Here is a 56862-nt window from a genome sequence, read left to right as displayed (position 1 = left end):
GCCGGCGTCCAGGGTCACCGTCTCGTTCAGTCCGCCCGGGCCGGTGAAGGTCACCGTTCCGGTGGGGGTGCCGCTGCCGGGTGCCACTGCGGTGACCGTCGCGCACACGGTCACGGACTGGCCGCATACCGAGGGGTTGGGGTCCACGGTCACCGATACCGTGCTCGACGCCGGGTTGACCGTCACGTCGAAGGTGCCGGTCGATGAGGAGAAGCATCCATCGCCGTTGTAGACGGCCGTGACGGTGCCGCTGGTGAGGCTGCTGGTGGTGACGCAGGCCGTGCCGCCGGCGTCCAGGGTCACGGTCTGGTTCAGTCCGCCGGGGCCGGTGAAGGTGACGGTTCCGGTGGGGGTGCCGCTGCCGGGTGCGACTGCGGTGACCGTGGCGCACACCGTCACCGTCTCGCCGCACACCGACGGGTTGGGTTCGACCGTCACCGACACCGTGCTCGACGCCTGGTTGACCGTCACCGGCGCGGTGTTGGTCGACGAGGAGAAACATCCGTCGCCGTTGTAGGTGGCGGATACCGTGCCGGTCTCCAGCGCGGTCGTGGTGACGCAGGCCGTGCCGCCGGCGTCCAGGGTCACGGTCTCGTTCAGTCCGCCAGGGCCGGTGAAGGTCACCGTTCCGGTGGGCGTGCCGCTGCCCGGCGCGACCGCGGTGACCGTGGCGCACACGGTCACGGTCTCGCCGCAGACCGACGGGTCGGGCTCCACCGTCACCGAGACCGTGCTCGACGCCTGGTTGACCGTCACGTCGAAGGTGCCGGTCCCGCTCGCGTAGCACTCGTCGCCGCCGTAGACGACGGTGACCGTGCCGGTCTCCAGCGCGGTCGTGGTGACGCAGGCCGTGCCGCCGGCGTCCAAGGTCACCGTCTGGTTGAGTCCGCCGGGGCCGGTGAAGGTCACCGAGCCCGACGGATTGCCGACGCCCGAGGAGACCGGTGCCACGGTGGCGCAGAGCGTCACCGTCTGACCGCACACCGACGGGTTGGGCACCACCGAGACCGTGACCGAGACGGGCGCAGGGTTGACGACGTGGAGCGTCAGCGGGGAGTTCGACCCGTTGAAGTCCGCGTCGCCGGTGTAGAAGGCGGCTGCCTGGTGGAGGCCGACGTCCAGGCCGCTGAAGCTGACCTGCGCCTGCCCGTTTATGGCCACGGGGGCGGTCAGCACCGGACCGTCGTCGCTGACGATGAAGGACACCAGCCCGGTGGGAGTTCCCGCGCCCGGCGGAACGGGGGTCACCTGGGCGGTGGCGGTCACCGTCTCTCCGCAGACCGAGGGTTCGGGGGCGAAGGCCAGCGTGGTGGTGGTGTTCGCGAGCGTGACCTCCTGGGTGTCCGCGCCCGTGGACGGGTCGTACTCCGCGTCGCCGGAGTAGTTGGCCTCCATCCCGTGGAGACCGACCTCCAAGTCGCTGGTCGTGTACTGTGCCGTGCCGCTCATGTCGAGCGGCACGGTCACGACGGGCGTGCTGTCGACGACGAACTCGACGCTGCCGGTCGGGGTGGGGCCGGCGACTTCCGGCTGGACGGTGGCGGTGAAGGTGACCGACTGTCCGAAGACGGACGGATCCGGTGCCGAGGTCACGGTGGTGGTCGAACTGGCCATGCTGTGGCTCCCTTTCGGATGACCCGCGGAAGCAGATGAATCTCTTCGCCGGTATGGCGCCTGGCGGAGCACGGAACGCATGGGAAAACACTGGTGGGACGTTCCGTTAAGAGCCCTTGTCCACGCGGAGTCGGGGACATCACCTGCTGATATCAGCAGTAGGCCTTCCGGCTGAGGACTTCGGCTAGACGGGTGAACAAAACACCACTCGTTCGGCTCAGCGCACTCAGGCGCGCGAGAGGCGATAAACCCGGATTATGCGGCGCCTTGGTGCACTCTCGCGAGAGGAAAGGTTTCCCTTTCGGTCGTTTTCCCGGGCACATAACTGGGCGGTGCCGGGGGTGTACTCACGCTCTCAGGACAGTCTGGCGGACTCACGGGCGGAAGAGAAAGGATTCCGCGCTGAGTGAATCATGTTATTCCTTCGCGGCATTTGCAATACCAGGGGTGCCACGGCACGCCGCAGCCCCCCGGTGCACCGGCTGTCCGGTGCGCCGAGGGGCTGCTGGTGGGGGCGTCGCCCTTCCGGCGGTCCGCCGGGGTGGGCGGGCCTACGGGCGGACCGCCGTGATGGAACCTTGCCCGCCCGCCCTCTTGTTGGCGGCGTCGGCCTCCTGCCGCGTGGGGTACTGGCGCGTGACCCCGTTGGGGAGGACCAGCCGGTAGACGAGCGTGGACCGGCTGGCGCGTCCGCAGTTGCATGCCATGGTCTTCCTCCTTCTGTTCGGCCGCTCCGGCGGCCGGTCAAGGGGGAGGGCCGGGGGAGTTCCGGGGCAGGACCGAGCCCCCGGCTCGTTCCCTTTACCCTTTATCCCCGGGCACCGCACGCCGACACTCGCCGCCGTATAGTCATATTTATACGTGGCGGCGATGATGGGGACTATTCCAACGTGCCGGTCAGTCAAGCCAGTTGGCGGCGAGGCCGGTGAGGTAGGAAAGGGTAAGCGCCGTGGCGCCCGCCTGGAACCATGTTTCCTCGCCGGCCCAGTGGGCGAGCACGGTGACGGCGCCCGCGACCCAGATGCTGACGCACCATCCACAGGTGACCAGATAGGCCGGGTGGGAGTCTTCGCCGAAACGGTCGGCGATCCGGGAGCGGAACCCCGCGGCGAGGGCGTCCTTGGTGACGAATCGCGTGACGCGACAGACTGTGCCGAGCGACAGGAGGAAGATCAGCGCACTCATGGAATTCATCGTAGGGTTTCCGCGCTCCTCCTCTCTCGCGTTTTCCCGAATTCGGTGGGAGGGCCGGATCGGCGGGGAATGCCGGGAAGTGCCTGCGTGCCGCGCGGAAGATTTCGAGTCAAGTGAGGCGGTTGTGTCGCCATGTGGCTTGTGGTGTGGCCCTGCGCCTAAGGGCTGTCCCGCAATCCCCGGAGGGCGCACGACGTCAGCTACGGCACCTCGCCGCGTTGTCGGAACGCCCGAATACGCCCAGTATGAGGACGCCCCTCCGCCTTGCGATGCACCGCATCTGACGCCGTGCGCTGATCCACCGGGGATTACGGGACAGCCCTTAGCCGGATCGTTTATTCATGACGTCTTCGGCATTTCGGGAGGCCGCGGGCGGCGGCCGAAGCGGACGCTCGCAGGGGTGTGGAAGCCGATACCTCAATGCCGAACAGCGGATCGCCGCCGGAGCGTGCGCGAAGGAGGCATGAGCGGACACGGGGCGACGAAGGTCACCGCGCGGGACCTGCCTTCCCCGGGGCCGGTTCACCCCCTGGACACCCGGTGTCCAGGGGCCGGTACGGGAATGGCAGTGGGGTTTGTCGGTCGGGCGTGCTTTGCTGGAGGCATGATCGATGAGTTCCTGGCCCATGGCCTGTCCGATGTGGAAGAGGCCGTCCGCAAGGCGGCGGCGATCGAGATCATGCCGAGATTCAGGCAGCTCGCCGAGCACGAGGTCGACGAGAAGAACGGCCCCCACGACCTGGTGACCGTGGCCGACCGCCAGGCCGAGGAGTACCTCACGGCCGCCCTGACGCGGCTGCTGCCCGGCTCCGCCGTGGTCGGCGAGGAGGCCGTGCACGCCGACCCCGGGGTGTACGCGGCGCTGCGCGCGGACGCCCCGGTGTGGATCGTCGACCCCGTCGACGGCACCCGCCAGTTCGTGAACGGCGACCCGGCCTTCTGCACCCTCGTCGCCCTGGCCCTGCGCGGGGAGATCCTCGCCTCCTGGACCTACGCCCCGGCACTGGAGGAGCTGGCGACCGCCGTGCGCGGGCAGGGTGCGTACGTCAACGGCGAGCGGATCCACAGCGGTTCGCCCGAGCCGGGCGCCGCGCTGCGGGTCGCCATCGCCCACCCGCTGTACACGAGTGACGAGAACAAGCGGACGCTGGCCCGGCTGGACGTACCCGGGGTCGCGGCCCGCCCCTGCGGCTCGGCGGGCCTGGAGTACCTGAAGGTGGCCCGCGGCGAGATGGACGGCCTGGCCTTCACCTGGCCCTCGGCCTGGGACCACGCGGCCGGGCTGCTGCTGGTCGCCGAGGCCGGCGGGACGCAGAGCACCGTCGACGGGGTCCCCTTCCGGGTGGACCGGGACAACGCGCTGCCGTTCGCGGTCGGGCGCGACGAGGCCACCACCGTACGCATCCGGGAGCTGCTCCGGGGCGCCTGACCGGGTCCGGTGCGGTCCGGGCGGGTCCGGTCGGGTCCCGACGGTCCGGGCGGCGGAATACCCTGGAGGCGCAGGCGCCGCCGGAGACGAAGGAGTCGCAAGTGCCGTCGATTCTCGATGTGGTCGTGGTGGGGGCGGGGCCGAACGGGCTGACCGCCGCCGTCGAACTGGCCCGGCGCGGCTTCTCGGTGGCCGTTTTCGAAGCCGCCGGCACGGTCGGCGGCGGTGCCCGGACCGAGGAGCTCACCCTTCCCGGCTTCCGGCACGACCCCTGCTCGGCGGTGCACCCGCTGGGGGCCGGCTCGCCGGTCTTCGCCACGATGCCGCTGAAGCGGTACGGGCTGGAGTGGCTGCACGCCCCGCTGCCCATGGCGCACCCCTTCGACGACGGCACGGCCGCGGTCCTGTCCCGGTCGGTCGCGGAGACGGCGGCGTCCCTCGGGCCGCGCGACGCGGGCGCCTACCGGCGTCTGGTCGGGCCGTTCCTCGGCAAATGGGACACCCTGGCCCGGGACTTCATGTCCCTGCCGAGCACCGCGCTGCCCCGGGATCCGCTCACGCTCGCCCGCTTCGGGCTCACCGGTCTGCCGCCCTCCACCTGGCTCCTGAGCCGCTTCCGCGACGAACGGGCGCGGGCGCTGTTCGCGGGCCTCGTGGCCCACGTCATCGCACCGCTCGGCGGGATCGGCACCAGCGCGGTGGGCCTGGTCTTCGCGCTGGCCGCGCACGCGAACGGCTGGCCGATGCCGCGCGGCGGCTCGCAGTCCGTGTCCGACGCCCTCGCCGGGTACCTGCGCGACCTCGGCGGGACCATCCACACCGGCTTCGAGGTCAAGCGGCTCGACGACCTCCCGCCCGCCCGCACCTACGTCTTCGACACCTCGCCGACCGCGCTGGCCCGCATCGCCCGCCTGGGGCGCGCGTACGACGGCTACCGGTACGGCGCCTCCGTGTTCAAGCTCGACTACGCGCTGGACGGGCCGGTCCCGTGGACGGCCGAGGCGCCGCGCCGCGCCGGCACCGTCCAGATCGGCCCGCGCGCCCGCGACATCGACGCCGCCCTGCAGCTCGCCTCCGGCGGCCGGGCCCCGCGCGTCCCCTTCCTCATCACCGCGCAGCCCAGCCTCGTCGACCCCGGCCGGGCGCCCGAGGGCAAGCACGTGTTCTGGGCGTACGGACATGTCCCCGCGGGCTGGGACGGCGATCTCACCGAGGCCGTCGAATCCCAACTGGAGCGCTTCGCCCCGGGCTTCCGCGACCTGGTGCTCGCCCGTGCCACGGCCGGCCCGCCCCAGCTCGCCGCCCGCAACCCCAACTACGTCGGCGGGGACATCGCCTGCGGGGCCGCCTCGGGCCTCCAGCTCCTGCTGCGTCCCAAGCTCTCCCTCACCCCGTACACGACGGCCCACCCGGCCGTGTTCCTCTGCTCCTCGGCCACCCCGCCGGGCCCGGGCGTGCACGGCATGTCCGGGCACAACGCAGCCAAGGCGGTCTGGCGGCACCTGCGAAAGGGCTCCTGATGGTCCGTATCACCCTGGTCCGCGGCGACATCACCGCGGAGAAGGCAGACGCCATCGTCAACGCGGCGAACTCCTCGCTGCTCGGTGGCGGCGGGGTCGACGGCGCCATCCACCGGCGCGGCGGGCCGGAGATCCTCGCGGCCTGCGAGGACCTGCGGCGCTCGCACTACGGCAAGGGGCTGGCGACGGGCCGGGCCGTCGCCACCACGGCCGGGCGGCTCGCCGCCGGGCACGTCATCCACACGGTGGGCCCGGTCTGGTCGCGCGAGGAGGACCGGTCGGCGCTGCTGGCCTCCTGCTACCGCGAGTCGCTGCGGATCGCCGACGAGGTGGGGGCCCGTACGGTCGCGTTCCCGGCCATCTCCACCGGTATCTACGGCTGGCCGATGGACGACGGGGCGCGGATCGCGGTGGAGACGGTGCGTGGTGCCCGTACCGAGGTGCAGGAGGTGCGCTTCGTGCTCTTCGACGCGGCCGCCTACGAGGCCTTCGAGACGGCGGTGGCGGCCGCCTCCTGAGCCGCCCGCCGAGCAGCCTTGCGCCGAGCAGCCCGCGGAGCCCTCGTCAGCGCGGCGCGCGCCCGGAGGCGCCCGGGGCGGGCCGCGGGTAGGTCCGGGACTGCTTGACGCTGCCGAACGCGAAGCTCGATTCGATCGAGGCGATCCCGGGGATGGCGTGGATCCGGTGGCGCACCAGGGATTCGTAGGCTTCCAGGTCCTCGATGACGACCCGGAGCAGGTAGTCGCTGCTGCCCGCCATCAGATAGCAGTCCTGGATGTGCTCGATCACCGCGACGTGCTCCTCGAACAGCCGCACCGCCTCCGCCGTGTGGCGTTCCAGGCGGATCCGGACGAAGACGGTGACCGGAAGCCCGAAGGCGACCTGGTCGACCATGGCCGTGTAGCCGCGGATCAGGCCCGCCTCCTCCAGCCGCCGCACCCGGCGCAGGCAGGGCGACGGGGACAGCCGGACGCGGTCGGCGAGGTCCTGGTTGGACAGGCGCCCGTCGGCCTGCAATTCCCTGATGATCTGCAGATCCACTGCGTCCATGGTCACTCCTTGGCAGATTCTGCCTCAAACGTATGTCCGAGAGGCAGAACTGGCAATCGGCTGCCCCGCCCCAAGCTCTAGCGTTGCCCAGGCACGGACCGGATCGGTCCGGGTCTCAGAGGCTGGAGCAATTCCTTGGTCGCGACGAACACCACCCGGGCGACCCTGCCTCCCGATGCGGCGGGCCCGCAGGCCGGACACCCCGGCCGGCGCGGGCTCTCCCCACAGGCCGAGGGCATGCTGGCCCTGCTGGTCACCGTGTCGATCTGGGCGGCCTTCGCGCTCAGCGCCCGGGCCCTGAGCGGTTCCTCCCTGCTGCCCGCCGACGCGGCCCTGCTGCGCTTCGGCGTCCCCCTCGTCGTCCTGTTCCCCGCCCTGTGGCGGCGCCGGCGCGCCATCGCCGCGGTGCGGCCGGGCCCCGCGGTGAAGATCGTCTGCGGTGCCGGGGTGCCGTTCTTCCTGGCCGCGATGCACGGCGGCGCGCTGACGTCCGCCGCCTTCGTCGGCTCCATCGTCCCCGGCATGGTCCCGCTGTTCGTCTCCGCGATCATGATCCGCCGGGGCCACGGCGTCCCCCGGGGCACGCAGGCCGCCGGGCTCGCCCTGATCGCGGCCGGCGTGGCCGCCCTCGTCTGGCGCTACGTCGTCCCCGTCGACACCGACGTCCTCGCCGGCGCCGGCACGCTCCTGGTGGCCAGCGGCCTCTGGGCCCTCTACACCGTGGGACTGCGCGAGGTCGACCTCGACCCGATCGGGTCGATCGGACTGCTGTGCCTGCCCTCCTTCGCCGTGATCGGGGTCCTGGTGCTGACCGGGGTGCTTCCCACCGGCATCGCGCACGCGGCGGGCAGCGACATCGCGCTGTTCCTCGTCGTGCAGGGGCTGGGGGTCGGCCTGTGCGCGGGCCTGCTGTACGCCTTCGCCATCCGCCGCCTCGGCGCCGAGCGCAGCGCCGTCGTCGGCAGCCTCAGCCCCGTGGCCGTCGTCCTGCTCGCCATCCCGCTGCTCGGCGAGACGCCGACCCTCGCCGTACTCGTCGGCGTACCCCTCATCACCGCCGGCGTCGTCCTCGCCAACCGCCGCCCACGACCCAAGGTTCCCGCAGATGCTTGAGCTCCTCCCCACGCCGCCCACCGACCCGCTGTGGGACCTGACCTACGAGTTCGGCAGTGACGAGCGGTCCGAACGCCTCAACCTCGTCCTCGGCGTCTACCGGGACCAGACGGGCACCACACCCGTCATGACCGCCGTGCGCGAGGCCGAGATCCGCCTGGCGGAGCGCTCCGACTCCAAGGAGTACCGCGGGCTCTCCGGCAACGCGGCCTTCAACCGCTCCCTGCTGGAGCTGGTCCTGGGCCCGGCCGGCCCGACCGACCGGGCCGCGGCCGTCCAGACCGTCGCGGGCTCCGGCGCGCTGCGGTTGCTCGCCGACCTGATCTGCCGGACCCGCCCGGGCACCACGGTGTGGATCAGCGATCCGGCCTACGTCAACCACCGGCCCATCCTGGAGGCCGCCGGGCTGCGCGTGCGTACGTACGGCTGGCGCGACGCCGAGGGCGGCTTCGACACGGCCGGTGTGCTGCGGGAACTGCAGGAAGCGGAGCGGGACGACGTGGTCCTGCTCCAGGGCTGCTGCCACAACCCCACGGGCGTGGACCCGCTGCTGGACGACTGGGAGGCGCTCGCCGAATCGGCCGCCCGCAGGGGCTGGGTGCCCTTCGTCGACCTCGCCTACCACGGGCTCGGCGACGGCCTGGAGGCCGACCTGCTGCCCACGCGGATGCTGGCGGCGCGGGTGCCGGAAATGCTGATCGCGGTCAGCTGCTCGAAGAACTTCGGCCTCTACAGCGACCGCGTCGGCTGCGCCATCGTGCTCGGCTCCTCGGGCCAGGCAGTCCGGCACGCCGAGACCGCCCTGCAGAACGCCGCGCGGACGCTCTACTCGATGCCGCCCGAGCACGGCGCGGCCGTGGTGACCACGATCCTGGAGGACGACGGGCTGCGGGCCGCCTGGCGCGCGGAACTGGAGGTCATGCGCGGCCGGATCATGGACAACCGGGCCGATCTGGTCGCCCACCTGAGCGCGCTCGGCTGCGCCGACCAGGCGCGCTCGCTCGCCCGGCAGAAGGGCATGTTCTCGATGCTGCCGCTGTCCGCGCAGCAGATGCTCCGGCTGCGCAGACAGTACGCCGTCTACGGCACGACCTCGGGGCGGATCAACATAGCGGGCATCCCGGCGCACCGGATCCCCTGCCTCGCCCGGGGCATCGCCGGCGTCCTCGGCACGGCCGGAGCGCCCCGCACGATCCCGACGCTCCCGCGGCAGCAGCAGTCCGGACCGGCCGCCGCCGTTCAGGCGTAGGGCCCGTCGGGGGGCACGGTCGCAGAGGACATGACAGTCCCCGGCAGTCCGTCGATTCCATGAGCCATCCGCCGTCGCCGATGGCTCCCCTGGTCGACAAGTGCTGCCGGGGGCCTGGCCAGAGCCTGGACAAGGGTCACGCGGGCCTGAGGACGTCTCCAGAGGGAGGTGCGGCTCTTTCCGGTTATCCGGTGTATTGATGAGTTTCCTCCCAATTCGCACCCAGTCAAGGCTTTGTTCGGACGTAGTCTGTAGAGAAATCCGCGTCGCGCCCGCCACGAGCCCGACGGAAGGTGCCGCCATGACCACATGGCCCGTTTCGCGACCCGCCCGAGGGCCCGGCGCCACGGTCTGGGCGCCCGAAACCGTCACCGCAGACCCGTACAACGCCCAGACCCCCTCGGCCGCGCTGGCCGAGCCGGTCACCCCCGTCGGGGCCTTCTTCGTACGCGACCACTTCGGCATCCCGCGGACCCCGCCCGGCCGCTGGCGGCTGCGGATCGGCGGCGCCGCGGCCGCCCCCTTCGCCATCGGCTACGCAGAGCTGCTCGCGATGGACCACCGGGAACTCGACGTCGTGGTGGAGTGCGCGGGCAACGGCCGCAGCCTGATGACACCCCGCCCGCCCGGCCTGCCCTGGGGCGAGCAGGCGGTGGGCTGCGCGCACTTCGCCGGAGTGCCCTTCCGCCTCCTCGCCGAGCGGGCCCTGATCGGGCCGCCGGCCGTGGAGATCGTCTTCACCGGGGCCGACTCCGGCCCGGTGCGCGGCCACCGGGCGGCCTTCGAGCGCAGCCTCCCGCTCTCCGTGGCCCTCCACCCGGACACCCTCCTCGTCACCCGCATGAACGGAGAGCCGCTCACCCCCGAGCACGGGGCCCCGGTCCGCCTGGTGGTCCCCGGCCGCTACGCGGTCGCCGACGTGAAGTGGCTGGTCGGGGCCCGGGCCGTGACCCGCCCGTTCGCCGGTGTCTTCCAGAGCGAGGAGTACCTCTACGTGGCCTCCCGCGGCACCCCCGAGGGCCCGGTGGCGAACGTGCGGGTCAAGTCGCTCATCACCGAGCCCGAACCGGACACGGCCGTGTGCCGGGGCCACGAGACCCTCGTCCGCGGCCGCGCCTGGTCGGGCGGCGGGGTGCCGCTGCGGAGCGTCGAGGTGCGCGCCGAGTACGAGGACGACGACCGCCACCGCGAGCGCGGCTGGCACCAGGCCCTCCTCGAAGCGCCCGCAGGCCCCTACGGCTGGAGCAGCTGGTCGTACCGGTGGACGCCGCAGCAGCCCGGACCGTACCGGCTGGTCTCCCGTGCCACCGACGCCCACGGCGACACACAGCCGCCGCAGGCCCCGTGGAACGCCCGCGGCTACGGCTGCAACCCCGTGGCCGCGGTCGAGGTGGTGGCCGTATGAACGCGGCCGGTGAGGCATGCGCATCAGGCGACGCGGCCGGTCCCGGCGCTGCCGCGCCCCGGCCGGATCGGCCGACACAGAGCCCCGCGCTCATGCCTCGGATAGGGTGAATCGGTAGGAATCAGGCCCCCCGGGGTGAGGTCGGTGCGTTGGACACTTACCAGGCGACGAACGAGGTGCCGGACCCGACGGCCGCGGCTGTCGGGTACGCGGGCGTGCTCCGCGAGCTGCTGCCGATCGCCCTGTGGCGGGAGGACGCCGACGGGCGCATCGTGGAGTGGTCGCTGGCCGCCCAGGACCTGCTCGGGCACCGCCCCGAGGACATCATCGGGCTCCCCGGCAGCGCCATGCTCGTCCCCGAGGCCAATCACGAGCTCGCCGACCAGCTGACCCGGCGCGTCCAGTCCGGCGAGACCGTCGTCGGCACCCTGCCCGTGCGCCACCGCGACGGTCACCGCGTCCCGATGGAGATGTGGATCGTCCCCGCCGCCGACCCGCAGGGCCGGACGGGGGCCATGCTCATCGCCGTGGAGACCTCCGAGGTGCTCCACATGCGGGACTCCCTCGCCGCCCTCCAGAGCCTGTTCACCCAGTCGCCCATAGGTCTCGCCACCCTCGGCACCGACCTGCGGTTCCTCCGCGTCAACGACGCCCTGGCCCGGATGAACGGCGTCTCCGCCGCCGAGCACCTCGGCAAACGGCTCAGCGAGGTGGTCCCCGGGGTCAATGCCCTCGCGCTGGAAGCGACGATGCAGCAGGTCCTCGACCGGGGCACCGCCGTCGTCGACGTCCGCCGCACCGGGCGGACCCCCGCCGACCCGGAGCACGACCGGACCTGGTCCTGCTCGTACGCCCCGCTGCTGGACGGCTCCGGCCGGGCCCTCGGGGTGATCGCCTCGCTCATCGACATCACCGAGGGCCAGCAGGCCCAGGCCGACGCCGAACGGGCCCGGCACCGGTTCGCCCTGCTCGCCGAGGCGGGCACCCGCATCGGCACCACCCTGGACCTCCACCAGACCGCCCAGGAGATCGTGGACGTGCTGGTGCCGCAGCTCGCGGACTCGGCCGACGTCCAGCTGCTCGAAGCGGTCCTGCTCCCCGACGAGGGCCCGGTCCACGCGGCCTCCACACGCGGTGTCCTGCGCCGGCTGGCCGCCCACTTCCCCGACCCGACCGCCCCCACCGCGAAACTCGCCCCCGGCCAGACCTTCCAGATCCCCATGGGCACCACCTACGAGCAGGTCATCGCCGAGGGACGGCCCATGGACCTCTACCTCGCCGACATCCCGGCACTGATCACCTCCCCGCGCGCCGAGGCCCTGCGCACCTACCTCGCCACCCTGGGCTCGGCCCGCCTGGTCCCGCTGGTCGCCCGCGGCACCGTGCTCGGCGCCGTCGCCGTGACCCGCACGCGCGAGCGGGAACCCTTCGACGAGCAGGACCGCATCGTCGTCGACGAGCTGGTCGCCCGCGCCGCCCTCAACATCGACAACGCCCGGATGTACACCCTCCAGCGCCAGGCGGCCCTCACCCTCCAGCGCAGCCTCACCAACAGCGCGCTGCCCGAGGTCCCGGGCCTCGAACTCACCGGGCGCTACCTGCCCGCCAGCGACCACGACGTCGGCGGGGACTGGTACGACGTCATCCCGCTGCCCGGCGGCCGGACCGGGCTGGTCATCGGGGACGTCATGGGCCACGGCGTCCACGCCGCCGCCGTCATGGGGCAGTTGCGCACGGCCGTACGGACCCTCGCGCGCCACGACGTGCCCCCGGCCCAGCTGCTCCGCTCGCTCGACGCCGTCGTGGCCGACCTGGGCGAGGACGAGATGGCCACCTGTGTGTACGCCGTCCACGACGCGGCGTCGGGCGGCTGCGTGATCGCCCGGGCCGGCCACCCGCCGCCCGCCGTGGTCACCCCCGACGGGGTCATCGCCTTCCTCGACGGCCCGCCCGGGACCCCGCTGGGCACGGGCGGGCAGGACTTCCGCACCGAGGAGGTACGGCTGCCGCCGGGGAGCCTGCTCGTGCTCTACACCGACGGCCTCATCGAGGCCCGGGACCGGGACCTCGACCAGGGGATGGCTCAGCTGGCGGGGGCCCTGAACGGGGTGGAGCAGCCCCTGGAGGAACTGTGCGAGGGGATCCTGCGGCTGATGCTGCCGTGCGCCCAGCAGGACGACGTCGCGGTGCTGCTGGCCCGTACCCGGCCGGTGTGACCCCGGGCCCCAGGGCCCCCGGCCAGGGCCCCGGCCCCGAGGCCCCGAACCCGGTCGGCCGGCTCACCAGGCCAGGTCCTCCAGCGCGTCCAGGTCCAGCGGGTCCGCCGCCCGCGGCTCAGGGCCCCCGGTCAGCGGCAGCTCGGCCCAGATGACCTTGCCGCGCTCGGTGTAACGGGTGCCCCACCGGTCGGCGTACTGGGCCACGAGGAACAGCCCGCGCCCACCCTCGTCGGTGGTCGCCGCGTACCGCAGGTGCGGTGAGGTGCTGCTGCCGTCGGAGACCTCGCAGACGAGGCTGCGGTCGCGCAGCAGCCGCACCCGCACGGGCGCGCTCCCGTACCGGATGGCGTTGGTGATCAGCTCGCTGAGGATCAGCTCGGTGGAGAAGGAGATCTCCTCCAGCCCCCACGCGGCGAGCTGCGCCGCGCCCGCGTTGCGCACGCGCGAGACGGCCGAGGCCTCGCCCGGCACCTCCCACTCGGCGATCCGGTCGGCCTCCAGCCGCCGGGTGTCGGCGACCAGCAGGGCGATGTCGTCGCTCGGCACCGGGAACAGCATCGCGGCGAGCACGTCCGAGCAGGCCTGGTCGGGGCTGCGGCCGGGCCGCGCCAGCGACTCGCCCAGCAGGTGCAGTCCGGCGTCGAAGTCCCGGTCGCGGTCCTCCACCAGGCCGTCGGTGAACAGCACCAGCCGGCTCCCCTCGGGCAGCATGAAATCGGCGGCCTCGAAGGGCATGCCACCGACGCCCAGGGGCAGCCCGGCCGGCAGCTCGGGGAATTCGACGTCCGCTCCGGGCCGGATCAGCGCGGGCCCGGGATGGCCGGCGCTGGCCATCAGGCACCGCCCGGAGACCGGGTCGTAGACCGCGTAGAGACAGGTGGCACCGGTGACCCCGGCCGGCTCGGCGACCCCGTCCGAGGCGTCCTCGGCGCCGCCCTCCCCGTCCCCGCCCGCGAGGCCGCTCCCGGTGTCGTTCTGGTCGATCCGGCTGATCAGCTCGTCCAAGTGCCCGAGCAGCTCGTCGGGGGGCAGGTCCAGGGTGGAGAAATTGTGCACCGCGGTCCGCAGCCGGCCCATGGTCGCCGCGGCGTGCACCCCGTGCCCCACGACATCGCCGACGACCAGCGCCACCCGGCCCCCCGGCAGCGGGATCACGTCGAACCAGTCCCCGCCCACCCCCGCCTTCGCGGGCAGATAGCGGAAGGCCACGTCCACCGCGTTCTGGGCGGGCAGCACCCGGGGCAGGAGGCTGCGCTGGAGCGTCACGGCCATCGCGTGCTCGCGGGTGAAGCGGCGGGCGTTGTCGATGGAGACGGCCGCGCGCGCACCCAGCTCGGCCGCGAAGGACCGGTCTTCCTCGTCGAACGGCTCCGGGGTGTCGGCCCGCCAGAAGTTGGCCATGCCCAGGACCACGCCCCGGGCCCGGAGCGGTACGGAGATCAGTGAGTGCAGCCCGTAGTCGAGGGCCACCCGGGTGCCCTGGGAGTCCTGGGCCCGCCAGCCCATGGCCGCGTTCAGGTCGGCCGCGAGCACCGCGTGCCCGGCGTCCAGGGCCGCCGCCATCGGGGCCGTCGGCACGACGAACCGGATGATGTCGCCCACCGGCTGGAGCGGCGAGTCGGCACGTACGCCGGTGATGGCGGCCCGGCGCATCTCGGTGTAGACACCGGTGACCAGCGAGGGCTCGTCACCGTGCAGCACCGGCTCCAGCAGCTCCACCGTGACGAAGTCCGCGAACCGGGGGACGGCGACCTCCGACAGCTCCTCGGCGGTGCGCACCACGTCCAGGGTGGTACCGATCCGCACACCGGCGTCGTAGAGCAGCTGGAGCCGGCCACGGGCCACCTCCGCCCGGCCGGAGAGCGCGGCGAGCTCGGTGGAGTCGCGCAGGGTCACGACGCTGCCCGTGGACATGCCCTTGTACTGCGCGGTGGGCCGTACGTTGACGGCGAGCAGCCGGTCGCCCGCCAGGTGCACGTGGTCCGTCACGACCCGGCCGGAGGCGAGCAGTTCGGCGGTGCGCGGGTCGAGGCCGAGGTCCGTGACGTGCCGGTTCTCGGGGTCGGGCGGCAGGCCGAGCAGCCGGCGGGCCTCGTCGTTGGCCAGGACGAGCCGCTGGCCGGCGTCGATGATGAGCACGCCCTCTCGGACGGCGTGCAGGACGGCCTCGTGGTGCTCGTTGATCCGGCTCATCTCGGCGGCGCCCAGGCCCCGGGTCTGGCGCCGCAGCCGGCCGCTGACCAGGGCGGCGCCACCGGTGCCGAGCAGCAGGGCGCCCGCGGCCGCACCGAGCAGGAGCGGGAGCTGGCCTTCGACGACCTGGGAGACGTTCTCGACGTCTATGCCGGTGCCGACCAGGCCGATGACGACGCCGTCGGAGTTCCGTATCGGGACGATGGCCCGGACGGCGTCGCTCGGCTCGCCCCGGAAGGTCTCCGTGAAGGCATGCCCGGCGAGGGCGCGGCTGAGGTCACCGGTGGCCCGCCGGCCGATCAGCTCGGGCTGCGAGTCGGTGTAGCGGATCCCGTCGGTGTTCATGACGGCGATGAAGTCGACGCCCGAGCCCCGGCGGGCGGCCTCGGCCAGCGGCTGGAGCAGAGCGGTCGGATCCGTCGAGAGCAGCGCCGACACGATACCGGGGGAGTGCGCGAAGGACTCGGCCGCCGCGAGCGAGCGGTGACGGGCGTCGCGCTCGCTGTCGTACTGGGCCTGGAACACCAGGGCCGCCGCAGCGGCGGCGATCAGCAGCAGCACGATCATCGCCTGGAGGGCGAAGACCTGACCGGCGACGCTGTGTGCCCACCGGGACAGGCGCGCGAACAGCCGCGAGCCCCACCCGGTCGGCTGGCGACCAAAACGTCCGGTCATGAGCCCTTTCTAACACTGTCCGGGGGGTTTGGTGCGGCTGCCGGTGCGGAGGAGGCCGCACGGTACGCGCGCGGGCCGAGGCCGACGTACGCGGTGAAGTGCTGGCGGAAGGTGACCTCGCTGGCGAAACCGGCCCGCCGGGCCACTTCCGGCACCGGATGGTCGGTGCGCTCCAGCAGCTTGCGGGCCGCGTCCAGCCGGTGGCCCAGCAGCCACCGGTGCGGGGTGGCGCCGGTCGCGGCGGCGAAGTGCCGGGCGAAGGAACGCGGGGACATCCCGGCCCAGCCGGCCATGGTCGCCACGGACAGGGGCTCGTGCAGCGAACGCAGGGCGCGCGCCCGTACGGCGGCCAGCGCCTCGGCCGTCCGGTCCGCGGCCGGGACGGGCCGGTCCAGGTACTGGGCGTGGTCCCCGGTGCGGAAGGGGCCCGTCACCATGGAGCGGGCGATGGCGGCGGCGGCTTCGGCGCCGTGCGCCTCCCGGACCAGGTGCAGGCACAGGTCGATCCCGGAAGCCACCCCGGCGGAGGTCCACAGCCCGCCGTCCTCGACGTAGAGCGGGGCGTCCTCGACCACGATCCCCGGGTAGCGCGCGGCGAGCTGCGGGGCCAGCCACCAGTGGGTGACCGCCCGGCGGCCCTCCAGCAGACCGGCCTCCGCCAGGATGAACGCCCCGGCGCACAGGGCGGCGACCGGCACGCCCCGGCCGTGCGCCTCGCGCAGGGCGGCGAGGACCGGCCCGGGCGTCGGATCGGCCGGCTCGGCCAGCGCCGGTACGACGACCAGGTCCGCGGTGGCCAGCCAGTCCAGCCCCCGGTCGGGGGACAGGGTCAGCCCGCCGGGCAGCGGGATCGGACCGGGCTCCAGGGCGCACCGGCGCAGCTCGAAGCCCGGCACACCGGCATGGCTGCGGTCGGGGCCCCAGACCTCGGTGATGACGGCGAGGTCGAAGCTGCGGATACCGGGCTGGACGACGATCGCGACACGGCGCATCCGGCCAGTCTGCCAGGGGGCCGGAACTGCCAGTCTGGCAGGATCCCATCGGTACGGGGCCTCGCGGGCGCTGTCGGGCCCGCGGCCCGGCGGACAGCATGGAGCCATGACAACGACCGCGATCGAGATCGCCCCCGACAGTGCCCTGCTGGTCATCGACGTGCAGAAGGGCTTCGACGAGGAGTCCTTCTGGGGGCCCCGCAACAATCCGGCGGCCGAGGACAACATCGCGGCCCTGATGGACGCATGGCAGGCGGCCGGCCGCCCGGTGGTCCTCGTCCGGCACGCGTCCGTACAGCCCGGCTCCGTCCTCGCCGCCGACCACCCCGGCCATGCCTTCAAGGACCTGGTCGAGAAGCGGAGCCAGGGGGCCCTGGTGATCACCAAGACCGTGAACTCGGCCTTCTACGGCACCCCGGACCTGGACGACTGGCTCAAGGCCCAGGGGATCGGCCAGCTGGTGCTGGTGGGCATCCAGACCAACATGTGCGTCGAGACCACGGCCCGGATGGCGGGGAACCTGGGCTACGACGTGCTCGTCCCGCTCGACGCCACGCACACCTTCGACCTCGCCGGGCCGGGGGGCCTCGCCCTGACGGCGGACGAGCTCGCCACCGCCACCGCGGTGAACCTCCACGGCGGCGGCTTCGCCCGCGTGGTCACCACGTCCGACCTCCTGCGGTAGCCCCGTCCAACCCGGCCTCGCCGGCGGCCATCTCAGCCTCGCCGGCGTTTGAGGCGCGGGGTCTGGGGCGGAGCCCCGGGAAACCCGGCTCCGCCGGGCACCGGGCTCTGCCCGGACCCTCCCGCAGCTACCGCTGGGAGGTGCCCCCTGCTCAAACGCCGGCGAGGCTGGGTCTGGCCCGGCGAAGCTGAAATGGCTCGGCGAGGCCGGATGCGGCGGAGCCGGAAAGGCTGAGGGCCCCGCCCCGGGACAAGGGGGTCGGGGCCCTCGAAGGAGGCGGCCGCGTCAGAGGACGTCGGCGGCGATGTTGGCGGCGACCTGCTCCAGCAGGGGACCCGCGTTCGGGATGGACCTGGCCGGGTCGGGCTCCAGGGCCGTAAGCGGGTACGCCTTGCGGATGCCGGCCCCCTCCAGCGCCTCCTGGGTCAGGAGCAGCCGGCCGCAGACGGCCACCACGGGCTTGCCCGCCGCACGCGCCGCGGCCGCGACACCCGCCGGGGCCTTGCCGTGCAGGGTCTGCTCGTCCAGGGAGCCCTCACCGGTGATGACCAGCGTGGCCCGCTCCAGCGCGGGGGCGAAGCCCAGCACCTCCAGCATCAGCTCGATGCCGGGACGGAACGTCGCGCCGAGCAGCAGGGCCCCGTAGCCGATGCCGCCCGCGCCACCGGCACCCGGGAGCACCGCGCACTCGGCGGCCTTCGCGCCGAGCGACTTCTCCAGGACCACCGCGAAGTGCGCCAGCGCCGCGTCGAGCGTCGCCACGTCCTCGGGCGACGCCCCCTTCTGCGGGCCGTAGACCGCGGCGCAGCCCTTCGGGCCGGTCAGCGGGTTGTCCACGTCGCTCGCGAGGACGAACTCCACCTCCGCGAAGCGCGGGTCGATTCCGGACAGGTCGGCCGAGGCCAGCTCGGCCAGCGCACCGCCGCCCGGACCCACCGGTTCGCCGTTCGCATCCAGGAACACCGCGCCCAGGGCGGCCAGCATGCCGGCGCCGCCGTCGGTGGTGGCACTGCCGCCCACGCCGAAGACGATCGAGCGCGCGCCCGCGTCCAGCGCGGCCTTGAGCAGCTCGCCCGAGCCGTACGTGGTCGCCGTCAGCGCGGCGAAGGTGCCCGCCGGCAGCAGCTGCAGCCCGGAGGCTTCCGCCATCTCGACCACCGCTGTGCCCTCGCGCAGCGCGAAGGCGGCCGTGACCTGGTCGCCGAGGGGTCCGGTGACCCGTACCTCCCGGCGTTCGAAGCCGGCTGCCACGGCTGCCGCGACCGTTCCGTCGCCGCCGTCCGCGACGGGGAGGGTCTCGATCTCCACGTCCGGTACGGCCCTGCGCAGGCCGGCCGTCACCCGCTCCGCGACCTGAACGGCCGTGAGCGAGCCCTTGAATTTGTCCGCGGCGATGAGCACGCGCGCGGCCTCAGTTACTGCTCCGTCCGTCACCTTGCTATTCCCTTGCTATCGAACAGTGCAGTCGCGCCGCCATGAGCTTATCCGGAGGATCCTCCTATGCCCATGAGTGGCCTGGGCCACACCCGGCGCGCCATGCCCCTAAATAGGGATATACGCCCGCATAGTGTGGCCGCATGAGCGCGGAATCACTGGAACGGCCACGTCCGGACACCCCGGGAGGGGGATCCGGCGGCCCCGCGGACGGCGCGCCCGACCAGGCCGTCGTCACCATGGGTGTGATCGCCGTGCTGGCCGTCGTCGCCTGGGCGGCCCTGGCCGCGGACTCCTTCGACACGGCCTCCGGAACCGCGCTCTCCTGGGTGCTGGGCAACTTCGCCTGGCTGTTCGTGATCGCCGCCGACGTCTTCCTCGTCATGTGCGTCGTCCTCGCGATCAGCCGGTTCGGCCGGATCCGCCTCGGCGCCGACGACTCCGAGCCCGAGTTCACCAACCTCGCGTGGATCGCGATGATGTTCAGCGCCGGTATGGGCATCGGCCTGATGTTCTACGGGGTGGGGGAGCCGCTCACCCACTACCTGGCCCCGCCCCCGGCCTCCGGGGCGGCCCCCCGCACCGGCGCCGCCGCCCTCGCGGCCATGGAGTACTCCTTCTTCCACTGGACCCTCACCCCCTGGGCGATCTACGGCATCGCCGGCCTCGCCCTGGCCTACGCGACTTTCCGCAAGGGCCGCGGCAACCGCCTCAGCTCCGCCTTCGTCCCCCTGATGGGAGCGGAACGGGCCGACGGCCGGCTCGGCAAGGCCATCGACCTGCTGGCCGTGTTCGCCACGGTCTTCGGCACCGCCACCAGCCTCGGCCTCGGGGCGCTCCAGGTCTCCAAAGGGCTCAGCCTCACGACCGGCATCGAGGACTCCGTCACGGTCGAGCTGGTCATCATCGGCTCGCTGTCGGCGGCCTTCGTCCTCTCCGCCTTCTCCGGCCTGCACAAGGGCGTGAAGTGGCTCAGCACCATCAACATCGTGCTCGCCGCCACCCTGATGCTCTTCGTCTTCGTGCTCGGCCCCACCGTCTACATCCTCGACGTGATCCCTTCCAGTATCGGCGGGTACCTGAGCGAGCTGGTGCCCATGGCCAGCCGCACCGGCGCCTTCACCGACTCCAAGTGGCTCGGCGCGTGGACGATCTTCTACTGGGCCTGGTGGCTCTCCTGGGCCCCCTTCGTCGGCACCTTCATCGCCCGCATCTCGCGCGGCCGCACCATCCGCGAGTTCCTCATCGGCGTGCTGCTCGTCCCCAGCGGGGCCACCGTGGTCTGGTTCTGCGTCATGGGCGGCACCGCCATCCGCCTCGACTCCACAGGCGCCGTCGACTTCGCCGTCAAGATCAAGGACGGTACGGAGGCCTCGCTCTTCGCGATGCTGGACGCCCTGCCGCTCTCCGCGGTCACCTCATGGGTCGCCATGGTCCTGGTCATGACCTACTTCGTCACCAGCGCCGACTCGGCCTCCCTGGTGATGGGCTCACTCACCAGCCGCGGCTCCCTCAACCCGCCCACCTGGCTCGTCGTCACCTGGGGCGTGCTGATGGCCGCCGTCGCCGCCGTCCTGCTCGTCGCGGGCGGCCTGAAGTCCCTGCAGACCGCCACCATCCTGGTCGCGCTGCCCTTCGTCATCGTCATGATGATGCTCTGCTGGGCCCTGGTGAAGGAACTCCGTACGGACCCCGGCGCCGGACCCGCCCGCCACCACCCCCTGCACGGGATGCGGGACGCGGTCCGGGCCATGGTCGGCGACGCCATCACCGAACAGGGGGCGGCCCGCCACCCGCGGCTGCGGCGCGTGGCCGGGTCCAAGGGGCGGGAGCACGAGGACGGCGAAGGCCCGGGGACCCCGGAGGCGTGACACCTCGGGTTCCCCGGGCCCTGATCCGGCGGGCGGGTCCTGCGGCCCGTCAGGAGAGCTCGTACACCGCCATCCGGCCGTTGTCGTAGACCTTCTTCGCGAGTTCGGCCAGGAGCGGCGACTCGGCGCCCGACGGGCGGTGCGCCACCACGTAGCGGACGTGGTGCCGGTCGTGGAGCCGGCCCAGGATCTCGGCCGTCGGCCGGTAGACCGCGTCCTCGTTGAGCCGGAACAGCTCCTGGTCCCAGAAGGGGCCGCCGTAGGCGGCCGAGCCGCCCGACAGCGCCATGGCGCGCGGCGCGTACGCCCAGCCCTCGATCAGCACCGACCGCTCCGAGTACGCGCTGAGCCACTGCGAGCGGACGTTGTCGCACGACGCCCCGGCGGGCAGCGGGCCCTCCAGCTCCCAGCAGTGGCTGTTGGTCGCCAGCACGTCCGACGGCTCGCTGTGGGCACGGATCCAGCGCGCCGCCTGCACCTGCGAGCCGGGCATGACCCAGGAGTACGACCACAGGGATTCCCGGGACTGCAGGACGTCGTGGAAGAGCCCCGGGGTGCCGGCCGTGAGGGCGGCGGTCAGCAGGACGATCGCGCCGCGGCCGCGCAGCGCGGGCAAGACCCGGCCGCCGAGCCGCCACAGGACCGCGCCGGCCAGGGCGGCCAGGGCCAGCGCGCCGGCCAGGGCGAGCGCGGGCAGCAACACGGAGTAGGGGGTGGCCGCGCTCCGCTCGTCCCCGGCGAGCCGCAGGACGTAGGCCGACCAGCGGCCGGAGTAGCGGTAGATCCCGAAGGTGAGCAGCGCCGAGAAGGCGATCACGCCGAAGGCGAGTGCGGCCTTGCCCCGTGCGCCGAGCGCGGCGCGTTCGAAGGTCTCGCAGAAGCCCCAGGCCGAGAGCACGGCCCCGAAGGGCAGCGCGGCGAGCGTGAAGTAGCTGGCGTTGTAGCCGTTGACGGCCAGATAGGCACACGGTCCCGCCACGGAGGCGCCGAGCAGGAACCACTGGACGGGTTCCAGCCGGAAGCGCCGCTTCGAGATCAGCGGGATCATGCCGAGCAGCTTCAGCTGGTGGTTGAGCACGAAGGCGGCCAGGGTGCCCACGACCACGAGGGCCTGGAACGCCGGTGAGCGCAGGTGCCCCGGATCGGCCCAGTAGCCGCGGATGTTGCCGAACGGGATGACTTCGAGGCCGTAGCTCTCGAAGTTGAAGATGACGGCCGTCGCGAAGAGCTGGGCTCCGCCGAGGATCGCGCCCAGCCCGACCACGTGCCACGGGATGCGCCGGGTGGAGATCAGCAGGACGAGGCCGGTCAGGGCCAGGCCGGCCAGGGTGACGGGCAGGGTGCTCGCCTTGGCCGCGGTGGAGGCCAGGGCGAACAGCGCGACGAGGACGTACACCCCGCGGCCGAAGAGCGGGACCCGGTCGCCGCCCTCACCGCCCTCGCCGTCCGCGGCCGCCTCGCCGTCCCTGCGGCTCCGGCGCAGGGCGTCGCCGACGACCCCCATCAGCGCGATCAGCAGCGGCTGGCTGTACGTCTGGGAGAGGCTCGACCAGGACATCAGCCGGACGGCGGGGGCGCCGAAGGTCCAGGTGGGGACGGGGTTGGGATAGATCGCGGTGAACTCGGCGACCGCGAAGACCAGCAGTGCGGCCAGCGGCCCCGCCCAGGCCCGCCCGATGAGGCGCCGAGCCACCACGGCGGTGATCACCATGCCGAGCGCCGCCAGCGCGGGGACCATGAGCCTGGACTCGATCACCGCGAGGTCGAGGTGACCGACCATGTCGGTCATCGCCATGTGGGCGAAGGTGAACCAGTGGTAGTACAGGGGCTCGCCGGAAGCCTGGGGAAGGGTCAGCGGGACGTTCTGCTTCGCGTTCGCGGCGAGCGACAGCATGTACGGCATGTCGCCGAACAGCCTGCTGTCCTCCTTGTCCGGGAGCACCGGGTAGAGGGACAGGAAGACCTGGTGGAAGTAGACGCTGCTGAGCATCACCGTCCCGGAGACCGACCAGGACCAGCCCAGCGAGGGACTGGTGTACCCGCGCGGACGCCAGTGCCGGCGGAGCTTCGGCACGGCGGCGAAGGGGACCACCACGGCGAGCGGCCACGCGAGGGCGAACCCCTGGGCGCCGGACCCGACGAGGACCGCCCAGGCGGCCAGTTCCAGGACGAGGCCGGTGACCGCACCGAAGGCGAGGTCCTCGACCAGCGAGTGCGGCCGCCGGCGCAGGGCCCGGAAGACCAGCGTGCCGGGGAGCATGACGCCCCAGAGCACGTAGAAGGTGTACCGGGCGATGTCGCCGACCGGGGTGTCCGAGGCCAGCAGCAGGGAGACCAGGAGAAGGTACGCGGCGGCCGCCGGCAGGAAACGCCAGAACGCGTGCGGTCCGGGCCGGTCGGTCGCGGGGGACGGGGACGAGCCGCTCAGCGGCCGCGCTCCGAGGTCGGTCCGCTCGGGCGTGGCGCTGCCAGTTGTACCCATGTGTCTTGTTCTTCCCTACCTGCTATGCGTCGGCCGCCCCGGATGGGGGCGGCCGGGAGCGCCCCGGACCGGGGCGCCAGGGATCAGGCCGCGTACTCGGAGACCCGCTGGTCGCGGTCGGCGGCTGCGGCGTCCTCGGCGGAGTCGTAGCCGACGAAGTAGGCGGGCCGGGCCTGGACGGCCGAGTAGATCCGGCCTATGTACTCGCCGAGCAGGCCCACGCAGATGAGCTGGACACCGCCGATGAAGAGCATGCCGATGAACAGCGACGACCAGCCGGGCACGGTCGAGCCGAACGCGTACTGGAGCGTCGTGTAGATCGCCAGGCAGAAGCAGACGAGGAAGCTCAGCAGGCCGAGCCAGGTGGCGAGCCGCAGCGGGCTGGCGGAGAAGTTCGTGATGCTGTCGAGGGCCAGGCGGACCATCTTGGACAGCGGGTAGTGGGTGCTGCCGGCGACCCGCTCCTCGCGGACGTAGACGACCTCGCCGCTGCTGAAGCCGAGCCACGGCACGAGCAGCCGGTAGACCGGCTGGTGCTCGGGCAGGGACTTGAGAGCGTCGACGGCGGCCCGGCTGAGCAGGCGGAAGTCGCCGGCCTGGTTGGGCATGTTCTTGCCGACGAGCTTGCGCATCAGCCAGTAGTAGACGCCGGCCGTGCGCCGCTTGAAGAAGGTGTCGGTGCCGCGGTCACCGCGGACGCCGTAGACGATGTCCAGGTTCTTCTCGCGGGCCAGCTCGTACATCTCGACGATCTTCTCCGGCGGGTCCTGGAGGTCGGCGTCGATGCTCACGACGTACGCGCCGTAGGCCCGGTGGATGCCCGCGGTCAGCGCGGCCTGGTGCCCGGAGTTGCGGGCGAAGCGCACGATGCGCAGCTCGGGCCACTCCTGGCGGATCTTCTGCATGATCATCGGAGTGGCATCGGTGCTGCCGTCGTCGATGCCGACCACCTCGTAGCTGATCCCCATGCCGTCCAGGATCGGGCGCAGGCGCGCCACGGTCAGGGGCAGGGCCTCCTGCTCGTTGTAGATCGGGATCACGACGGACAGCACGGGTGCCGACCGGTCGGCTGCGTCGCGTGCCGGGGCTGCTGCGTTCTGCATGGAGGGGCTTGTCTTCAATCTCCGAGTGCGGAAGACCGCCGGCGGGTGCCTGACGATCTGACCTGCCGAGAGCAGGACGTCGGCAGTGGACACCAGGCCGACGACGCGGAGGCGCACCAGCTACCGGAGCCCTGGGTGCCACAGGGCAGAAGCAAGTGACCCGGGCGATCGGTAACAATATCATCAGTAAAGCAATCATCATTTGGCCATCTTTGGACCCGAGGGGACCGAACACCCCGCACGGCCCGGCCGCGACGCCTCGGTAGGGTTGCGGCGTGACCACCGCAGATGACTACGCCACGTACATCGCGAGCCTGCCCCGGGTGCTGGCCGGCGCGGCCGCCCTCTACCGGGACGCCCAAGGCCGGGTCCTGCTCGTCGAGCCCAACTACCGCGAGGGCTGGACCCTGCCGGGCGGCACCGTCGAGTCGGACCAGGACGAGTCTCCGCGCACCGCGGCCCGGCGCGAGAGCGCCGAGGAGATCGGCCTCGACCTCCCCCTCGGCCGTCTTCTCGCCGTCGACTGGGTGCTGGGCCCCGGCCGCCCGCCGCTGGTCGCCTACGTCTACGACGGCGGCGTACTCGACGAGGCCCAGCTCGCCTCCGTCACGCTGCAGGAGGAGGAGCTGATCTCCTGGCGGCTGGTCGAGCCCGCCGAACTCACCGCCTACCTGACCGAATCGCTCGGACTGCGCACCCAAGAGGCGTACCGGATCGTGCAGTCGGGCGAGGGCACCGCGGAGCTGGAGAACGGCCGGCGCCCGGTCACCTCGTGACCGGGCGCGCCGTAACACCGGACTTACCCCGACCAGGACAGAATCAGCAGATGATCACGATGTACGCCTGGCCCAGCACCGCCGACGGGCCCGACGCCCTTCCCATGGTGCACTTCACCACCGACCAGCAGGCCGGTGGTGAAGTCACTCCGGAGGGGACCCCGGTCTGGCTCTTCGACACCGCGATACGCGAGGGCGGCTGGGCGCAGTTCACCGATTTCGAGCGCTGGTCCGTCCCGGCCGCCGGCTGGCAGGCGTTCTACCGCCGCGAGGACGACCTCCTCGCCGTCACCGGACCCGGCTCCTGCGAGGGCTGGTACCAGGGCAACCTCGGCGCCGACCCCGACTGGGTGGCGGCCGCCGCCACCCAGCAGAGCGTGGTCCTGCTCGCCGCCCCGGTCCAGCACCCCTCGCTGTACGGCTACGCCGTGGAGGCCGGAGCCGCCTTCGCGCTGCTCGTTCCGCTCCTCGTCGTCTGACCCGGCCGGGTCGGGTCACGCCAGGAGCTTGGCCTTGGCGCGGTCGAACTCCTCCTGCGTGATGTCGCCCTTGTCCTTGAGGGCGGAGAGCTTGTGCAGCTCGTCCGCGCTGCCTCCGGAGCCCGCCGTCTTCTGGACGTAGTCCCGGAAGGCGGCCTGGTTCTCCTGGGCCTGCTTCAGGTCCCGCTCGCCCATGCTCCTTCCCCGGGCGATGAGGTAGACGAACACGCCCAGGAAGGGCACCAGGAGTACGAAGATCAGCCATCCTGCCTTCCCCCAGCCGCTGAGGCTGTGGTCACGGAAGATATCCGTGATGACCTTGAAGAGCAGGAAGAACCACATGATCCACAGGAACAGGTACAGCATCGTCCAGAAGATGTTGAGAAGCGGATAGTCGTCCATGCCCGACTCCGATCATGTAGCGGTATTCCATTCATACAACCGCTTCAAAAACTCCGCATTTCGGAATGGGGCAGGGCCGGACCGCCCTTCGGGACCGGCCTTCGGGACAGAACTCAGGCCTGTTCTCCGGACTCGAAGGCCAGCAGCCGGACCTTGCGGTCGAGCCCGCCGCCGTAGCCGGTCATCCCGCCCGACGCGCCGATCACCCGGTGGCAGGGCACGATGATGCCGACCGGGTTCTTCCCGTTCGCCAGGCCCACCGCGCGCGAGGCGCTGGGCTTGCCCAGCCTGGCCGCGAGCTCCCCGTACGACCACGTCTCGCCGTACGGGATCCGCACGAGCTGGTCCCAGACGCTGCGCTGGAAATCGGTGCCCTCCAGGCGCAGCGGGAGGTCGAACTCCGTGAGTTCCCCGGCGAAGTACGCGGTCAGCTGGCGCGCCACCTCGGGGAAGGGCTCCTCGGCGGCGGCCACCCGCTCCCCGAAGGACTCCTCGGCCGGCCGGTGGCGCTGCCCGGACATGTAGAGGCCGCTGAGGACCCCGTCCGTGGCGACCAGGGTCAGCGGGCCGTAGGGGCTGTCGAGGACGGTGTGCGTCTTGGCGCTGGTCATGGTGGATCGCATCGCTGGTGCTCCTCAGGCGGGCAGGTGGTTGATGGGGTGGGCGTCGGTGGCCCACAGGTACTGGACGGCGTACGCGCGCCAGGGCCGCCATGCGGCCGCCCGCGCGGTGAGTGCCGAGGGGGTGGACGGCAGCCCGAGCCCCTGCGCCGCCCGCCGGATCCCCAGATCGGACGGCAGGAATGCGTCCGGGTCACCGAGCGCCCGCATCGCGATCACCTCGGTGGTCCACGGGCCGAAGCCGGGCAGCGCCGTCAGCCGGGCCCGCGCCGCCTCCCAGTCGCTGTCGAGGCCGAGCGCCAGCGAGCCGTCGGCGAGCGCCGAGACCAGGGTGGTCAGCGTGGCGCGCCGGCTGCGCGGCAGGGCCAGCGCCTCCGGGTCCAGCCCGGCGAGCGCCTGCGGGGAGGGGAACAGGTGGGTCAGCCCGCCCAGCGGGTCCTCGACCGGCTCCCCGTGCGCGGCGACCAGCCGGGCCGCGTGCGTGCGCGCCGCCGCAGTGGAGACCTGCTGGCCCAGCACCGCCCGCACGGCGAACTCCGGTGCGTCGACCGTACGGGGCACACGGCGCCCGGGGGCCTTGTCCACGAGCGGGGCCAGCAGCGGATCGGAGCGCAGCTGCTCGTCGACCGCCTCGGGGTCGGCGTCCAGGTCGAGCATCCAGCGGCAGCGGCTGATGGCGATGGTGAGGTCGCGCAGGTCGGTCAGGGCGAGCCGGCAGCCGATGTGGTCGGGCTGCGGGGTCAGGGCGACGACACCGGTGCCGTAGGGCAGGCGCAGGGTGCGGCGGTAGGCGCCGTCGCGCCACTCCTCGACCCCGGGGACGGCGGTCGCGGCGAGGTGCCCGAAGAGGTTGTCGGGGTTCAGCGGGGCCCGGAACGGCAGCCGCAGACTGATCGTCCCCGGGATCCGGGGCGGGGCGTTCCTGCTGCGGCCGGCTTTGACGGCCCGCTCCCGCAGCTCGCTCGGGGACAGGGCGAAGACCTCGCGGACCGTGTCGTTGAAGGTCCGGATGGAGGAGAACCCGGCGGCGAAGGCCACATCGCCCATCGGGAGCTCGGAGGTCTCGATGAGCAGCCGGGCGGTCTGGGCGCGCTGGGCCCGGGCCAGGGCCAGCGGACCGGCCCCGAGCTCGGCGTTCAGCTGCCGCTCGACCTGGCGGGCGGAGTACCCCAGCCGTGTGGCCAGGCCAGGCACCCCCTCCCGGTCCACGACGCCGTCCTGGATCAGCCGCATCGCTCGCGCGACGGCGTCGGCGCGGGCGTTCCACTCGGGGGAACCGGGACTCGTATCGGGCCGGCAGCGCTTGCACGCGCGGAACCCGGCCTGCTGGCAGGCGGCCGCGCTGGGCAGGAAGGTCATGTTCTCGACCTTCGGCGGCACGGCGGGGCAGCTGGGCCTGCAGTAGATCCGGGTGGTCAGGACGGCGGTGAAGAACCAGCCGTCGAAGCGGGCGTCCTTCGACTGCACGGCCCTTACGCAGCGCTCGGTGTCGGTGTGCATGCGTCCAGCTTCGGGGTTCCGGTTACGCCAGGCTGGCGGTTTTCCGACATCAAGGCTAGCCGGGTCCCGGCGGTGGTGGGGGCGGGGCCGGGTCCGGCGGCGGGGCGGGGGTCGTCCGGGGTAGGCATGATTTATGGCCCCCCGGCGGAACGAAAAGTGCCCGGCGGTCCGGGCCACAAATCACGTTTTACACCCCGGACAACCCCCACCCCACCACCGGCCCCGACCCCGCCCGGGGTCCATCCGCACACCGGGCCAGGTACGGGTCCCTCTGTGTCGGCTACGGGGGCTGGGAGGTGTGGGAGGGGTCGGCGGCGGGGTGGGGAGTGTCCGGGGTGTAAAACGTGATTTGTTGGCCCGGACCGCCGGGGTCCTGTGCGACCCGGCTCAGGGGCCATAAATCATGCCTACCCCGGACACTCCCCACCCCGCCGCCGACCCCGGCCCCGGCCTCCACGGCCCCCGTACCCGCCCACCGGCCCCGGGAACGGCAGAAGGCCCCGGATGCCATCGGCATCCGGGGCCTTCTCCGGTACAGCTAGCGCAGCGTCGTGGCGCGGGCCTCGCGGCGGTTGTGCCGGAAGGTGTTGGCCTTCCGGGTCGTCGCGAAGAGCGGAATGGTCGCCGCCATCGCGATCTGCAGGGCGCAGCCCGTCTGGAGCAGCAGCTGACCGCCCGGGGCGTCGAACGCCCAGGCCGCCAGCAGCCCCATCGCGCCGATGATCCAGCAGAGCATCGCCACGGCGAGAACACCCCGCGGCTTGGGGTACTCGACCCGGCTCACCATCAGCCAGGCCACCCCGATGATCGCCAGCAGCGTCGGGACGAACGGCAGCTCCAGCAGCACGATCGAGACGACCGTGAGCGCGCCGAAGGGGCTCGGCATGCCCTGGAACATGCCGTCCTTCATCGTCACGCAGCTGAATCTCGCGAGTCTGAGCACCACGGCGAGCAGCACCACGATCGCGGCCAGCGCCGACATCTTCTGGTGCGCGTCGACGGCGACCATGCCGTAGACGAGCACGAAGTAGGCCGGCGCGAGGCCGAAGCTGATCAGGTCGGACAGGTTGTCCAGCTCGGCACCCATCGGCGAGCTGCGCAGCTTGCGGGCCACGATGCCGTCGAAGAGGTCGAAGACCGCGGCGAGCAGCATCAGTATCACCGCCGTCGCGGCGCTGTTGCGGGCCATGCCCGATTCGCCACTGCCGGTGAGGTGCGGGATGAGGATTCCGGTGGTGGTGAAGTACACCGCCATGAATCCGCACGTGGCGTTACCGAGCGTGAGGGTGTCCGCTATCGACAGCCGCAGCGAGAGCGGCATGTCGTCCTCGGCGGACTCCTCCTCGGCAGGTTCGGGAACCCAGCCGGCGGCCGGAGTCTCAGGGTCAGTCACGGTCAATTCGTGTCACCCCCGCGGTGGTGGCCTGACCGACCTCGACCGCGACCTCGACGCCCTCGGGGAGGTAGATGTCGACGCGGGAGCCGAAGCGGATCAGACCGATGCGTTCGCCCTGCTCCACCTTGGTTCCGGCCGGCAGGTACGGCACGATGCGACGGGCGACGGCGCCGGCGATCTGCACCATCTCGATGTCACCGAGTTCGGTGTCGAAGTGCCAGACAACGCGCTCGTTGTTCTCGCTCTCCTTGTTGAACGCCGGGACGAATCCGCCGGGGATGTGCTCCACGGACGTCACCGTGCCCGCGAGGGGCGCGCGGTTGACGTGGACGTTCAGCGGGCTCATGAAGATCGCGACCCGGGTCCGTCCGTCCTTCCACGGCATGATGCTCTGCACCACACCGTCGGCGGGCGAGATGACACGGCCCTGAGCGATCTCACGCTCGGGGTCGCGGAAGAACCACAGCATGCCCGCGGCGAGCGCGGTGGCGGGCACGGCCGCCGCGGCCCAGCGTCCGGACTTGCGGGCCCGGGTGAGGCTGAGCGCCGCGGTGGCGACGGTCGGCAGAAGCCACGGCGATGCTCCGCGCGCGAGGCGTACGCCAAGGAGGCTGTCGCGAGGTGCAGAGGTTTGGCTGTGGGGCATGGATGACCTTCGTAGCGGGTGATTGCCGCGCCGTAAACGGGGGGACGGGACGGCGGCTTTACTGGAATGCTATCGGTTGCGCGCAACAACTGGGCAAGCCAGAAGCCGAGTCGATGACGGTCAGCCAGTCACTGCCAGTGATCCTTTCGCAACGAACCCATGGATGATTCGCTGCAAAAGGGACTTTCAGCCCTGAAGCCGGTACTCCTCGAGCAGGCGTCGCCCGATGATCATTTTCTGGATCTCGGCGGTACCTTCACCGATCAGCAGCATCGGAGCCTCCCGGTAGAGACGCTCGATCTCGTACTCCTTCGAGAATCCGTATCCACCGTGGATACGGAAGGCGTCCTCGACGACCTCCTTGCAGTACTCGGAGGCGAGGTACTTCGCCATCCCTGCTTCGAGGTCGTTTCGTTCCCCAGAGTCCTTTTTGCGTGCTGCATTCACCATCATCGCATGGGCGGCTTCGACCTTGGTAGCCATCTCGGCCAGCTTGAACTGAATCGCCTGGTGCTCGGCGATCGGCTTGCCGAAAGTGTGACGTTGCTGGGCATAGGAGACACCCAGTTCGAAAGCACGCTGAGCGACGCCGCAGCCACGCGCCGCCACGTTGACGCGGCCGACCTCGACCCCGTCCATCATTTGGTAAAACCCTCGGCCCGTCTGACCGCCGAGTACCCGATTGGCCGGAATGCGCAGTCCGTCCATGATGAGCTCGGTCGTGTCGACGCCCTTGTAGCCCATCTTGTCGATCTTGCCGGGGATGGTCAGGCCGGGACGGACCTCACCGAAGCCGGGCTCCTTCTCGACGAGGAAGGTCGTCATCGACTTGTGGGGCGCGGTGCCCTCGGGGTGTCCTTCGTCACTCCGGACGAGAACGGCCACCAGGGTGGAGCTGCCGCCGTTCGTCAGCCACATCTTCTGGCCGTTCAGGACGTACTCGTCGCCGTCCTTCACCGCCTTGGAGGAGATGGCCGACACGTCGGAGCCCAGCGCCGGCTCGGACATCGAGAACGCGCCGCGCACCTCGCCCAGGGCCATGCGCGGGAGGAAGTGGTCCTTCTGCTCCTGCGTGCCGTGCTGCTTGAGCATGTACGCCACGATGAAGTGGGTGTTGATGATGCCCGAGACGGACATCCAGCCACGGGCGATCTCCTCGACGCACAGGGCGTAGGTGAGGAGCGACTCACCCAGGCCGCCGTACTCCTCCGGGATCATCAGGCCGAAGAGGCCGAGTTCCTTGAGGCCGTCGACGATCTGCTGCGGGTACTCGTCACGGTGTTCGAGCTCGGTCGCGACCGGGATGATCTCCTTGTCGACGAACTCCCGGACGGTCTTGAGGATCTCCCGCTGGACGTCGGTCAGCCCGGCGGTCTGGGCGAGTCGGGCCATGGCTACTTCCCCTGTTCCTTCAGCGTGGGGCGGCCGGGCTGCTCGCCGCCGCGCTCCTTGATGTACGTCTCGGTCGGGACCATCACCTTGCGCCGGAAGACGCAGACGAGGGTGCCGTCCTGCTTGTAGCCCTTGGTCTCCACGTAGACGATGCCGCGGTCGTTCTTCGACTTCGACGGGGTCTTGTCGAGGACCGTGGTCTCGCCGTAGATCGTGTCGCCGTGGAAGGTCGGCGCCACGTGCCGCAGGGACTCGATCTCCAGGTTGGCGATGGCCTTCCCGGAGACGTCCGGCACGGACATGCCGAGCAGCAGGGAGTAGATGTAGTTGCCCACGACCACGTTCTTGCCGAAGTCGGTGGTGTTCTCGGCGTAATTGCTGTCCATGTGGAGCGGGTGGTGATTCATGGTCAGCAGACAGAAGAGGTGGTCGTCGTACTCGGTGACGGTCTTTCCGGGCCAGTGCTTGTAGACCGCCCCGACCTCGAACTCTTCGTACGTGCGTCCGAACTGCATCGGGATCAGGCCTCCGCCGTCTTCTCGGTCGAGGGGTGTTCGAACTTGCTGGTGCGCTGCATGCCCGCGGCGCGGCCCTTGCCCGCGATGACCAGGGCCATCTTGCGGCTGGCCTCGTCGATCATCTCGTCGCCGAGCATTGCGGAGCCCTTCTTGCCGCCGGCCTCCGAGGTGCACCAGTCGTACGCGTCGAGGATCAGCTCGGCGTGGTCGTAGTCCTCCTGCGAGGGGGAGAAGACCTCGTTGGCCGCGTCGACCTGACCCGGGTGCAGCACCCACTTGCCGTCGAAGCCCAGCGCGGCGGCCCGGCCCGCCACCTCGCGGTAGGCGTCCACGTCGCGGATCTGCAGGAAGGGACCGTCGATCGCCTGGAGGTTGTGCATGCGGGCCGCCATCAGGATCCGCATCAGGATGTAGTGGTAGGCGTCCGCGCCGTAGCCGGGCGGCTGCATGCCCACGACCAGGGACTTCATGTTGATCGAGGCCATGAAGTCGGCCGGGCCGAAGATGATGGTCTCCAGCCGCGGCGAGGCGGCGGCGATCTCGTCGACGTTCACCAGGCCCTTGGCGTTCTCGATCTGCGCCTCGATGCCGATCTTGCCGACCTCGAAGCCCATGGTCTTCTCGATCTGGGTCAGCAGGAGGTCGAGCGCCACGACCTGCTGGGCGTCCTGGACCTTCGGCAGCATGATGCAGTCGAGGTTCTGGCCCGCGCCCTCGACCACCGTGACGACGTCGCGGTACGTCCAGTGCGTGGTCCAGTCGTTGACGCGCACGACGCGGGTCTTGCCGGTCCAGTCGCCGTTGTTCAGCGCGTCCACGATCGTGTGGCGGGCGCCTTCCTTGGCGAGCGGCGCGCAGGCGTCCTCCAGGTCCAGGAAGACCTGGTCGGCCGGCAGGCCCTGGGCCTTCTCCAGGAACCGCGGGTTCGAGCCGGGCACCGCGAGGCAGGAGCGACGCGGGCGAAGGCGGTTCACCGGGTGGACTGGCGTGGTCATGCGGGGACCTCCGTGCTTGCAACGAATTCGTTGTCGATGTCGAGGGGGGCGAGCTTGTTTGCCTTGCGGATCTCGTCGACGATACGGCCGATGATCTCCGTGATGCCGAAGTCCTTGGGCGTGAAGACCGCGGCGACACCTGCGGCCTTCAGGGTCACGGCGTCGGCGTTGGGAATGATGCCCCCGACGATGACGGGGATGTCACCCGCCCCCGCCAGTCGCAGCCGTTCCAGGACGTCCGGGACCAGAGCGCTGTGCGAGCCGGACAGGATGGACAGTCCCACGCAGTGCACGTCCTCGGCCAGCGCCGCGGAGGAGATCTCCTCCGGCGTCAGCCTGATGCCCTGGTAGACCACCTCGAAGCCGGCGTCACGGGCCCGGACGGCGATCTGCTCGGCGCCGTTGGAGTGCCCGTCCAGGCCGGGCTTGCCGACCAGCAGGCGCAGCCGGCCCGAGCCGAGCTCGTCGGCCGTACGGGACACCTTCTCGCGGACCTCGTGCATCGGCGTACCGGGCTCGGCGGTGACCGCGACCGGGGCCGAGGAGACTCCGGTGGGGGCGCGGAACTCGCCGAACACCTCGCGCAGGGCGCCGGCCCACTCGCCGGTGGTGACACCGGCGCGGGCGCACTCCAGCGTGGCTTCCATCAGGTTCTCGGTGCCCGCCGCGGCCTCCTTGAGGCGCTCCAGCGCCTGCTGGGTGGTGGGGAAGACGAACGGGTCGCCGTTCCCCTGGCGGTCCGAGGACTCCTGCCGCTCGGCGCGCCAGCGGCCGATGCGCTCGACGGTCAGCGCCTCCACGGCGCCGTCGACCGTCATGATGGCGCCGTCCAGGTCGGCCGTGAGCGGGTTCTCCTCGGTCTGCTGGAAGCAGTTGACACCGACGATCTTGTCCTCGCCGGCCTCGATCCGCGCCCGCCGTTCGGCGTGCGAGGAGACCAGCTGAGACTTGAGGTACCCGGACTCGACGGCCGCCATGGCGCCGCCCATCTCCTGGATCCGGTCGATCTCGGCCAGGCAGTCGGCGACCAGGGAGTCGACTTTGGCCTCGATGACGTGGGATCCGGCGAAGATGTCGTCGTACTCCAGCAGGTCGCTCTCGAGCGCCAGGACCTGCTGGATGCGCAGCGACCACTGCTGGTCCCAGGGCCGGGGCAGACCCAGCGCCTCGTTCCAGGCGGGCAGCTGCACGGCGCGGGCGCGGGCGTCCTTGGAGAGGGTGACCGCGAGCATCTCCAGCACGATGCGCTGGACGTTGTTCTCCGGCTGGGCCTCGGTCAGCCCCAGGGAGTTGACCTGGACGCCGTAACGGAAGCGACGCTGCTTCGCGTTCTCGATGCCGTAGCGCTCGTGGGTGACCTTGTCCCAGATGCGGCCGAAGGCGCGCATCTTGCACATCTCCTCGATGAAGCGGACGCCCGCGTTCACGAAGAAGGAGATCCGGGCGACGACCTCGCCGAAGCGCTCCTGGGGCACCTGGCCCGAGTCGCGCACCGAGTCGAGGACCGCGATCGCCGTGGACATCGCGTACGAGATCTCCTGGACCGGGGTGGCCCCGGCCTCCTGGAGGTGGTACGAGCAGATGTTGATCGGGTTCCACTTGGGGATGTGGTTGACCGTGTACGCGATCATGTCCGTCGTCAGCCGCAGGGACGGCCCCGGCGGGAAGACGTGCGTCCCGCGCGAGAGGTACTCCTTGACGATGTCGTTCTGGGTGGTGCCCTGGAGCTGGGCGATGTCCGCGCCCTGCTCCTCGGCGGCCACCTGGTAGAGCGCCAGCAGCCACATGGCCGTGGCGTTGATCGTCATCGAGGTGTTCATCTGCTCCAGGGGTATGTCCTGGAACAGCCGCCGCATGTCGCCCAGATGGGAGACCGGGACCCCGACCCGGCCCACCTCGCCGCGGGCGAGGATGTGGTCGGGGTCGTATCCGGTCTGGGTCGGCAGGTCGAAGGCGACCGACAGACCCGTCTGGCCCTTGGCGAGGTTGCGGCGGTACAGCTCGTTGGACGCCTCGGCCGTGGAGTGGCCGGCGTACGTCCGCATGAGCCACGGACGGTCCTTCTGGCGCTCTGTCATCTCAGGCTGTCCCTTAGGCCTTTGAACGGTCTCAGACGTTACGGAAGCGGTTGATCGCGTCGAGGTGCGTCGCACGCAGCTCGTGGTCGCGCACGCCCAGGCCCTCCTCGGGGGCCAGCGCGAGGACGCCGACCTTGCCCTGGTGGAGGTTGCGGTGGACGTCGTAGGCGGCCTGTCCGGTGTCCTCCAGGGAGTAGACCTTCGACAGGGTGGGGTGGATCTTGCCCTTGGCGACCAGGCGGTTCGCCTCCCATGCCTCGCGGTAGTTCGCGAAGTGCGAGCCGACGATCTTCTTGAGGGACATCCACAGGTAGCGGTTGTCGTACTCGTGGTTGTAGCCGGAGGTCGAGGCGCAGGTGACGATCGTGCCGCCCTTGCGGGTGACGTAGACGCTCGCGCCGAAGGTCTCGCGGCCCGGGTGCTCGAAGACGATGTCCACGTCCTCGCCGCCGGTCAGCTCGCGGATGCGCTTGCCGAAGCGCTTCCACTCCTTCGGGTCCTGGGTGTGCTCGTCCTTCCAGAACTTGTAGCCCTCGGCGTTGCGGTCGATGACCGCCTCGGCGCCCATGGCCCGGCAGATGTCCGCCTTCTCGGGGCTGGAGACCACACAGATCGGGTTGGCACCGCCGGCGAGCGCGAACTGGGTCGCGTACGAGCCGAGGCCGCCGCTGGCGCCCCAGATCAGGACGTTGTCGCCCTGCTTCATGCCGGCGCCGTTGCGGGAGACCAGCTGGCGGTAGGCGGTGGAGTTGACCAGACCGGGGGAGGCGGCCTCCTCCCAGCTCAGGTGGCCGGGCTTCGGCATCAGCTGGTTGGACTTGACGAGGGCGATCTCGGCCAGGCCGCCGAAGTTGGTCTCGAAGCCCCAGATGCGCTGCTCGGGGTCGAGCATCGTGTCGTTGTGGCCGTCCGAGGACTCCAGCTCGACCGAGAGGCAGTGGGCGACGACCTCGTCGCCCGGCTTCCAGGCGTTGACGCCCGGGCCGGTGCGCAGCACGACGCCCGCGAGGTCGGAGCCGATGATGTGGTACGGCAGGTCGTGGCGCTTGGTCAGCTCCGACAGGCGCCCGTAGCGCTCCAGGAAGCTGAAGGTGGACACCGGCTCGAAGATCGAGGTCCACACGGAGTTGTAGTTGACCGAGGAGGCCATGACGGCGACCAGGGCCTCGCCCGGGCCCAGCTCCGGCACCGGGACGTTGTCCAGGTGAAGGGACTTGCGCGGGTCCTTCTCGCGTGTCGTCAGCCCCGCGAACATCTCCGCCTCGTCCTTGTGCACGGTGATCGCGCGGTACGAGTCGGGCAGCGGCAGGGCCGCGAAGTCTGCGGCGGTGGCGGACTGCGACTGAATCGCGTCCAGGATGTCCTTCACGGTAGAGCCTCCGGCTAGCGCTGATGAGGGTGCGCTGAGGGGAACGGGGGTGCGTGGTGCAGGTGTGCCGTCGGTCCGGCTGGTGCGGTGCTGCTGGGCGACGCCCGTGGTGAGGCGTGCGGTGCCTGGTGACGCAGGCGATCCGGGGCGCGTTCCGTGCCGTGTGGGCGTGGGTCGCGGGGACATCCGGACGTCTTCAACGTATGGCACCCCGTGTCACCCGGCAAGGCACCGCGTGCCAAAACTTTCTCTCATTTGCCGATTGACCTGCACCGATGAGCGATGATCGATCAAAGTTACCCGCGAGTAGGGGCAAGCCGGACATACGAAAGCGGCCGCCCCCGGATCGGGAGCGGCCGCTGTGACGAGAGTGACTTCTACTTGGCGCGCAGGGCTTCTTCGATGGTCCGCATGACCTCGTCCAGCGGGGCATCCGTGCGGGCCACCGCCACCAGCACCTCGCCCTGCGTACGGACGGCAGCCGGCGCGGCCGGGGCCGTGCTCAGCGTGCGGCCCGCGCCGATGCCCGAACCGAAGGTCTTCCGGACGATCGAGAAGGCGTGGTCCAGCTGCGCCTCCACGTCCCCCTGGCCGCCCGCGCGCAGCCAGCGCCGCAGCACGTGGTTGTGGGCGGTCACCACCGCCGAGGCGGCCACCTCGGCCAGCAGCGGGTCGTCGTTGCCGTCGTGGTGGTCGTGCTCGTCGAAATGGGCCAGCAGGTAGCGGGTGAACAGCCGCTCGTACCGGGCCACCGAGGCGATCTCCCGTTCCCGCAGCGCCGGCACCTCGCGGGTCAGCCGGTAGCGCTCCACCGACACCGCCGGCGAGGCGGCGTACATCTTCATGACTTCCTTGATCCCGCGGCACACCGTGTCGAGCGGGTGCTCGTGCGCCGGGGCCACGTCCAGGACGGCCTCGGCGCGGGTCAGGGTGTCGTCGTGGTCCGGGAAGATCGCCTCTTCCTTGGACCGGAAGTGCCGGAAGAAGGTCCGCCGCGCCACCCCGGCGGTCGCGGCGATCTCGTCGACCGTCGTCGCCTCATACCCCTTGGTCGCGAAGAGCTCCATGGCCGCGGCGGCGAGCTCGCGGCGCATCTTGAGCCTTTGAGCGGCCGCCTTGGTGCCGGCCGGGCTCTCCGGGGTGTCGGAGGACGCGGCGGCGCGGGGCGAGGTCTTGGCGGGCTGGGACATAGAGCGAAAGTACTTCATTCGTGCAGGGGAGCGCGCCTGCGGGGGGTGGGAGAGGGGTGGATGCGGGGGAGAGCCCGCACTGGGCTCGTGAGGGTTGGCCCGCCGTGAGGGTCCGGCGGGCCCGAGCAGCCCTCCCCACGCATCCGGCTCGTGGCCCGACGGATTACCGGCGGGCGGCGTACTCACGGAATCCGCGGCCGGTCTTCCGGCCCAGGCAGCCCGCCGCCACCAGGTGCTCCAGCAGCGGGGACGGGGCCAGGCCGGGGTCGCGGAACTCCTTGTGCAGGACCTTCTCGATGGCCAGCGAGACATCCAGGCCGACCACGTCGAGGAGCTCGAACGGGCCCATCGGGTAGCCGCCGCCCAGCTTCATCGCCGCGTCGATCTGGTCGATGTCGGCGTAGTGCTGCTCGACCATCTTGATCGCGTTGTTGAGGTACGGGAACAGCAGCGCGTTCACGATGAAGCCGGCCCGGTCGCCGCAGTCCACCGGGTGCTTGCGCACCTTGAGGCAGATCTCGCGGACCGTGGCGTGCACGTCGTCGGCGGTCAGGACGGTCCGGACCACCTCGACCAGCTTCATCGCCGGGGCCGGGTTGAAGAAGTGCATGCCGATCACGTCCTGCGGACGCGAGGTCACGCGGGCGACCGCGATCACCGGCAGCGAGGAGGTCGTGGTGGCCAGCACCGCACCCGGCTTGCAGACCTTGTCCAGCGCCGCGAACAGCTCCTGCTTGACCGCCAGGTCCTCGGCGACGGCCTCCACGGCCAGGTCCACCTCGGCGAAGGCGTCCAGCGAGCCGGCCGGGGTGATCCGGTCCAGGGTCTGGGCCGCACCCTCCTCGGTCAGGCGGCCCTTGGACACCGCACGGCCCAAGGACTTCCCGATCGCGGCCTTGGCGGCCTCGGCCTTCTCCTGGCTGCGGGCGGCGAGCACCACGCTGTAACCGGCCTGCGCGAAGACCTGGGCGATCCCGCTCGCCATGGTCCCCGAGCCGGCCACACCGACGGAGCTGACGGGACGGCCGCTGCCGACCAGGGACCCGTCGAGCGGGGTCTGCAGGTCGCGGACGATCACCGAGCTGCCCGGCGCCTCGTACGTGTAGAAGCCGCGGCCGGACTTCTGCCCGGTCAGGCCCGCCTCGGCCAGCTGGCCCAGGATCGGGGCCGGGGCGTGCAGGCGGTCGCCGGAGGAGGCGTACATGGCCTCCAGGACGGTACGGGCGGTGTCCACGCCGATCAGGTCGAGCAGCGCGAGCGGGCCCATGGGCAGCCCGCAGCCGAGCCGCATCGCCGCGTCGATGTCCTCGCGGGAGGCGTACCGCGCCTCGTACATGGCGGCGGCCTGGTTGAGGTAGCCGAAGAGCAGGCCGTCGGCGACGAAGCCGGGCCGGTCGCCGACCGGAACGGGCTCCTTGCCGAGCTCGCGGGCCAGTTCGGTGACCGCCTCGACGGCCGGCGGGGCGGTCAGGACGCAGGAGACGATCTCGACCAGCTTCATCGCCGGGGCCGGGTTGAAGAAGTGCAGGCCCAGCACGCGCTCGGGGCGCAGGGACTCGGCGGCCATGCGGGTCACCGACAGGGCGTTGGTGCCGGTGGCCAGGATGGCGTCGGGCCGCACGATCGCGTCGAGCTCGCGGAACACCTGCTGCTTGATCTCGTACGACTCGGGGACGACCTCGATGACCAGATCGGCCTCGGCGGCGGCCCCCAGGTCGGTGAAGGTGCGGAAGCGGGCGAGCACGTCGGCCCGCTCCTGCTCGGTGAGCCGCTCCCGGGCGACGGAGCGCGCGGTGGCGGCGGCGAGGGCGGTCGCGGCCCGGTGGGCGGCGGCCTCGCTGATGTCGATGCCGATGACCTCGCGGCCGGCCCGGGCGAGGACCTCGGCGATGCCGGTGCCCATCGTGCCGAGGCCGACGACGGCGATGGTCTGGAGGGTGGACTGACTGGACTGACGGTCCATCGAGGGACTCCAGTGGAAGAGGGTGACGACTGAGGGGCGCGCGGCGCACAGCGCGCGCGGATGCCGTACGGAAGAGCCGTGCGGTGAAGGACCCGGGGTGAGCGGGCCCGAGAAGAGGAGCCCGCGGGGAGCGAGTCCCTGGGGCGGAAACGGCGGAACCCTGTCCCGGGGTCACACCGTGAAGAAACGAACCGACCGGCACGAGGCGGCTGCGTCACCAGGCCGCCCTCGTACGTGTTGCAACGACAGTAACCCGCTGGTAACTGGTCCGCCAGGGCTGGGAGATGTGACCTGTACCGCCCAAATGTACCGATCATCGATCATCGATCAACCGACTGTCTCCGATGTCCCGAAACCCGGCACGGCGACCGCTGTGTCCCCCTAGGGTGGCCGGGTGAACGACGTGCTGGAGCGCCTGCGGGCGGAAGCGGGACCGTCACCCGAGTACGAAGTGCTGCTCGCGGCTGCCCCCGACGCCCTGGCCGCCTCCCTGACCTCGGCCGGCCTGCCCCTGTGGGCCCGCGAACTGGCCGCCTACCGGCTGGGCCTCGCCGGGGACCGCCGCGCCTTCGAATCCCTCGTCCTGCTCCTCAATCACCGCGACCCGGCGCGCTGCGCGGCCGCCGCCGAGGCGCTGGCCGTCCTGGACGACCCGCGCACCGCCCGCGCGGCGGCGGCCCTCGCCACCAACGGCCTGCGCACGGCCTACGCCCTGCAGCCCGTGCGGCTGCTCACCGCCCTGCGCGCCCCCGAGTCCGTACCGGCCCTGATGGCCACCCTGTCGCGGCTGCTGTCCCCGCACGACCCGTACTGGCGGGTGGCCCTCGCCTGCGTCGAGGGGCTCGGCGCCCTCGCCGACCCCCGCGCCCGCGAGGTCCTCACCCGGGCCCAGTCCCACCCCCGGCTGGCCGTGGCGGCGACGGCCGCGCTGCGCAACCTGGGCCGGTGACCGCGGCCCGCTATCCGGCGATGACCGCGAAGGCCTCTATCTCGACCAGGAGTTCGGGCCGGAACAGCGCCGAGACCTGCACCGCCGAGGAGGCCGGGAGGCGGTCGGCCGGGATCACCGCGTCGCGGGCCTCCCGCACCGCCGGGAGGTACGCCACGTCCGTGACGAAGTAGGTGAGCTTCACGACGTCGTCGAAGGTCGCCCCGGCCGCCGCCAGGCACCGGCGCAGGTTCTCGAACACCTGCCGGGCCTGGGCTGCCGGATCCCCCTCGCCCACGACCTCGCCCCGCTCGTCGAGCGCGCACTGTCCGGACACGGCGACGAAGTGCCCCGTGCCCTGGACGACGTGGCTGTAGTGGGGGCTCGGGGCGACTCCTTCCGGCGCGGCGATACGGGTGAGAGGGCTTCGGTGCGACGGTGTCGTGGTCATGGGCACGATCTTGCCCGCTTGCCCGCTTGCCCGCTTGCCCTCCGGCCCCGACCGGTGGGGCGTCAGCCCCGGAAGCCGAGCAGGCCGTGCAGGGCCGCGCCACCCGCGGAGGCGGGCACGGCGCGGGTGGCGGTGGTCGGCTTCGGGGCCGCCTGGGCGGGGCAGGTGGCGTCCGCGGCCTTGCCCGTCGTCAGATAGGCCGACACCTTCTCGTCCAGGCACTTGTTGCCGCTCAGGGCGATGCCGTGGTTGCCGCCGCCCTCCTCCACCACCAGGGCCGACCCCGACAGCTTCTCCCGCATGCTGAGCGCCCCCTCGAAGGGGGTCGCCGCGTCGTCCGTCGCCTGGAGCAGGAGAGCGGGCGGGAGATCCGCGTTGGTCACGTCCGGTGCCTGGAGCGGCTCGGTCGGCCAGAACGCGCACGGGGCGTTGTACCAGGCGTTGTTCCAGGTCATGAACGGAGCCTTGGCGTGGGTGCGCCACATGTCCGCGCGCCACTGGTTCCAGTCCTTCGGCCAGGCCGAGTCCCGGCACTGGACCGCCGTGTAGACGCTGTAGCCGTTGCCCGCGGAGGGCTCCACCGCGCCGAACCGCTCGTAGGCGGCCACCAGCGGCTTCGGGTCCTTGGCCACCGCGTACGCGGCGAAGGCCTCGGCCAGGTTCGGCCAGTAGCCGTTGAAGTACCCGCCCGGCATGAAGGTGTCCTCCAGCTCCGCCGGGCCCACCTTGCCTCCCGCCGGACTCTCGCGCAGCGCGTCGCGCATCGCGTACCAGGCCTCCTCGACCGCCGCCGGGTCGGTGCCCAGCTTGTAGGTGGCGTCGTACCGGGCCACCCAGGCCAGGAAGGCCTTGTGGCGGGCGTCGAAGGCGAGGTCCTGGGCGAGGTTGTCCTCGTACCAGACCCCGCCCGGGTCGACCACGGAGTCCAGGACGAGCCGGTGCACGCGGCCCGGGTGGAGCTTGGCGTACACCGCGCCCAGGTAGGTCCCGTACGAGTAGCCGAAGTAGCTGATCCGCTCCGCGCCGAGGGCGCCCCGCAGCGCCTCGATGTCCCGGGCGGCCGAGACGGTGTCGATGTACGGCAGCACGTCCGCGTGCTTGGCCCCGCAGGACTCGGCGAAGGAGCGCACCCGGTCCAGGTTGGCCTGCTCGGTGGCCTCGTCCATGGGGACGGAGTCCGGCCGGGCGGGCTTGAAGTGCCCGGCGGCGCAGTCCAGGGCGGGCTCGCTCTTGCCGACGCCCCGGGGGTCGAAGCCGATCACGTCGTACTGGGCGGCCACCTCCTTGGGCAGGGCGGAGGCGATGTAACCGGCCAGGCTGCGGCCGCTGCCGCCCGGGCCGCCGGGGTTGACCAGCAGCGGGCCCTGGGAGGTGGGGCCGGTGTGGGGGACCCGGGTCAGGGCGAGGGCGATCTGCCGGCCGTCCGGCCGTGCGTGGTCGAGGGGCACCTTGAGGGACGCGCACTGCAGCGTGGGGTACCGCGGGGTGGCGCAGCCGGTCCAGCGCAGTGCGGCCCGCGCCGGCGCCTGGGCGGCAGGATCGGCCGGGGCGGCGGGCGCGGCCGTGACCGGGCTCGCGAGGGCGGCGGCGACGGTGGCGGCAACGGTGGAGATCGACAGCAGGACAGCGGCGCGCTTCTTCAAGGGGTGGAGCATGGGGCCTCCCAGCCGAGGGTTCTGGGCGGAATCGTCCCGGAAACCACGCCTGGAAGGCGGGATTGGGCCGCCGATTGGCCCGATGTGATGACCGTTCAGGTCGCGCCGGCCGTCACAGGAGGCTGAGCTGCGTGGCTTCGGCGGGTGCGGAGCCGTCCCGACGCTCCGGTGCGACGATCTTGCGGGCCTCGCCCCGCCGGGCCGGGCCGATGCCGAATTCGGCCGCCAGTTCGTGGACTTGGCGGGTGATCCGGCGCTGGTACCAGGTGGGCGCGTACGACCCGCCCGCGTACATCCGCTCGTACCGGGGGACCAGGTGGGGGTGGTGGGTGCCCAGCCAGGCCGTGAACCACTCGCGCGCCCCGGGCCGCAGATGGAGTACCAGGGGTGTCACGGAGGTCGCGCCGGCCTCGGCCACGGCCCGTACGGTCGCCCGCAGCTGCTCCGGGGAGTCCCCGAGGAAGGGGATCACCGGGGCCATCAGCACCCCGCACTCGATCCCGGCATCGGTGAGCGTCTGTACGGCGCCCAGCCGGGCGGCGGGCGAGGGGGTGCCCGGCTCGACGGTCCGCCAGAGCCCCGTGTCGGTGAAGCCGACCGAGACCGAGATGCCGACCTCGGTGACCTCGGCGGCCTCCCGCAGCAGGGGGAGGTCGCGCAGGATCAGCGTGCCCTTGGTGAGGATCGAGAAGGGGTTGGCGCGGTCGCGCAGGGCCTCGATGATCCCGGGCATCAGCCGGTAGCGGCCCTCGGCGCGCTGGTAGCAGTCGACGTTGGTGCCCATGGCGATGTGCGCGCCGGTCCAGCGGGGAGAGGTGAGCTCGCGGCGCAGCAGTTCGGGGGCGTTGGTCTTGACGACGATCTGCGAGTCGAAGCCGATGCCGGTGTCGAGGTCGAGGTAGCTGTGCGTCTTGCGGGCGAAGCAGTACACGCAGGCGTGGCTGCAACCTCTGTAGGGGTTCACGGTCCATTCGAACGGCATGCGCGAGGCGCCGGGCACCCGGTTGACGATCGACCGGGCGCGCACCTCGTGGAAGGTGATCCCCCGGAACTCGGGGGTGTCGATGGTGCGGGTCACGACGGCGTCGGCCCCGAACAGCGCGGCCGGCCCCGCGGACCCCTCGGCCAGGTTCTCCCAGCGCATGAGCGCCTCCCTCGGTAGCTCTGGCGCCCGAGAATAGAACAAATGTTCCCATGATCGTGCGGGCCGGGATATTCGCTGGTCGAAGCGGTGGCAGCCGCGTGAGGCTGCGCCCCATGGCGGGATACAGGCTCACGGTGTGCCTTCCGGGCGGGGCTCGGGACCGGCTGGAGGAAGCGGTCGGCGAGGCGCTGGCGCCCTTCTGGGTCCTCAGGGACGGCGACATCTCCGTCGACCTGCGGATCTGGGACGGCTGGCGGATACGCGGAGGCGCGGAGGCGCGGAGGCGCGGAGCGGACCGGGTACCGGATCCGGCCGGGTCACGAGGAGGATCCCCGGCTCATCCACGACCACCCGCGCTGGGACGGCACCCGCGAGGACAGCCTGCCCGGCTGGTGCGCGGGCGGCCCGCGCGGGCTGCTGGAGGTGACCGAGCCCTGGGAGCGGGCGGCCGGGCTCGCGCGCATCGTCTGGGACGGCTGGCGGGGGTGGCCCGGGCGCACCCGCCCTCCCGGCCGTGGGCCGACTTCCGCCCCGAGCGGCGGCCGGACGCGACCTACTCCGACGACGCCGCGCTGCGCGCGGCGGCCTACAAGCAGTACCTCGCACAGACCCCGCCGGCGCCTTCCGGGACTGGGCCTCCGGGCTGCGCCTCGACCCCGAGGCGGAGAAGCTGCGCCCCGTGCTCCTCGACTTCTTCTTCGACCCCCTGGGGTCGATCGGTGAGTGCACCTGAGAGGAGTTCGCCTGCCGTGGTGCGGGCTGGCTCGAAGGGGCCACCAACCTCCTCACCCTTGACGGCTGGTGGTGGGAGGACGGCGAGCCTCCGCTGCACGGTGCCTGCGACGACCCCGAGACCTGCCCGCACGCCCCGCCGGGGGCGGGCCGGGGCGCCCCGGGCGCGTACCTGGCCCGGCTGCCCGCCGACACCCTGCTCGTGTCCGTCCGCTGCCACGTCTGACCCGGATTTGGGCCACCGCCCCGGAGGTGGTTGGCTTCGCCGTGACGAGCGGACACAACTGCTGGAGGAACAGCTATGGCGCAGGTCGAGGCCACCACGGAGCGGATCATCGCGGCTGACGCGGAGACGGTGTTCGACGCGCTGGCGGACTACACCGGGACCCGCGAGAAGCTGCTGCCCGGGCACTTCAGCGAGTACGAGGTGCGCGAGGGCGGCGACGGCGAGGGCACCCTGGTGCACTGGAAGCTCCAGGCCACCAGCAAGCGCGTACGCGACTGCCTGCTGGAGGTCAGCGAGCCCACCGACGGCGAACTGGTGGAGAAGGACCGCAACTCCTCCATGGTCACCACCTGGCGGGTCACCCCGGCCGGTGAGGGCAAGTCCAAGGCCGTGGTCACCACCGTCTGGAACGGCGCCGGCGGCATCGGCGGCTTCTTCGAGCGCACCTTCGCGCCCAAGGGCCTCGGCCGGATCTACGACTCCGTGCTGGAGAACCTGGCCACCGAAGTGGAGCGCTGAGCAACGGCGTTGACGGTGAGGCCGGGACAGCGGCCTCACCGGATCGGGTGAACCGGGCGGGTCCGCGGGCCGCAGCCCTCGGGCCGACAGCCGACGGCCGGGGCCGAGGGGCCGCGCGCCGACGGGCCGCGTGCCGAGGGTCACCCGCCGCGCGCCGCGCCGGGGCGTGAGCCCCACGGCCACCGGGGGCCCCGGCGGCTAGGGTGGCACCCTGAGCGCAACCGACCGCCCGGGGGCCCGATGAAGATCCTCATCTCCGCCGACATGGAAGGCGCCACCGGCGTCACCTGGCCCGCGGACGTGCTGCCCGGAACCCCGCAGTGGGAACGCTGCCGCGCGATGTTCACCTCCGACGTCAACGCCGCCGTACTCGGCTTCTACGACGGCGGAGCCGACCAGGTCCTCGTCAACGAGGCGCACTGGACCATGCGCAACCTGCTCCTGGAGAAGCTCGACGCCCGCGCCGAGATGATCACCGGCCGCCACAAGACCCTCTCCATGGTCGAGGGCGTCCAGCACGGCGACGTCGACGGCATCGCCTTCGTCGGCTACCACACCGGAGCAGGCTCCGAGGGGGTCCTCGCCCACACCTACCTCGCCAACTCCATCACCGGAGTCTGGGTCAACGGGACGCGCGCCAGCGAGGGGCTGCTCAACGCACACGTCGTCGCCGAGTACGGGGTCCCCGTCGTCCTGGTCACCGGCGACGACCTCACCTGCGTCGACGCCGCCGGATACGCCCCCGGAGCCGCGACCGTCGCCGTCAAGGACCACGTCTCGCGCTACGCCGCCGTGTGCCGCACCCCGGCCCGTACCGCCGCCGACATCCGGGCCGCGGCCAAGGAGGCCACCGCCCTCGCCGTGCGCCACGATCCGGTCCGCGGCGGCCCCTTCACCGTGGAGCTGGAGTTCGACGCCGCGCACCTGGCCATGTCCGCGACGGTGGTCCCCGGCGTGGAGCGGTCCGGGGAGCGCAAGGTCGCGTACACCAGCGAAACCATGTACGAGGGGATCCGGGCCTTCAAAGCGGTCACGACGGTCGTCTCGGCGGCCGTGGAGGAGCAGTATGGCTGACATGTGCGCAATCAACGCCGAGATCCCCGCGGGCGCGGGCGCCGGCGCCGTCGACACCGCGGACCCGGTGGACACCGTGCGCGGGGCGGACCCGGCGGGCGCGGTGGGCGTCGTGGACGAGGCGGCTCTCGACGAGGCCGTCGAGTTCACCTCCGGCCTCATCCGGATCGACACCACCAACCGGGGCGGCGGCGACTGCCGCGAGCGCCCCGCCGCCGAGTACGTCGCCGAGCGGCTCGCCGCCGCCGGCCTGGAGCCGCTCCTGCTGGAGCGCACCCTCGGCCGCACCAACGTGGTCGCCCGGATCGAGGGCACCGACCCCTTCGCCGAGGCCCTCCTCGTCCACGGCCACCTCGACGTGGTCCCGGCCGAGGCCGCCGACTGGAGCGTGGACCCCTTCTCCGGCGAGGTGCGGGACGGCGTGGTCTGGGGGCGCGGCGCCGTCGACATGAAGAACATGGACGCGATGGTGCTGGCCGTCGTACGGGCCTGGGCTCGCGCGGGAGTCAAGCCGCGCCGGGACATCGTGCTCGCCTACACCGCCGACGAGGAGGACAGCGCGGTCGACGGCTCCGGTTTCCTCGCCGACCGCCACCCGCACCTCTTCGAAGGCTGCACCGAGGGCATCAGCGAATCCGGGGCCTTCACCGTGCACGGCGGCCCCGGCGGCCGCGCCCTCTACCCGGTCGCGGCGGGGGAGCGGGGCACCGCCTGGCTGAAGCTGACCGCGCACGGCACCGCCGGCCACGGCTCCAAGCCCAACAGGGCCAACGCCGTCAGCCGGCTCGCCGCCGCCGTCGCGCGGATCGGCGAGTACGAGTGGCCGGTCCGGCTCACCGACACCGTCACCGCCTGCATCACCGAACTCGCCTCCCTGCAGGGCCTGTCGGTGGACCCGCGGCGGCCGGGCCTCGACGTCGACGAGCTCCTCGACGCACTCGGACCGGCCGGCGCCCTGGTCCGCGCCACCGTGCGCAACAGTGCCAACCCGACCATGCTCAGCGCCGGTTACAAGCTCAACGTGATCCCCGAGCACGCCACCGCCTACGTCGACGGCCGGACCGTGCCCGGCGGCGAGGCCGAGTTCGCCGCCACCCTCGACGCCCTCACCGGCCCCGACGTGCGGTGGGAGTTCCACCACCGGGAGGTCGCCCTCCAGGCCCCCGTGGACGGCCGGACGTTCGGGATCCTGCGCGAGTCGGTCGAGCGGTTCGACCCGGCCGGGCATGTGATCCCCTTCTGCATGGCGGGCGGCACCGACGCCAAGCAGTTCTCCCGCCTCGGCATCACCGGCTACGGCTTCTCCCCGCTGAAGCTGCCGCCCGGCTTCGACTACTGGGCCCTCTTCCACGGCGTGGACGAGCGGGTGCCCGTCGAGGCCCTGCACTTCGGCGTCCGCGTCCTCGACCGCGCGCTGCGGACCCTGTGAACGGGGCCCGGTGATGGCGGCGGAGACCCGGCCCTACGGCAGCTGGCCCTCACCCATCGACGCGGGCCTCGCCGCCTCCCTGGACGGGCGGCCCGAGTACCTCGGCACGGTCGGCCCCGAGGTGTGGTGGACCGAACCCCGGCCCGAGGAGGCCGGCCGCCGCACCCTGGTGCGCCGCCGCCTCGCCGACGGCGGGCCCGAGATCACCGAACTGCCCGCCCCGTGGAACGTGCGCAGCCGCGTCACCGAGTACGGCGGCCTGCCCTGGGCCGGGGTCGAACGGCCCGCGGGCGGCCCCCTGCTGGTCTTCGTCCACTTCGCCGACCAGCGGCTGTACGCGTACGAGCCCGACGCCCCCGGCGGCCCCGAGCCGCGGCCCCTGACCCCGGTCTCCCGGACCGGCGGCGGCCTGCGCTGGGCCGACCCGGTGCTGCGCGGCGGCGAGGTGTGGTGCGTGCTGGAGGAGTTCACCGGGCCCGCGCCGACCGATGTGCGCCGGGTGCTGGCCGCCGTACCGCTGGACGGCTCGGCGGCCGGGAACCGCGGCGCGGTGCGGGAGCTGACGCACGACCGGTACCGGTTCACCACCGGGCCCCGGCTCTCCCCGGACGGCCGGCGGGCCGCCTGGCTCGTGTGGGACCACCCGCTGATGCCGTGGGACGGTACCGAGCTCAGGGTGGCCGAGGTCACCGGCGACGGGGAGCTCGCCGACGCCCGGACCGTACTCGGCGGCCCCGACGAGGCCGTCGCCCAGGTCGAGTGGACGGCCGAGGGGACCCTCCTCGCGGTCAGCGACCGCGGCGGCTGGTGGAACCCGTACAGCGTGGACCCGCGGACCGGCTGGGCGATCAACCTCTGCCCGCGGGAGGAGGAGTTCGGCGGCCCGCTGTGGAAGCCGGGGCTGCGCTGGCTCGCACCGCTCCCCGGAGACACCCCGCACCCGGCGGGCTCGGGGGCCGGGCTCGTCGCCGTCCTGCACGGACAGGGCTCCTCCGTGCTCGGCATCCTCGACCCGGAGAGCGGCGACCTGGTGGACGCCGCCGGGCCGTGGACCGCCTGGCAGCCGACCCTCGCCGTGCACGGCACCCGGGTCTACGGGGTCGCCGCCAGCCCGCGCAGCGCGTACGAGGTGGTCGAGCTGGACACCGCCACCGGGCACGCCCGGGCGGTCGGTGGGCAGCGCCCGGACCCCGTGGACCCGGCCTACTACCCCGAGCCGCAGAGCCGCACCTTCCTCGGCCCCGACAACCGCCACATCCACGCGCACGTCTACCCGCCGCACCACCCGGCCTGCCGGGCCGCCGCCGACGAACTGCCCCCGTACGTGATCTGGGCGCACGGCGGACCCACCGACCACGTGCCGCCCGTACTCGACCTGCACATCGCCTACTTCACCTCCCGCGGCATCGGCGTGGCCGAGGTGAACTACGGCGGGTCCACCGGCTACGGCCGTGCCTACCGGGAGCGGCTGCGCGAGCAGTGGGGCGTGGTGGACGTGGAGGACTGCGCGGCGGTCGCCCGCGCGCTGGCCGCCGAGGGCACCGCCGACCCCGCCCGGCTCGCGATCCGGGGCGGCAGCGCGGGCGGCTGGACGGCGGCGGCCTCGCTGGCGGCCACCGACCTGTACGCGTGTGCCGCGATCATCTACCCGGTGCTGGACCTGCTGGGCTTCGCCGGGGAGACCCACGACCTGGAATCCCGCTACGTCGAGAGCCTGGCCGGGCCGCCGCAGACCCTGGCCGTGCTCAACCGCGAGCGTTCCCCGGTGGCCCGTGCCGACGGGATCACCGCGCCGTTCGTCCTCCTCCAGGGACTGGAGGACCCGGTCTGCCCGCCGGCCCAGGCGGAACGGCTGCTCGACGCCCTGCGGGGCCGGCCGGTGCCGCACGCGTACGTGACCTTCGAGGGCGAGGGCCACGGCTTCCGGCGGGCCGACACCATGATCCGCGCACTGGAGGCCGAACTGTCGCTCTACGCCCAGGTCTTCGGCATCGAACGCACCGACGTGCCACGGCTGGACCTGGAGACCGGCTAAGGGGTGCGCAGGCTCCACCGGACGGAGCCGAGCAGCAGGGCGCCGGGGGCGATGCCCGCGACGGTCGCGATGACGGCGAGGGAGGCCCCGCCGGCGGCCAGGAGCAGACCGGCGGCGCCGCAGGCGGCCATCGAGGCCGCCAGCAGCCGGAGCGCCGGCATGCGCCAGACGACCGCGAGACCGAAGAAGTGCAGGCCGACGACCAGAGCGATCCAGGCCACCGTGGCCTGCGGGACGTGCAGTACGAGGTTGATGACGAGGACACCGGCCAGCGCGGCGACCACCTCGGCGGCCACCACGAGGACGTAGCCCTTCCCGAACATCCTCGGCGCCGCACCGCGGCGGGTGTCGCCGCCGACGCCGTCGGCCGGGGACGTACGTGCCCGCCGCAGCGCGATGAACAGCCAGATGAACGAGGCGATCGCCAGGAGGCGCAGGGGAACGGCGGCGGCCGTGGGCAGGGCTCCGGCATTCGCCACGACGAAGACGAGTCCGAATATGGCGCCGATGAGTCGGCTTGTCTGATGCGATGTCACGGCGCCAGTCTCACCCGAAGTTGATCACTGAGCAAAAAGCCAGACCCGCAGCGGACCGATGGGGGCGAAGCCGCCCCGGACCGCCACCTCCAGGTCCTCCCCGTGCTCGTAGCCGACCACGTCCAGCTCCGGCCACCGGGCGGAGACCGCACCGAGGACACCCGCCCAGGCGGCCCCGAACAGGTTGGACACGCCGACCACGCCCCCGCCGGTGCTCGCGACGGCCCCGGCGACGATCCGGCCCTCGGCGCGCCCGGCCAGGAAGACGATCCCCTCGCCGAGCAGGGCCGGCCGGAACAGCCGGTCGCCCTCGACGCTGTCCCCGCCGTCGAAGGCGGCCTCCCAGGCCGCCAGTTCCTCGGCGTCCGCGACCTCGGACCACTCCAGCCCGGCCGCTTCCCCCTCCGCCTCGGGGAGCGGCGCCCCGGCGGGCCGATGGATCCACTGCGCCTCGAACAGCACCTCGAAGCCGTCCCCGGCCAGGTCCAGGTCGGCGAAGCTGTCCTTCACCGAGCAGCCGGGGGAGGCGGTGTCGACGCCCCGGACCACGCTCCCCGCCGATACGGCCGGCTCCAGGGTCACGGCATCGGGGTACATCGGCGGAGTCCGCCGCGTGCTGAACCACAGGCGCTCGCCGTCGTAGCCCGGCGTCAGCCCGTGCGCCCGACAGACCGCGTCACACCACGCTGCGTTGTTCACCGCGGCCCGGCGGAGCACCGTCGTCCGCGTCGTCTCGTCCATGATCACGCGGTGATGGTGCCACCGCCCGGCGGCGATGTCGATCGGATTGTGCGATCAAGATATTGTTCGTCCTTTGCGTGTGCATCATGCGGAGGGAACCGGCGTCATGGGACTGACCGAACAGATAGCCAGTTACCGTGAAGGCCGGGGGGATCCGGCGCGCCTGGTGGGGGAGTTCCGCCGTACTGCCCTCCTCGTGCCGCTCACCACGACCGATGTCGATGCGGATGCCGAACGTCGCTTTGTTGCCGCCGGTGGTCTGATGTCGGCGGTGTCGGGTGGGATCCGCTGGGTGTACGCGTTCACGGACGAGGAGTCCCTCGCCCGGTTTGCACGCGCGCGGGGGGAGGACGGCCGAGAGTGGCCGTACCTGGCGATGCTCGGCGCCCGGCTGCTGGATGCGGTCGTGCCGATGTCGGACCGTCCGACGGGAGTTGCCGTCGACGTTGCGGACGGTGACGGGTCGATGCTGTTCCCGCCGGTGGCCGGGATCGTCCCGGACGCGTTCGCCGTGGACGTCGAACCGGGCGCCGACGGCGGCCAAGGGGCGGTGGCCTGATGGCGGGCGACGGCGACCTCGAAGTCTCCCCGCAGGCGGTCGCGGCGATTCAGTCCGGCCTGCGGGCGGCGATATCCGAGCTCCGCGAGTCCGGGGACGCGGCGGGCGCCTCCCAGGGCGCCGGCTTCGAGAACCTGTCGATGACGGGGATGGAGACCGGACACGCCGGACTGGCGGCCGACTTCGAGGACTTCTGCGAGCGCTGGGAGTGGGGCGTGCGCGCTCTGATCCAGGACGCGTCGACGCTGGCCGCGAACCTGGGGATCGCGGCGGGGACGATGTGGGAGGAGGACCAGTACCTCGAAGGCGCCTTCAAGGTCGTCGCGAACGCCGCGTACGGAAATCCGTATGCCAGTGAGGACGAGATCGAGCAGAAGAAGTGGGGCGACATCTTCCGCGCGGACGTCTACAAGCCCGACTACAGCGCCGAGTCGTTCGAGAAGGGTGAGCAGGACATCAAGCAGACCTGGTCGGACACCAAGGACACGGTGACCTCGAACGGGAAGATCGGTTCACTGAAGGACCTGCTGGACCAGTCCGGCGTGAGCAACGGGGGGAAGGGCTAGATGGGCTGGCGGGATTGGGTACCGGACTCGGCGGAGGACTGGGTCGAGGACCGTGCCGAGGACGTCGGTGACTTCGTCGAGTGGGGCGGCGACAAGGCTGCCGGCTTGGCCGACGAAGTCGGCGCGCACGACGCGGGCGACTGGCTCCGCGACAAGAGCCGCTCCGCCGCGAACCAGCTGGGCGCGGAGGTCGCCGAGCTCGAACTCGGGCAGACCGAGGACCCGAAGAAGCTGGTCTACGGCAGTCCTGCCAAGATCCGGGAACAGGTCGCCCACCTGAACGACTTCAGGAAGGCCTTCGAATCCGTCGGCAACGGCCTGAAGAACCTCGCTGAGCCCGACGGACTCAAGGGCGCGGCCGCCACCGCGTTCCGCGAGTCCGTCGCGAAGGAGCCGCCGCGCTGGTTCGACGCGGCCGATGCGTTCGGCAAGGCCGCCGATGCGATGAACCGGTTCGCCGAGACCGTCGAGTGGGCCCAGGGCAAGGCCAACGAGGCTCTGGAGGACTACAACAAGGCACTGAAGGCCTCCCAGGACGCCTACGACGCGCACGAGAAGCTCCGCACGACCTACAACGACGCCCTGAAGGCGAAGTCGGACCACCTGCCGCCGCGGCCGCCGGACGACTACCCCGACCCCGGGAAGGAGATGGCCAAGGCCGCGAACGAGAAGCTCAACAGCGCCCGCACACAGCGCAACGAACAGGCCGACACCGCTGCGGCGGCCGTCCGTGCGGCCCGGGACGCGGCTCCGCCCAAGCCCTCGTACGCCGAGCAGCTCAGCGACGGCCTCGACTACCTCGACCTTGCTTCCACCCACCTGGTCGGCGGTGTCATCAAGGGCACGGCCGGCGTGGTCAACTTCGCCCGCGGCCTGAACCCGATGGACCCCTACAACCTGACCCACCCGGCCGAGTACCTGACCAACTTGAACTCGACCGCGGCCGGCCTGGTCGTCATGGCCAACGACCCCATGGGCGCGGGCAAGCAGATGCTCGACGAGTTCATGAAGGACCCCTCGGAAGGCATCGGCAAACTCATACCCGAACTTGTCGGTTCCAAGGGCCTGGGCACTGCCAAGAAGGTCGCCTCCGCCGCCAAACACCTCGACGACATCAAGGGCCCCGCGCGCCGGGCCGTGGAAGACCCGGCCGACCCCTCCCGCACGCACAGGGCGGCGGAGACGGACCCGTCGGACCCGATCGACCTGGCCACCGGCGCCATGTACCTGCCCCAGACCGATGTCGTCCTCCCCGGCACACTGCCCCTCGTATTCCGCCGCAGGGTCGCGTCCGACTACCGCGCCGGCCGCTGGTTCGGTCCCTCCTGGTCGTCCACCGCCGACCAGCGCCTGGAGATCGACTCGGAAGGGCTCGTCTTCGTCTCCGAGGACGGCCTGCTCCTCAGCTACCCCCACCCCGCGCCCGGTGTACCCGTCCTGCCGACCCATGGGCCGCGGTGGTCACTCGACCGCGAGCCGAACGGGGACTACACGATCACGGATCCGGACACCGGCCGGGTGCGGCGCTTCGCGCCGCATGATCCGGATGAGGCCCGGCTCGTCCAGATCGACGACCCCAACGGAAACTGGATCGCGTTCGAATACGATGCCCTCTCCGACGCGCCCAGCTCGATCGTTCACCACGGCGGCTACCGACTGGAACTGACCGCCGACCAGGGACGGATCACGGCGCTTCACCTGGCCGGTGCCGCACCTGACGGCCGTGACCAGGAGATACTCCGCTACGGCTACACCGATGGCCATCTGACCGATGTCATCAACTCCTCAGGGCTGCCCCTGCGCTTCACCTACGACGACCGTGGCCGGGTCACGTCATGGACCGACACCAACGAAAGCCGCTACGAGTACTCCTACGACGAGCATGACCGCTGCGTCGCCGAGGGCGGTGCGGAGGGCCACGTCGCCCTGCGCCTGGAGTACGGACACGACCCCGGCACGGGTCTGCGTGTCACGACGGCGACCACCAGCAGCGGGGCCGTTCACCGCTACCTCGTCAACGAAGCCCATCAGATCTGCGCGGAGATCGATCCGCACGGCGAGGGCACGCGCTTCGAGCGCGACCGGTACAACCGGCTGCTGACCCATACGGATCCCCTCGGTCGCACGACACGCTTCACGTACGACGGGGCGGGCCACCCCATATCCGTGATACGGCCGGACGGCCGGGAACTGTCGGCGGACTACGGCCCGATGGGGCGACCGACACGAATCACCCATCCCGATCGGACGACCGTTCGCCGGCACTATGACGAGCGCGGCAACGGGGTCCTGATCGAGGACTCTGCCGGTGCTGTCACCCGCTACACGTACGACGAGGGTGGCCGTACCACCGCTGTCACCGACGCGCTGGGCAACACGACGCACATCCGCAACAACCAGGCGGGGCTGCCCATCGAGGTCGTCGACCCCCTCGGCCACACGACCCGGATCGAGCGCGACGGATTCGGACGCCCGACCGTCCTGGTGGACCCGGTCGGCAGCACCACCCGCTTCGAGTGGACACCGGAGGGCCGACTTGCCCACCGTGTCGACGGTGACGGCTCCGAGCAGCGGTGGACGTACGACGGAGAGGGGAACTGCCTCACCCACACGGATGCCATGGGCGCGGTGTCCCGGTTCGAGTACACGCACTTCGACCTCATGACGGCCCGTACCGGCGCCGACGGGGCGCGATACGAGTTCCTGCACGACCATGAGCTCCGTCTGACCCAGGTACGCAACCCCAACGGCCTGACCTGGGACTACGAGTACGACGCCGTGGGCCGCCTGGTGTCCGAGAGCGATTTCGACGGTCGGACCGTTTCGTACGCACGTGATGTCGCCGGCCGACTCACGGCACGGACCGATGCGGCGGGCCGTGTGGTGAGCTACGCGCGCGATGTGCTCGACAACGTGGTCTCCAAGGAAGCCGACGGCCGTACGACCAGCTTCGAATACGACCTGTTCGACCAGGTCACGCAGGCCGTGGGACCGGATGCGACGCTCGCTGTCATCCGCGACCGCCACGGGCGTCTCCACCACGAGACGGTGAACGGCCGGACGGTCCGGTACACGTACGACCTGCTCGGCCGTCGGGTGAGCCGCACCACCCCCAGCGGTGTCGTCAGCCGCTGGAGCTACGACGCTGCGGGCCGCTGCGTCTCGCTCACGACGTCGGAGCGCGCGGTCACCTTCGAGCACGACGCCGCAGGACACGAGACCGCCCGCCACATCGGGGAGTCGCTTTCGCTGGTGTCGCAGGTCGATGCCATGGGCCGGCTCACCAGCCAGCAGGTCAGCAGCCGTGGCCGCGGCATCCAGCGGCGCGACTACACCTACCGCGCCGACGGACATCTCGTCGCCCTTACCGACGATCGGTCGGGGACGAAGAGGTTCGACCTGGACTCAGGCGGACGTGTGACCGCCGTACGGGCCGCGAACTGGGCCGAGCGGTACGCCTACGACGAAGCCGGGAACCAGACCGAGGCCCACTGGCCCCACTCGCATGCCGCGCAAGAGGCAACCGGTCGCCGTTCGTACGTGGGTACCGCGCTGGTCGAGGCCGGAGGCGTCCGCTACGAGCACGACGACCTCGGTCGGGTCACGGTCCGGCGGAAGAAGCGGATCTCACGCAAGGCAGACACCTGGCACTACGTGTGGGACGCGGAGGACCGCCTGTCGAAGGTGACGACGCCGGACGGCACGATGTGGCAGTACCTCTACGACCCGCTCGGCCGCCGGATCGCCAAACAGCGACTCGGGGAGGACGGGGCCACGGTGATGGAACAGGTGACCTTCACCTGGGACGGAAGCACCCTGTGCGAACAGGTCGCCACTGCACCCGAGATGCCCCATCCGGTGGCCACCACCTGGGACCACAACGGCCTGCGTCCGCTGGCGCAGACCGAACGCCTCCTCACGGCGGACGACGCGGAGGAGGTGGTCGACGAGCGCTTCTTCGCCCTTGTCACGGACCTTGTCGGCACTCCCGGTGAACTCATCGACGAATCCGGCCATGTGGTGTGGCGATCCCGCAGCACGCTGTGGGGCACCACGACCTGGAGCAGCTCGAGTACGGCGTATACACCGCTCCGCTTCCCCGGACAGTACTTCGACCCCGAATCCGGACTGCACTACAACTACTTCCGCCACTACGATCCGGAAGCGGCGCGATACCTCACCCTTGACCCCATCGGGCTGGCGGCGGCACCCAATCCGTCCGCCTACGTACACAACCCCCTGACCTGGTTCGATCCTCTCGGCCTCGCACCCAAGTACACGCCGCTCCGGGAGGGCTACACCTCTCAGCCAGGATTCGAGAAGGACCCGTACCACCCTGAGGTCGTACGTAAGCGTGTCGAGGAGATGCGCGATCAGTACGGCATCAAGGACCCTGATGCCAAGGGAATGATCGGGGCCAACGGCACGCAGATAACGAGCAAGACGCTGTGGAACCACGGGCCGTACCGCATCGATGTGGAGAACCCCCAGCCCGGCGGACGTGACGGGCAGCTGCATTTCCAGGACCAGTCATCCAAGGGGGCGAAGTATCAGTATGATTTCGAGACGGGGAAGTTTGATGGGCTTCCGCGTTCCATCGAAAAAGCCGTAGGGAACAGTCCGGGATTCATCGGCGCAATCAGAAAGGGCCTCTCCGCTCTCGGTGAGGGATAGTCATGAGAACCAATGAGAAGATGACCCGGTTGCTGGCGGAG

At 71.6% G+C, this 56862-nt stretch carries 46 protein-coding genes (1 of these 46 only partly in view); 20 read left to right on the top strand and 26 right to left on the bottom strand.

The window, feature by feature from the left end:
* The 3 genes from ACZ4YL_RS01820 to ACZ4YL_RS01810 form a co-directional block, all read right to left on the bottom strand.
* Positions 1–1614 (bottom strand): Ig-like domain repeat protein (locus ACZ4YL_RS01820; protein WP_468113246.1); only part of this gene is annotated, 1614 nt, incomplete at its 3' end.
* A gap of 551 nt (positions 1615–2165) precedes the next feature.
* A complete protein-coding gene (locus ACZ4YL_RS01815; protein ID WP_327738328.1) occupies positions 2166–2321 on the bottom strand; it encodes a DUF7196 family protein in 156 nt (51 codons plus the stop codon).
* 190 nt (positions 2322–2511) lie between these two features.
* A complete protein-coding gene (locus ACZ4YL_RS01810) occupies positions 2512–2799 on the bottom strand; it encodes a hypothetical protein (protein WP_328960952.1) in 288 nt (95 codons plus the stop codon).
* 613 nt (positions 2800–3412) lie between these two features.
* On the opposite strand from ACZ4YL_RS01810, the gene ACZ4YL_RS01805 reads away from it, so the two are divergent.
* From ACZ4YL_RS01805 to ACZ4YL_RS01795, 3 genes are all read left to right on the top strand, one after another.
* The gene (locus ACZ4YL_RS01805) at positions 3413–4237 is read left to right on the top strand and encodes an inositol monophosphatase family protein (RefSeq protein WP_468113245.1); all 825 of its coding nucleotides are present in this window, start codon (positions 3413–3415) and stop codon (positions 4235–4237) included.
* A gap of 101 nt (positions 4238–4338) precedes the next feature.
* Entirely contained in the window at positions 4339–5757 is a 1419-nt protein-coding gene (locus ACZ4YL_RS01800; RefSeq protein ID WP_468113244.1) for a phytoene desaturase family protein, read from the top strand.
* Positions 5757–6275, top strand: a complete 519-nt coding sequence (locus ACZ4YL_RS01795) for an O-acetyl-ADP-ribose deacetylase (protein WP_468113243.1) — start codon at positions 5757–5759, stop codon at positions 6273–6275. The genes ACZ4YL_RS01800 and ACZ4YL_RS01795 overlap by 1 nt, the downstream gene beginning before the upstream one ends.
* Before the next feature lie 46 nt (positions 6276–6321).
* Here the strand turns inward: ACZ4YL_RS01795 and ACZ4YL_RS01790 are convergent, their stop codons facing one another.
* Complete coding sequence (locus ACZ4YL_RS01790; RefSeq protein WP_301365009.1) at positions 6322–6807, bottom strand: Lrp/AsnC family transcriptional regulator; 486 nt, start codon at positions 6805–6807, stop codon at positions 6322–6324.
* Positions 6808–6942: 135 nt separating this feature from the next.
* On the opposite strand from ACZ4YL_RS01790, the gene ACZ4YL_RS01785 reads away from it, so the two are divergent.
* The 4 genes from ACZ4YL_RS01785 to ACZ4YL_RS01770 all read left to right on the top strand — a co-directional run bounded on the left by ACZ4YL_RS01785 (position 6943) and on the right by ACZ4YL_RS01770 (position 12790).
* A complete protein-coding gene (locus ACZ4YL_RS01785) occupies positions 6943–7920 on the top strand; it encodes a DMT family transporter (RefSeq protein ID WP_468113242.1) in 978 nt (325 codons plus the stop codon).
* Positions 7913–9169 carry an amino acid aminotransferase gene (locus ACZ4YL_RS01780; protein WP_468113241.1) on the top strand — a complete coding sequence of 419 codons (1257 nt, stop codon included), beginning with the start codon at positions 7913–7915 and terminating at the stop codon, positions 9167–9169. The genes ACZ4YL_RS01785 and ACZ4YL_RS01780 overlap by 8 nt, the downstream gene beginning before the upstream one ends.
* Positions 9170–9470: 301 nt before the next feature.
* Complete coding sequence (locus ACZ4YL_RS01775) at positions 9471–10574, top strand: molybdopterin-dependent oxidoreductase (protein WP_468113240.1); 1104 nt, start codon at positions 9471–9473, stop codon at positions 10572–10574.
* Positions 10575–10723: 149 nt separating this feature from the next.
* Positions 10724–12790, top strand: coding sequence for a SpoIIE family protein phosphatase (locus tag ACZ4YL_RS01770; RefSeq protein ID WP_468113239.1), 2067 nt, complete (start codon positions 10724–10726; stop codon positions 12788–12790).
* Positions 12791–12853: 63 nt separating this feature from the next.
* Here ACZ4YL_RS01770 and ACZ4YL_RS01765 read toward each other — a convergent pair whose 3' ends face one another.
* Both ACZ4YL_RS01765 and ACZ4YL_RS01760 read right to left on the bottom strand, forming a co-directional pair.
* On the bottom strand, positions 12854–15661 hold the full coding sequence (locus tag ACZ4YL_RS01765; protein ID WP_468113238.1) for a SpoIIE family protein phosphatase: 2808 nt from the start codon (positions 15659–15661) through the stop codon (positions 12854–12856).
* Positions 15658–16653 (bottom strand): GlxA family transcriptional regulator, encoded by a 996-nt coding sequence (locus ACZ4YL_RS01760; RefSeq protein ID WP_468113237.1) that lies wholly within the window; start codon positions 16651–16653, stop codon positions 15658–15660. Before ACZ4YL_RS01760 ends, ACZ4YL_RS01765 begins: the two co-directional genes overlap by 4 nt.
* 106 nt (positions 16654–16759) lie before the next feature.
* Between ACZ4YL_RS01760 and ACZ4YL_RS01755 the strand changes: the two genes are divergently transcribed.
* Positions 16760–17338 carry a cysteine hydrolase family protein gene (locus tag ACZ4YL_RS01755; protein WP_468113236.1) on the top strand — a complete coding sequence of 193 codons (579 nt, stop codon included), beginning with the start codon at positions 16760–16762 and terminating at the stop codon, positions 17336–17338.
* Positions 17339–17623: 285 nt separating this feature from the next.
* Here the strand turns inward: ACZ4YL_RS01755 and ACZ4YL_RS01750 are convergent, their stop codons facing one another.
* Positions 17624–18772 carry a glycerate kinase gene (locus ACZ4YL_RS01750; RefSeq protein WP_468113235.1) on the bottom strand — a complete coding sequence of 383 codons (1149 nt, stop codon included), beginning with the start codon at positions 18770–18772 and terminating at the stop codon, positions 17624–17626.
* Between the two features lie 143 nt (positions 18773–18915).
* Here ACZ4YL_RS01750 and ACZ4YL_RS01745 point away from each other — a divergent pair, with 143 nt between their 5' ends.
* The gene (locus tag ACZ4YL_RS01745) at positions 18916–20643 is read left to right on the top strand and encodes a BCCT family transporter (RefSeq protein WP_468113234.1); all 1728 of its coding nucleotides are present in this window, start codon (positions 18916–18918) and stop codon (positions 20641–20643) included.
* A gap of 49 nt (positions 20644–20692) precedes the next feature.
* Here ACZ4YL_RS01745 and ACZ4YL_RS01740 read toward each other — a convergent pair whose 3' ends face one another.
* Positions 20693–23125, bottom strand: coding sequence for a hypothetical protein (locus ACZ4YL_RS01740; protein WP_468113233.1), 2433 nt, complete (start codon positions 23123–23125; stop codon positions 20693–20695).
* An 83-nt stretch (positions 23126–23208) separates the two neighbouring features.
* Positions 23209–24228 carry a glycosyltransferase family 2 protein gene (locus ACZ4YL_RS01735; RefSeq protein WP_351148486.1) on the bottom strand — a complete coding sequence of 340 codons (1020 nt, stop codon included), beginning with the start codon at positions 24226–24228 and terminating at the stop codon, positions 23209–23211.
* 275 nt (positions 24229–24503) lie between these two features.
* Here ACZ4YL_RS01735 and ACZ4YL_RS01730 point away from each other — a divergent pair, with 275 nt between their 5' ends.
* Together ACZ4YL_RS01730 and ACZ4YL_RS01725 are read left to right on the top strand one after the other, a co-directional pair.
* Entirely contained in the window at positions 24504–25004 is a 501-nt protein-coding gene (locus ACZ4YL_RS01730; protein ID WP_468113232.1) for an NUDIX domain-containing protein, read from the top strand.
* 50 nt (positions 25005–25054) lie between these two features.
* Positions 25055–25483, top strand: a complete 429-nt coding sequence (locus ACZ4YL_RS01725) for a hypothetical protein (protein ID WP_468113231.1) — start codon at positions 25055–25057, stop codon at positions 25481–25483.
* Between the two features lie 15 nt (positions 25484–25498).
* Here the strand turns inward: ACZ4YL_RS01725 and ACZ4YL_RS01720 are convergent, their stop codons facing one another.
* The 12 genes from ACZ4YL_RS01720 to ACZ4YL_RS01665 all read right to left on the bottom strand — a co-directional run bounded on the left by ACZ4YL_RS01720 (position 25499) and on the right by ACZ4YL_RS01665 (position 39552).
* Complete coding sequence (locus ACZ4YL_RS01720) at positions 25499–25885, bottom strand: SHOCT domain-containing protein (RefSeq protein ID WP_468113230.1); 387 nt, start codon at positions 25883–25885, stop codon at positions 25499–25501.
* Positions 25886–25998: 113 nt separating this feature from the next.
* Positions 25999–26508, bottom strand: a complete 510-nt coding sequence (locus ACZ4YL_RS01715) for a methylated-DNA--[protein]-cysteine S-methyltransferase (RefSeq protein ID WP_468113229.1) — start codon at positions 26506–26508, stop codon at positions 25999–26001.
* A gap of 12 nt (positions 26509–26520) precedes the next feature.
* Entirely contained in the window at positions 26521–28005 is a 1485-nt protein-coding gene (locus ACZ4YL_RS01710; protein WP_468113228.1) for an AlkA N-terminal domain-containing protein, read from the bottom strand.
* Between the two features lie 538 nt (positions 28006–28543).
* On the bottom strand, positions 28544–29326 hold the full coding sequence (pssA, locus tag ACZ4YL_RS01705) for a CDP-diacylglycerol--serine O-phosphatidyltransferase (protein WP_468113471.1): 783 nt from the start codon (positions 29324–29326) through the stop codon (positions 28544–28546).
* A gap of 64 nt (positions 29327–29390) precedes the next feature.
* Positions 29391–30047, bottom strand: coding sequence for a phosphatidylserine decarboxylase (locus ACZ4YL_RS01700; RefSeq protein WP_030010161.1), 657 nt, complete (start codon positions 30045–30047; stop codon positions 29391–29393).
* A 186-nt stretch (positions 30048–30233) separates the two neighbouring features.
* Entirely contained in the window at positions 30234–31439 is a 1206-nt protein-coding gene (locus tag ACZ4YL_RS01695; protein WP_189967951.1) for an acyl-CoA dehydrogenase family protein, read from the bottom strand.
* Positions 31440–31441: 2 nt separating this feature from the next.
* A complete protein-coding gene (locus ACZ4YL_RS01690; protein WP_030010163.1) occupies positions 31442–31954 on the bottom strand; it encodes a MaoC family dehydratase in 513 nt (170 codons plus the stop codon).
* A gap of 5 nt (positions 31955–31959) precedes the next feature.
* On the bottom strand, positions 31960–32952 hold the full coding sequence (locus ACZ4YL_RS01685) for an HpcH/HpaI aldolase/citrate lyase family protein (RefSeq protein WP_468113227.1): 993 nt from the start codon (positions 32950–32952) through the stop codon (positions 31960–31962).
* On the bottom strand, positions 32949–35030 hold the full coding sequence (locus ACZ4YL_RS01680; RefSeq protein ID WP_468113226.1) for a protein meaA: 2082 nt from the start codon (positions 35028–35030) through the stop codon (positions 32949–32951). Before ACZ4YL_RS01680 ends, ACZ4YL_RS01685 begins: the two co-directional genes overlap by 4 nt.
* A 31-nt stretch (positions 35031–35061) precedes the next feature.
* Positions 35062–36399 carry a crotonyl-CoA carboxylase/reductase gene (gene ccrA / locus ACZ4YL_RS01675; RefSeq protein ID WP_468113225.1) on the bottom strand — a complete coding sequence of 446 codons (1338 nt, stop codon included), beginning with the start codon at positions 36397–36399 and terminating at the stop codon, positions 35062–35064.
* A gap of 377 nt (positions 36400–36776) precedes the next feature.
* Positions 36777–37589: a TetR family transcriptional regulator gene (locus tag ACZ4YL_RS01670; protein WP_301364974.1), complete on the bottom strand. Its 813-nt coding sequence runs from the start codon at positions 37587–37589 to the stop codon at positions 36777–36779.
* A gap of 163 nt (positions 37590–37752) precedes the next feature.
* Positions 37753–39552, bottom strand: a complete 1800-nt coding sequence (locus ACZ4YL_RS01665) for a 3-hydroxyacyl-CoA dehydrogenase family protein (RefSeq protein WP_468113224.1) — start codon at positions 39550–39552, stop codon at positions 37753–37755.
* Between the two features lie 394 nt (positions 39553–39946).
* Between ACZ4YL_RS01665 and ACZ4YL_RS01660 the strand changes: the two genes are divergently transcribed.
* Positions 39947–40501: a HEAT repeat domain-containing protein gene (locus tag ACZ4YL_RS01660; protein WP_468113223.1), complete on the top strand. Its 555-nt coding sequence runs from the start codon at positions 39947–39949 to the stop codon at positions 40499–40501.
* Positions 40502–40511: 10 nt separating this feature from the next.
* Here the strand turns inward: ACZ4YL_RS01660 and ACZ4YL_RS01655 are convergent, their stop codons facing one another.
* The 3 genes from ACZ4YL_RS01655 to ACZ4YL_RS01645 form a co-directional block, all read right to left on the bottom strand.
* Entirely contained in the window at positions 40512–40931 is a 420-nt protein-coding gene (locus ACZ4YL_RS01655; RefSeq protein WP_468113222.1) for a RidA family protein, read from the bottom strand.
* A 62-nt stretch (positions 40932–40993) separates the two neighbouring features.
* Complete coding sequence (locus ACZ4YL_RS01650; RefSeq protein WP_468113221.1) at positions 40994–42586, bottom strand: alpha/beta hydrolase; 1593 nt, start codon at positions 42584–42586, stop codon at positions 40994–40996.
* A 112-nt stretch (positions 42587–42698) separates the two neighbouring features.
* Positions 42699–43730, bottom strand: a complete 1032-nt coding sequence (locus tag ACZ4YL_RS01645; RefSeq protein ID WP_468113220.1) for an Rv2578c family radical SAM protein — start codon at positions 43728–43730, stop codon at positions 42699–42701.
* Between the two features lie 1033 nt (positions 43731–44763).
* Here ACZ4YL_RS01645 and ACZ4YL_RS01640 point away from each other — a divergent pair.
* The 4 genes from ACZ4YL_RS01640 to ACZ4YL_RS01625 all read left to right on the top strand — a co-directional run bounded on the left by ACZ4YL_RS01640 (position 44764) and on the right by ACZ4YL_RS01625 (position 49745).
* Complete coding sequence (locus ACZ4YL_RS01640; RefSeq protein ID WP_468113219.1) at positions 44764–45207, top strand: SRPBCC family protein; 444 nt, start codon at positions 44764–44766, stop codon at positions 45205–45207.
* Positions 45208–45447: 240 nt separating this feature from the next.
* Complete coding sequence (locus ACZ4YL_RS01635) at positions 45448–46281, top strand: M55 family metallopeptidase (RefSeq protein ID WP_468113218.1); 834 nt, start codon at positions 45448–45450, stop codon at positions 46279–46281.
* Position 46282: 1 nt separating this feature from the next.
* Positions 46283–47710 (top strand): M20/M25/M40 family metallo-hydrolase, encoded by a 1428-nt coding sequence (locus ACZ4YL_RS01630; protein ID WP_468113217.1) that lies wholly within the window; start codon positions 46283–46285, stop codon positions 47708–47710.
* Positions 47711–47723: 13 nt separating this feature from the next.
* On the top strand, positions 47724–49745 hold the full coding sequence (locus ACZ4YL_RS01625; protein WP_468113216.1) for a S9 family peptidase: 2022 nt from the start codon (positions 47724–47726) through the stop codon (positions 49743–49745).
* On the opposite strand, the gene ACZ4YL_RS01620 is transcribed toward ACZ4YL_RS01625, so the two are convergent.
* Positions 49742–50281 carry a hypothetical protein gene (locus ACZ4YL_RS01620; RefSeq protein WP_468113215.1) on the bottom strand — a complete coding sequence of 180 codons (540 nt, stop codon included), beginning with the start codon at positions 50279–50281 and terminating at the stop codon, positions 49742–49744. The genes ACZ4YL_RS01625 and ACZ4YL_RS01620 overlap by 4 nt on opposite strands.
* Positions 50282–50305: 24 nt before the next feature.
* Positions 50306–51022 (bottom strand): hypothetical protein, encoded by a 717-nt coding sequence (locus ACZ4YL_RS01615; RefSeq protein WP_468113470.1) that lies wholly within the window; start codon positions 51020–51022, stop codon positions 50306–50308.
* A gap of 106 nt (positions 51023–51128) precedes the next feature.
* Between ACZ4YL_RS01615 and ACZ4YL_RS01610 the strand changes: the two genes are divergently transcribed.
* The 4 genes in view from ACZ4YL_RS01610 to ACZ4YL_RS01595 are tightly spaced (at most 2 nt apart) and all read left to right on the top strand, a layout consistent with a single transcriptional unit that may run on beyond the window.
* The gene (locus tag ACZ4YL_RS01610) at positions 51129–51581 is read left to right on the top strand and encodes an SseB family protein (RefSeq protein WP_468113214.1); all 453 of its coding nucleotides are present in this window, start codon (positions 51129–51131) and stop codon (positions 51579–51581) included.
* On the top strand, positions 51581–52147 hold the full coding sequence (locus ACZ4YL_RS01605) for a hypothetical protein (protein ID WP_468113213.1): 567 nt from the start codon (positions 51581–51583) through the stop codon (positions 52145–52147). The genes ACZ4YL_RS01610 and ACZ4YL_RS01605 overlap by 1 nt, the downstream gene beginning before the upstream one ends.
* Entirely contained in the window at positions 52148–56821 is a 4674-nt protein-coding gene (locus tag ACZ4YL_RS01600) for a putative T7SS-secreted protein (RefSeq protein WP_468113212.1), read from the top strand. It begins immediately after the preceding gene.
* A 2-nt stretch (positions 56822–56823) separates the two neighbouring features.
* Positions 56824–56862: the start of a hypothetical protein gene (locus ACZ4YL_RS01595; RefSeq protein WP_468113211.1), read on the top strand. It continues 468 nt past the right edge of the window; 39 of the gene's 507 nt are visible here — the first part of the coding sequence; the start codon lies at positions 56824–56826; its stop codon lies beyond the right edge, outside the window.

Source organism: Streptomyces sp. NPDC030021 (assembly GCF_055574035.1).
The sequence above is the reverse complement of the archived record's forward strand: the minus strand, read 5'-3'. Positions and strand labels throughout refer to the sequence as shown.

Coding starts and splice junctions, on each gene's coding strand:
- ACZ4YL_RS01815 (WP_327738328.1), bottom strand. CDS start 2,321: ATGGCATGCAACTGCGGACGCGCCAGCCGGTCCACGCTCGTCTACCGG.
- ACZ4YL_RS01810 (WP_328960952.1), bottom strand. CDS start 2,799: ATGAGTGCGCTGATCTTCCTCCTGTCGCTCGGCACAGTCTGTCGCGTC.
- ACZ4YL_RS01805 (WP_468113245.1), top strand. CDS start 3,413: ATGATCGATGAGTTCCTGGCCCATGGCCTGTCCGATGTGGAAGAGGCC.
- ACZ4YL_RS01795 (WP_468113243.1), top strand. CDS start 5,757: ATGGTCCGTATCACCCTGGTCCGCGGCGACATCACCGCGGAGAAGGCA.
- ACZ4YL_RS01790 (WP_301365009.1), bottom strand. CDS start 6,807: ATGGACGCAGTGGATCTGCAGATCATCAGGGAATTGCAGGCCGACGGG.
- ACZ4YL_RS01780 (WP_468113241.1), top strand. CDS start 7,913: ATGCTTGAGCTCCTCCCCACGCCGCCCACCGACCCGCTGTGGGACCTG.
- ACZ4YL_RS01775 (WP_468113240.1), top strand. CDS start 9,471: ATGACCACATGGCCCGTTTCGCGACCCGCCCGAGGGCCCGGCGCCACG.
- ACZ4YL_RS01765 (WP_468113238.1), bottom strand. CDS start 15,661: ATGACCGGACGTTTTGGTCGCCAGCCGACCGGGTGGGGCTCGCGGCTG.
- ACZ4YL_RS01760 (WP_468113237.1), bottom strand. CDS start 16,653: ATGCGCCGTGTCGCGATCGTCGTCCAGCCCGGTATCCGCAGCTTCGAC.
- ACZ4YL_RS01755 (WP_468113236.1), top strand. CDS start 16,760: ATGACAACGACCGCGATCGAGATCGCCCCCGACAGTGCCCTGCTGGTC.
- ACZ4YL_RS01745 (WP_468113234.1), top strand. CDS start 18,916: ATGAGCGCGGAATCACTGGAACGGCCACGTCCGGACACCCCGGGAGGG.
- ACZ4YL_RS01740 (WP_468113233.1), bottom strand. CDS start 23,125: ATGGGTACAACTGGCAGCGCCACGCCCGAGCGGACCGACCTCGGAGCG.
- ACZ4YL_RS01735 (WP_351148486.1), bottom strand. CDS start 24,228: ATGCAGAACGCAGCAGCCCCGGCACGCGACGCAGCCGACCGGTCGGCA.
- ACZ4YL_RS01725 (WP_468113231.1), top strand. CDS start 25,055: ATGATCACGATGTACGCCTGGCCCAGCACCGCCGACGGGCCCGACGCC.
- ACZ4YL_RS01720 (WP_468113230.1), bottom strand. CDS start 25,885: ATGGACGACTATCCGCTTCTCAACATCTTCTGGACGATGCTGTACCTG.
- ACZ4YL_RS01715 (WP_468113229.1), bottom strand. CDS start 26,508: ATGCGATCCACCATGACCAGCGCCAAGACGCACACCGTCCTCGACAGC.
- ACZ4YL_RS01710 (WP_468113228.1), bottom strand. CDS start 28,005: ATGCACACCGACACCGAGCGCTGCGTAAGGGCCGTGCAGTCGAAGGAC.
- pssA (WP_468113471.1), bottom strand. CDS start 29,326: ATGCCGCTCTCGCTGCGGCTGTCGATAGCGGACACCCTCACGCTCGGT.
- ACZ4YL_RS01700 (WP_030010161.1), bottom strand. CDS start 30,047: ATGCCCCACAGCCAAACCTCTGCACCTCGCGACAGCCTCCTTGGCGTA.
- ACZ4YL_RS01695 (WP_189967951.1), bottom strand. CDS start 31,439: ATGGCCCGACTCGCCCAGACCGCCGGGCTGACCGACGTCCAGCGGGAG.
- ACZ4YL_RS01690 (WP_030010163.1), bottom strand. CDS start 31,954: ATGCAGTTCGGACGCACGTACGAAGAGTTCGAGGTCGGGGCGGTCTAC.
- ACZ4YL_RS01685 (WP_468113227.1), bottom strand. CDS start 32,952: ATGACCACGCCAGTCCACCCGGTGAACCGCCTTCGCCCGCGTCGCTCC.
- ACZ4YL_RS01680 (WP_468113226.1), bottom strand. CDS start 35,030: ATGACAGAGCGCCAGAAGGACCGTCCGTGGCTCATGCGGACGTACGCC.
- ACZ4YL_RS01670 (WP_301364974.1), bottom strand. CDS start 37,589: ATGTCCCAGCCCGCCAAGACCTCGCCCCGCGCCGCCGCGTCCTCCGAC.
- ACZ4YL_RS01665 (WP_468113224.1), bottom strand. CDS start 39,552: ATGGACCGTCAGTCCAGTCAGTCCACCCTCCAGACCATCGCCGTCGTC.
- ACZ4YL_RS01655 (WP_468113222.1), bottom strand. CDS start 40,931: ATGACCACGACACCGTCGCACCGAAGCCCTCTCACCCGTATCGCCGCG.
- ACZ4YL_RS01650 (WP_468113221.1), bottom strand. CDS start 42,586: ATGCTCCACCCCTTGAAGAAGCGCGCCGCTGTCCTGCTGTCGATCTCC.
- ACZ4YL_RS01645 (WP_468113220.1), bottom strand. CDS start 43,730: ATGCGCTGGGAGAACCTGGCCGAGGGGTCCGCGGGGCCGGCCGCGCTG.
- ACZ4YL_RS01640 (WP_468113219.1), top strand. CDS start 44,764: ATGGCGCAGGTCGAGGCCACCACGGAGCGGATCATCGCGGCTGACGCG.
- ACZ4YL_RS01635 (WP_468113218.1), top strand. CDS start 45,448: ATGAAGATCCTCATCTCCGCCGACATGGAAGGCGCCACCGGCGTCACC.
- ACZ4YL_RS01630 (WP_468113217.1), top strand. CDS start 46,283: ATGTGCGCAATCAACGCCGAGATCCCCGCGGGCGCGGGCGCCGGCGCC.
- ACZ4YL_RS01625 (WP_468113216.1), top strand. CDS start 47,724: ATGGCGGCGGAGACCCGGCCCTACGGCAGCTGGCCCTCACCCATCGAC.
- ACZ4YL_RS01615 (WP_468113470.1), bottom strand. CDS start 51,022: ATGGACGAGACGACGCGGACGACGGTGCTCCGCCGGGCCGCGGTGAAC.
- ACZ4YL_RS01610 (WP_468113214.1), top strand. CDS start 51,129: ATGGGACTGACCGAACAGATAGCCAGTTACCGTGAAGGCCGGGGGGAT.
- ACZ4YL_RS01605 (WP_468113213.1), top strand. CDS start 51,581: ATGGCGGGCGACGGCGACCTCGAAGTCTCCCCGCAGGCGGTCGCGGCG.
- ACZ4YL_RS01600 (WP_468113212.1), top strand. CDS start 52,148: ATGGGCTGGCGGGATTGGGTACCGGACTCGGCGGAGGACTGGGTCGAG.